The 57,671-nt window shown below is 47.6% G+C and carries 58 protein-coding genes, 1 pseudogene and 1 riboswitch (2 of these 60 only partly in view); of the genes and pseudogenes, 44 read left to right on the plus strand and 15 right to left on the minus strand.

Features of this window, described 5'->3' with window-relative positions; all coding sequences use genetic code 11:
- From MY7_RS01040 to MY7_RS01055, 4 genes are all read right to left on the minus strand, one after another.
- Positions 1-282, minus strand: partial view of an MDR family MFS transporter gene (locus MY7_RS01040; RefSeq protein ID WP_007609408.1) — the 5' portion only. Its footprint begins 1,143 nt before the window's first position; 282 of the gene's 1,425 nt are visible here — the first part of the coding sequence; its start codon is at positions 280-282; its stop codon lies off the left edge, out of view.
- 17 nt (positions 283-299) lie between these two features.
- Complete coding sequence (locus tag MY7_RS01045; protein ID WP_007609410.1) at positions 300-1,175, minus strand: TetR/AcrR family transcriptional regulator; 876 nt, start codon at positions 1,173-1,175, stop codon at positions 300-302.
- A gap of 161 nt (positions 1,176-1,336) precedes the next feature.
- Positions 1,337-2,083 carry an oxygen-insensitive NADPH nitroreductase gene (nfsA, locus tag MY7_RS01050; protein ID WP_007609414.1) on the minus strand — a complete coding sequence of 249 codons (747 nt, stop codon included), beginning with the start codon at positions 2,081-2,083 and terminating at the stop codon, positions 1,337-1,339.
- Between the two features lie 16 nt (positions 2,084-2,099).
- On the minus strand, positions 2,100-2,387 hold the full coding sequence (locus tag MY7_RS01055; RefSeq protein WP_012116809.1) for a putative quinol monooxygenase: 288 nt from the start codon (positions 2,385-2,387) through the stop codon (positions 2,100-2,102).
- Between the two features lie 141 nt (positions 2,388-2,528).
- On the opposite strand from MY7_RS01055, the gene MY7_RS01060 reads away from it, so the two are divergent.
- Positions 2,529-2,843, plus strand: a complete 315-nt coding sequence (locus MY7_RS01060; protein ID WP_007609417.1) for an ArsR/SmtB family transcription factor — start codon at positions 2,529-2,531, stop codon at positions 2,841-2,843.
- Between the two features lie 28 nt (positions 2,844-2,871).
- On the opposite strand, the gene gabR is transcribed toward MY7_RS01060, so the two are convergent.
- Complete coding sequence (gene gabR, locus MY7_RS01065; RefSeq protein WP_007609418.1) at positions 2,872-4,281, minus strand: MocR-like transcriptional regulator GabR; 1,410 nt, start codon at positions 4,279-4,281, stop codon at positions 2,872-2,874.
- 107 nt (positions 4,282-4,388) lie between these two features.
- Here gabR and gabT point away from each other — a divergent pair, with 107 nt between their 5' ends.
- From gabT to gdh, 4 genes are all read left to right on the plus strand, one after another.
- Positions 4,389-5,696 (plus strand): 4-aminobutyrate--2-oxoglutarate transaminase, encoded by a 1,308-nt coding sequence (gabT, locus tag MY7_RS01070; RefSeq protein WP_029326228.1) that lies wholly within the window; start codon positions 4,389-4,391, stop codon positions 5,694-5,696.
- Between the two features lie 105 nt (positions 5,697-5,801).
- Positions 5,802-7,190 (plus strand): succinate-semialdehyde dehydrogenase, encoded by a 1,389-nt coding sequence (gabD, locus tag MY7_RS01075; protein ID WP_029326227.1) that lies wholly within the window; start codon positions 5,802-5,804, stop codon positions 7,188-7,190.
- Between the two features lie 154 nt (positions 7,191-7,344).
- On the plus strand, positions 7,345-8,208 hold the full coding sequence (locus tag MY7_RS01080) for a RhaT/GlcU family sugar-proton symporter (protein WP_003156317.1): 864 nt from the start codon (positions 7,345-7,347) through the stop codon (positions 8,206-8,208).
- Positions 8,209-8,228: 20 nt separating this feature from the next.
- Positions 8,229-9,014, plus strand: a complete 786-nt coding sequence (gene gdh, locus MY7_RS01085) for a glucose 1-dehydrogenase (RefSeq protein WP_007609424.1) — start codon at positions 8,229-8,231, stop codon at positions 9,012-9,014.
- Positions 9,015-9,059: 45 nt separating this feature from the next.
- On the opposite strand, the gene MY7_RS01090 is transcribed toward gdh, so the two are convergent.
- From MY7_RS01090 to MY7_RS01100, 3 genes are read right to left on the minus strand one after another with little or no spacing between them, the layout of a single operon-like run.
- A complete protein-coding gene (locus tag MY7_RS01090) occupies positions 9,060-9,674 on the minus strand; it encodes a YcnI family copper-binding membrane protein (protein WP_007609430.1) in 615 nt (204 codons plus the stop codon).
- Between the two features lie 12 nt (positions 9,675-9,686).
- Positions 9,687-11,315 carry a copper resistance CopC/CopD family protein gene (locus MY7_RS01095; protein ID WP_029326226.1) on the minus strand — a complete coding sequence of 543 codons (1,629 nt, stop codon included), beginning with the start codon at positions 11,313-11,315 and terminating at the stop codon, positions 9,687-9,689.
- A gap of 32 nt (positions 11,316-11,347) precedes the next feature.
- The gene (locus MY7_RS01100; protein ID WP_007609432.1) at positions 11,348-11,920 is read right to left on the minus strand and encodes a DeoR family transcriptional regulator; all 573 of its coding nucleotides are present in this window, start codon (positions 11,918-11,920) and stop codon (positions 11,348-11,350) included.
- A gap of 176 nt (positions 11,921-12,096) precedes the next feature.
- Here MY7_RS01100 and MY7_RS01105 point away from each other — a divergent pair, with 176 nt between their 5' ends.
- From MY7_RS01105 to MY7_RS01125, 5 genes are all read left to right on the plus strand, one after another.
- On the plus strand, positions 12,097-12,438 hold the full coding sequence (locus MY7_RS01105; protein WP_007609433.1) for a hypothetical protein: 342 nt from the start codon (positions 12,097-12,099) through the stop codon (positions 12,436-12,438).
- Positions 12,439-12,613: 175 nt separating this feature from the next.
- Positions 12,614-14,053: a PTS mannitol transporter subunit IICB gene (locus tag MY7_RS01110; protein ID WP_007609434.1), complete on the plus strand. Its 1,440-nt coding sequence runs from the start codon at positions 12,614-12,616 to the stop codon at positions 14,051-14,053.
- Between the two features lie 25 nt (positions 14,054-14,078).
- On the plus strand, positions 14,079-14,510 hold the full coding sequence (locus MY7_RS01115) for a PTS sugar transporter subunit IIA (RefSeq protein ID WP_029326224.1): 432 nt from the start codon (positions 14,079-14,081) through the stop codon (positions 14,508-14,510).
- A gap of 1 nt (position 14,511) precedes the next feature.
- Positions 14,512-15,633: a mannitol-1-phosphate 5-dehydrogenase gene (locus tag MY7_RS01120; RefSeq protein ID WP_007609439.1), complete on the plus strand. Its 1,122-nt coding sequence runs from the start codon at positions 14,512-14,514 to the stop codon at positions 15,631-15,633.
- 68 nt (positions 15,634-15,701) lie between these two features.
- Complete coding sequence (locus MY7_RS01125; RefSeq protein WP_007609441.1) at positions 15,702-16,097, plus strand: 3-hydroxyacyl-ACP dehydratase FabZ family protein; 396 nt, start codon at positions 15,702-15,704, stop codon at positions 16,095-16,097.
- A 38-nt stretch (positions 16,098-16,135) separates the two neighbouring features.
- Here the strand turns inward: MY7_RS01125 and MY7_RS19475 are convergent, their stop codons facing one another.
- Positions 16,136-16,300: a hypothetical protein gene (locus MY7_RS19475; RefSeq protein ID WP_003156294.1), complete on the minus strand. Its 165-nt coding sequence runs from the start codon at positions 16,298-16,300 to the stop codon at positions 16,136-16,138.
- Between the two features lie 127 nt (positions 16,301-16,427).
- Here MY7_RS19475 and MY7_RS01130 point away from each other — a divergent pair, with 127 nt between their 5' ends.
- From MY7_RS01130 to MY7_RS01170, 9 genes are all read left to right on the plus strand, one after another.
- Positions 16,428-17,177, plus strand: coding sequence for a Cof-type HAD-IIB family hydrolase (locus MY7_RS01130; RefSeq protein ID WP_003156292.1), 750 nt, complete (start codon positions 16,428-16,430; stop codon positions 17,175-17,177).
- Positions 17,178-17,382: 205 nt separating this feature from the next.
- Complete coding sequence (locus MY7_RS01135; RefSeq protein WP_007609444.1) at positions 17,383-18,147, plus strand: 5-oxoprolinase subunit PxpA; 765 nt, start codon at positions 17,383-17,385, stop codon at positions 18,145-18,147.
- Positions 18,148-18,169: 22 nt separating this feature from the next.
- Positions 18,170-19,384, plus strand: a complete 1,215-nt coding sequence (locus MY7_RS01140; RefSeq protein WP_029326223.1) for an NRAMP family divalent metal transporter — start codon at positions 18,170-18,172, stop codon at positions 19,382-19,384.
- 4 nt (positions 19,385-19,388) lie between these two features.
- Entirely contained in the window at positions 19,389-20,183 is a 795-nt protein-coding gene (locus MY7_RS01145) for a putative hydro-lyase (protein WP_007609446.1), read from the plus strand.
- A gap of 29 nt (positions 20,184-20,212) precedes the next feature.
- A complete protein-coding gene (pxpB, locus tag MY7_RS01150; RefSeq protein WP_017419259.1) occupies positions 20,213-20,944 on the plus strand; it encodes a 5-oxoprolinase subunit PxpB in 732 nt (243 codons plus the stop codon).
- Positions 20,945-20,946: 2 nt separating this feature from the next.
- Complete coding sequence (locus tag MY7_RS01155; protein WP_139325688.1) at positions 20,947-21,954, plus strand: biotin-dependent carboxyltransferase family protein; 1,008 nt, start codon at positions 20,947-20,949, stop codon at positions 21,952-21,954.
- Positions 21,955-21,971: 17 nt separating this feature from the next.
- On the plus strand, positions 21,972-22,721 hold the full coding sequence (locus MY7_RS01160; protein WP_029326222.1) for an IclR family transcriptional regulator: 750 nt from the start codon (positions 21,972-21,974) through the stop codon (positions 22,719-22,721).
- A 64-nt stretch (positions 22,722-22,785) separates the two neighbouring features.
- A complete protein-coding gene (locus MY7_RS01165) occupies positions 22,786-23,427 on the plus strand; it encodes a GDSL-type esterase/lipase family protein (protein WP_007609458.1) in 642 nt (213 codons plus the stop codon).
- Between the two features lie 195 nt (positions 23,428-23,622).
- Positions 23,623-23,838 carry a YczI family protein gene (locus MY7_RS01170; RefSeq protein WP_369719110.1) on the plus strand — a complete coding sequence of 72 codons (216 nt, stop codon included), beginning with the start codon at positions 23,623-23,625 and terminating at the stop codon, positions 23,836-23,838.
- Here the strand turns inward: MY7_RS01170 and MY7_RS01175 are convergent.
- Entirely contained in the window at positions 23,809-24,129 is a 321-nt protein-coding gene (locus MY7_RS01175) for an antibiotic biosynthesis monooxygenase family protein (RefSeq protein WP_003156282.1), read from the minus strand. The two genes, MY7_RS01170 and MY7_RS01175, sit on opposite strands and share 30 nt — an antisense overlap.
- Before the next feature lie 156 nt (positions 24,130-24,285).
- Here MY7_RS01175 and MY7_RS01180 point away from each other — a divergent pair, with 156 nt between their 5' ends.
- The 9 genes from MY7_RS01180 to MY7_RS01220 all read left to right on the plus strand — a co-directional run bounded on the left by MY7_RS01180 (position 24,286) and on the right by MY7_RS01220 (position 35,409).
- Positions 24,286-26,289, plus strand: coding sequence for a penicillin-binding transpeptidase domain-containing protein (locus tag MY7_RS01180; RefSeq protein ID WP_007609459.1), 2,004 nt, complete (start codon positions 24,286-24,288; stop codon positions 26,287-26,289).
- Between the two features lie 114 nt (positions 26,290-26,403).
- On the plus strand, positions 26,404-27,306 hold the full coding sequence (locus MY7_RS01185; protein ID WP_007609460.1) for an aldo/keto reductase: 903 nt from the start codon (positions 26,404-26,406) through the stop codon (positions 27,304-27,306).
- A gap of 299 nt (positions 27,307-27,605) precedes the next feature.
- A complete protein-coding gene (locus MY7_RS01190; RefSeq protein ID WP_029326221.1) occupies positions 27,606-29,690 on the plus strand; it encodes a BglG family transcription antiterminator in 2,085 nt (694 codons plus the stop codon).
- A 222-nt stretch (positions 29,691-29,912) separates the two neighbouring features.
- Positions 29,913-31,427, plus strand: coding sequence for a class I adenylate-forming enzyme family protein (locus tag MY7_RS01195; protein WP_033897484.1), 1,515 nt, complete (start codon positions 29,913-29,915; stop codon positions 31,425-31,427).
- 158 nt (positions 31,428-31,585) lie between these two features.
- Positions 31,586-32,446, plus strand: coding sequence for an SDR family oxidoreductase (locus tag MY7_RS01200; protein WP_023356711.1), 861 nt, complete (start codon positions 31,586-31,588; stop codon positions 32,444-32,446).
- A gap of 12 nt (positions 32,447-32,458) precedes the next feature.
- Positions 32,459-32,962, plus strand: coding sequence for a D-lyxose/D-mannose family sugar isomerase (locus MY7_RS01205; protein ID WP_007609468.1), 504 nt, complete (start codon positions 32,459-32,461; stop codon positions 32,960-32,962).
- 87 nt (positions 32,963-33,049) lie between these two features.
- Positions 33,050-33,673, plus strand: a complete 624-nt coding sequence (locus MY7_RS01210) for a GNAT family N-acetyltransferase (RefSeq protein ID WP_007609469.1) — start codon at positions 33,050-33,052, stop codon at positions 33,671-33,673.
- A gap of 6 nt (positions 33,674-33,679) precedes the next feature.
- On the plus strand, positions 33,680-34,102 hold the full coding sequence (locus MY7_RS01215) for a pyridoxamine 5'-phosphate oxidase family protein (protein ID WP_007609474.1): 423 nt from the start codon (positions 33,680-33,682) through the stop codon (positions 34,100-34,102).
- A 497-nt stretch (positions 34,103-34,599) separates the two neighbouring features.
- Positions 34,600-35,409: a lipid II flippase Amj family protein gene (locus tag MY7_RS01220; protein WP_007609475.1), complete on the plus strand. Its 810-nt coding sequence runs from the start codon at positions 34,600-34,602 to the stop codon at positions 35,407-35,409.
- Between the two features lie 37 nt (positions 35,410-35,446).
- Here the strand turns inward: MY7_RS01220 and MY7_RS01225 are convergent, their stop codons facing one another.
- Positions 35,447-35,737 carry a DUF3817 domain-containing protein gene (locus MY7_RS01225; RefSeq protein ID WP_003156265.1) on the minus strand — a complete coding sequence of 97 codons (291 nt, stop codon included), beginning with the start codon at positions 35,735-35,737 and terminating at the stop codon, positions 35,447-35,449.
- 175 nt (positions 35,738-35,912) lie between these two features.
- On the opposite strand from MY7_RS01225, the gene MY7_RS01230 reads away from it, so the two are divergent.
- The 16 genes and pseudogenes from MY7_RS01230 to MY7_RS19990 all read left to right on the plus strand — a co-directional run bounded on the left by MY7_RS01230 (position 35,913) and on the right by MY7_RS19990 (position 55,092).
- Positions 35,913-36,347 carry an Lrp/AsnC family transcriptional regulator gene (locus MY7_RS01230; RefSeq protein ID WP_003156263.1) on the plus strand — a complete coding sequence of 145 codons (435 nt, stop codon included), beginning with the start codon at positions 35,913-35,915 and terminating at the stop codon, positions 36,345-36,347.
- A 63-nt stretch (positions 36,348-36,410) separates the two neighbouring features.
- Positions 36,411-38,597: a DNA topoisomerase III gene (locus MY7_RS01235; RefSeq protein ID WP_029326219.1), complete on the plus strand. Its 2,187-nt coding sequence runs from the start codon at positions 36,411-36,413 to the stop codon at positions 38,595-38,597.
- 233 nt (positions 38,598-38,830) lie between these two features.
- Positions 38,831-39,916 carry a hypothetical protein gene (locus MY7_RS01240; RefSeq protein ID WP_007609484.1) on the plus strand — a complete coding sequence of 362 codons (1,086 nt, stop codon included), beginning with the start codon at positions 38,831-38,833 and terminating at the stop codon, positions 39,914-39,916.
- Positions 39,897-40,745: a diguanylate cyclase domain-containing protein gene (locus MY7_RS01245; protein WP_007609485.1), complete on the plus strand. Its 849-nt coding sequence runs from the start codon at positions 39,897-39,899 to the stop codon at positions 40,743-40,745. Before MY7_RS01240 ends, MY7_RS01245 begins: the two co-directional genes overlap by 20 nt.
- Positions 40,735-42,462, plus strand: a complete 1,728-nt coding sequence (locus MY7_RS01250; protein WP_007609486.1) for a DUF2334 domain-containing protein — start codon at positions 40,735-40,737, stop codon at positions 42,460-42,462. Before MY7_RS01245 ends, MY7_RS01250 begins: the two co-directional genes overlap by 11 nt.
- Positions 42,455-43,717: a glycosyltransferase family 2 protein gene (locus MY7_RS01255; RefSeq protein ID WP_007609487.1), complete on the plus strand. Its 1,263-nt coding sequence runs from the start codon at positions 42,455-42,457 to the stop codon at positions 43,715-43,717. The genes MY7_RS01250 and MY7_RS01255 overlap by 8 nt, the downstream gene beginning before the upstream one ends.
- A gap of 5 nt (positions 43,718-43,722) precedes the next feature.
- On the plus strand, positions 43,723-45,828 hold the full coding sequence (locus tag MY7_RS01260; protein ID WP_029326218.1) for a cellulose biosynthesis cyclic di-GMP-binding regulatory protein BcsB: 2,106 nt from the start codon (positions 43,723-43,725) through the stop codon (positions 45,826-45,828).
- Between the two features lie 134 nt (positions 45,829-45,962).
- A riboswitch (cyclic di-AMP (ydaO/yuaA leader) is annotated at positions 45,963-46,108 on the plus strand.
- A gap of 156 nt (positions 46,109-46,264) precedes the next feature.
- Complete coding sequence (locus MY7_RS01265; RefSeq protein ID WP_007410187.1) at positions 46,265-48,085, plus strand: APC family permease; 1,821 nt, start codon at positions 46,265-46,267, stop codon at positions 48,083-48,085.
- A gap of 53 nt (positions 48,086-48,138) precedes the next feature.
- Entirely contained in the window at positions 48,139-48,585 is a 447-nt protein-coding gene (locus MY7_RS01270; RefSeq protein ID WP_007609490.1) for an NUDIX hydrolase, read from the plus strand.
- A 57-nt stretch (positions 48,586-48,642) separates the two neighbouring features.
- A complete protein-coding gene (locus MY7_RS01275) occupies positions 48,643-50,364 on the plus strand; it encodes a pyruvate oxidase (protein WP_007609491.1) in 1,722 nt (573 codons plus the stop codon).
- 411 nt (positions 50,365-50,775) lie between these two features.
- Positions 50,776-51,030 (plus strand): annotated as a pseudogene (locus MY7_RS20090) (peptidoglycan-binding domain-containing protein); the annotation flags it as partial.
- Positions 51,031-51,448: 418 nt separating this feature from the next.
- Complete coding sequence (locus MY7_RS01290; protein WP_007609495.1) at positions 51,449-52,216, plus strand: YiiX/YebB-like N1pC/P60 family cysteine hydrolase; 768 nt, start codon at positions 51,449-51,451, stop codon at positions 52,214-52,216.
- Positions 52,217-52,278: 62 nt separating this feature from the next.
- Positions 52,279-53,412, plus strand: coding sequence for a hypothetical protein (locus tag MY7_RS01295; protein WP_029326216.1), 1,134 nt, complete (start codon positions 52,279-52,281; stop codon positions 53,410-53,412).
- Positions 53,413-53,487: 75 nt separating this feature from the next.
- A complete protein-coding gene (locus tag MY7_RS01300; RefSeq protein ID WP_228767510.1) occupies positions 53,488-53,691 on the plus strand; it encodes a DUF2651 family protein in 204 nt (67 codons plus the stop codon).
- Between the two features lie 136 nt (positions 53,692-53,827).
- Positions 53,828-54,961: a Rap family tetratricopeptide repeat protein gene (locus MY7_RS01305; protein WP_007609507.1), complete on the plus strand. Its 1,134-nt coding sequence runs from the start codon at positions 53,828-53,830 to the stop codon at positions 54,959-54,961.
- The gene (locus MY7_RS19990; RefSeq protein ID WP_007609509.1) at positions 54,958-55,092 is read left to right on the plus strand and encodes a hypothetical protein; all 135 of its coding nucleotides are present in this window, start codon (positions 54,958-54,960) and stop codon (positions 55,090-55,092) included. The genes MY7_RS01305 and MY7_RS19990 overlap by 4 nt, the downstream gene beginning before the upstream one ends.
- A gap of 386 nt (positions 55,093-55,478) precedes the next feature.
- On the opposite strand, the gene MY7_RS19830 is transcribed toward MY7_RS19990, so the two are convergent.
- From MY7_RS19830 to MY7_RS01330, 4 genes are all read right to left on the minus strand, one after another.
- Positions 55,479-55,709, minus strand: a complete 231-nt coding sequence (locus MY7_RS19830) for a hypothetical protein (protein WP_007609513.1) — start codon at positions 55,707-55,709, stop codon at positions 55,479-55,481.
- Positions 55,710-56,089: 380 nt separating this feature from the next.
- Complete coding sequence (locus tag MY7_RS01320; RefSeq protein WP_007609516.1) at positions 56,090-56,647, minus strand: hypothetical protein; 558 nt, start codon at positions 56,645-56,647, stop codon at positions 56,090-56,092.
- A gap of 95 nt (positions 56,648-56,742) precedes the next feature.
- Positions 56,743-57,321, minus strand: coding sequence for a hypothetical protein (locus MY7_RS19685; protein WP_007609518.1), 579 nt, complete (start codon positions 57,319-57,321; stop codon positions 56,743-56,745).
- Positions 57,322-57,544: 223 nt separating this feature from the next.
- Positions 57,545-57,671: the 3' portion of a hypothetical protein gene (locus MY7_RS01330; protein ID WP_007609521.1), read on the minus strand. Its footprint extends 140 nt past the window's final position; only the last 127 of its 267 coding nucleotides appear in the window; its start codon lies off the right edge, out of view; the stop codon is at positions 57,545-57,547.

Below are 57,671 nucleotides of genomic sequence, written 5' to 3' on the forward strand. Positions count from 1 at the left end.
AATGGTGCCCGCCGTGAAAATACTCATGGCGGAAATCAAGAGGGTGCGGCTCGTAAATTTCTCTATTAAAAATGCGGTAATCGGGATTAAAATCCCGTTCGTCAGCATAAACGATGTTGTCAGCCATTGTGCTTTGTTGGCGTCTATATTGAAGTCATTCATAATGTGCGGCAGCGCCGTGATAAGCAGTGTCTGGTTCAAAATGGCGACGAACGCTCCCGCCAAAAGAATCCCGACAATGACAGAGCGTTTGTATGGTGCAGTTTCAATACTCTTATTCAAGCTGATTCCTTCTTTCTTTATAGTTTGAGCAATGTTTTAACGGCTGCAAGCGGCTGGTGCAGCGGTCCGGCCTGCTCCAAATAACCGATGAGCGCTTTTATAAGAAAATCCCGCGGCTGTTTGTCCGCTGATTCTTTCTCCAGCATAGCCGCCGCGGAAGCGAGTCCTGCGGCGTCATATTTTTCCTCCGGAAGGGCTGAGACGGCTTCTTTCAGTTCCTTCAGGCTTTCAGCCAGCAATACGGTTTTGTCTTTCGGCTCAAATGAGGAAGCGGAGGCGATATAAAGGTCAATCATCTCCTGAGGCAAAGCGGTTTCGGTTGTCCTGTTTTCGACGATGAGATTGAGATGGCGGATGATAAACTCCGTGAGCGGCTCCAGGGCGAGCGGTTCTTTTTCCAGCTTAATCAGCGTGATGCATTCTCTCAGGAGCCCCTGCAGGACGATCACCAGCTCCCATACATAAGGAATAATGTCTTCGCCGTACGTCTGAATCAGTGAATCGCGATGCCAGCAGATAAAGGTGGAGCGGGCCCTGTGAATATGCCGTTTTACCCGCTCATTAATGGAAGAGGGGCTTCCGTACATCAGCATATTAAAAAACTGCTGATTGCGCCTGAAGCCTTCAAGCTCAGCCATCAGTTTTTTGGCAAACCGTTCCTCAGGGGAGAGGCTTGTTTCTGCATTCAATAATGAAGCGGCTGCTACCATCTGTTTCTGGTTAAAATCGAGCAGCTCCAGGAGCAGGTCTTCCTTTGATTCAAACAGCTTATATAAAGATGCTTTGGAGACTTTGCACTCCTCTGCGATCGCCTGCATCGAAACCGACGAAAAGCTTTTCCCGGAAAAAAGCTTCCTTGCCGCCAGCAGAATATCCGTTTTCTTATCATTCATAAGCCCAGATTCCTTCTTTCGTCACAATAGAAAACTCATCGGTTCACAGAAAACCAATGAGTATATGATGAAAATATTAACAAAAATTTTTACATAGTGTCAACGCTTTTGTTTGAGAAATAGAAAAAAACCTGCCGGAGTGTTCCGGCAGGCTGATACGTTTATTTATCCGTCTTAAATCCTTGTTTTTCAAGCATTTCACGAATGTGAGGATAATAAACCTGCTTATAGTAGGAGGTGATGCCTTGTGACCAGTTTCTTGTTTCCTGTCCGTCGGTGCGTTTTTTCATGTATTCGGACATCTGCTTGTCATAGGCCTCGATATGTGTTCTTAAATCTTCTTCTTGATACGTTTCATGATGCAGAACGGCTGCTTGCGGCAGACGCGGTTTTTTCGCGGAGCGGTCTGCCGGCTGGCCGATGACGAGACCGGAAACCGGGAAAACGTATTTCGGAAGTTTCAGCAATTCAATGAGTTCGTCCGGCTTGCCGCGCACGGCGCCGATCGGCACAGTGCCGAGTCCCATTGATTCAGCCGCAGCCGTTGCCGTACCCAGCGCAATCCCGACATCTACGGCTCCGACTAGAACGGACTCTAAACCGTTCGTGATCTCAAGCGGTGTATCATTATATTCTTCAAGCGCAATTTTGGCGCGGTTAAAATCAGCGCAGAATAAAAGGAAAACCGGCGCTTGGTCAATCCACGGCTGGCCGCCAGCCAATTCGGATATTTTTTTCTTCCGTTCCTTATCTTTCACCGCAATAACGGTAAATTGCTGGCCGTTAATGGAAGTCGGCGCTGCCTGAGCGGCTTGGATGATAAGATCCAGCTGTTCATCCGATACGGGTTCATCTGTGTAGCTGCGGATGGAACGGTGGTCTGTTAATAATTGAAGGACTTCGTTCATGTCATTCATCCTTTCGTTACTCTGACAGTTCTGTGCGGACGACGTCAAGCGGCGCACTCAGCACTTCTTTCGCTTTTGCCACGAATCCTTGGAAATGGTCAGTTGCGTTGTGGGATTTCATCGCTTCTTCATCTTTCCATTGTTCAAGCATGACGAATGTATTTTCCTCACCGACTTTTTCGAAAAGATCGTATTGCACATTTCCTTCTTCCGCGCGTGAATGCTGAACAAGTGATTGCGCTTCTCCTAAAAATTCCTCGCGTTTATCCGCTTTTACTTTCATGTAAGCCTGTAAGACGATCATTGTCATTCCTCCTGATTGGGTTTATTTGTTATAGTTCGAATATCATCGAACTAACTGTAACATGTTTCATTGCGAAAGGTAAAGGAAAAACCCTCACCGCCTAAATTGTCACCCGCCGCTTTTATGTGTTACATTTGACTCATGAACATTCCAAACCATCCTGAAACCGAACGCTTACAGCTGACAAAGGTTCTTCATGCTCTGAGTGATCCGCTCCGCTTAGAGCTGGTCAAACAATTGGCGGAAACAACAGAAAAAACGTGCGGAACCTGCGCTGATGTCCGGGTCGCTAAATCAACGCTGTCCCATCACTTCAAAGTGCTGCGGGAAGCGGGGATCGCCCAAGTGCGCATAGACGGGAAGCACCGTTATTATTCCCTGCGCAAAGATGATTTACATGAGGCGTTTCCCGGCCTGCTGGAGGCGATTTTGCAGACAGAACCGGACCGCTGGTAAATAAGTCCCCGAATTCCGGGGGTTTTTTTTATGCGCCGAAAACCGCCCGGTAAAGCCTGTAGACGCCTTCTTGAATATCGCACTCCTTCAGGCGGGCGAACCCCAGGATAAGCTGCGGTTTGTTTGAATCGCCTCCCGCTTTCAGACGGAACCGGCTCATCGCAAACAGATCGAGCTGTTCTGCATCCGCCCGTGCCAATATTTCTTTTTCTGAACGGGCGCAGTCAAACTCAGTGACAAAATGAAGCCCCGCATTGGCGCCCTTTACACTTATTCTTTCTCCGAATGTTTCTTCCAAAGCAGAAATGAGGCGTTCCCGCATGTTCTTATAATGCTGCTTCATCTTTTTAATATGTTTCTGATATTCACCTGAATCGATAAATTCTTTCAACGCGAGCTGGGCAAGCGTGCTGCACGTATGCAGGTCATACGTTCTCTCTTTGAACGTCCGCAAAAGCCCGGGCGGCAGAACCATGTAGCTGATGCGCAGGCCGGGGAAAAGGGATTTTGAAAAGGTCCCCATGTAGATGACATTTTGAAACCGGTCAAGGCTTTGAAGCGCCGGTATCGTATCGGCGTCATATTTAAATTCACTGTCATAATCATCTTCAATGATGAAGCGGCCGCTCTGTTCGGCGGCCCAGTTTAAAAGCTGAATCCGCCGGGAAGCCGGCATGATCACGCCTGAGGGGAATTGATGGGAAGGCGTGGTGATCAATACAGACGGCCGGCGTTTTTCGATTTCGTCCATGGACATGCCTTTTTCATCAAGGCTGATCGTCGCCGTCTTTTTCCCGAGGTTTTGCAGCAGCCGGTACATCCTCATATATCCCGGGTTCTCCATGGCGTAGAGCGCGTCTTCTGGCAGCAGTTCCGTCAGCAGCTGCACCAGCATTTGCGTGCCCGCCCCGAGTACGATTTGTTCCGGGCGGCATGTAACGCCCCTTGTCAGGGAAATAAGCCGCGAAATTGTTTCACGGACTTCATATAAACCTTGCGGATGGACGAGTTCTCCGAGTGTATGAAATGAACGGGCGGCTGCTTTATGCTCACAGCGGAACCAGCTTTTCAGGGGGAAATGCGCCGTATCCACGCTCATATGAGAAAACGAAATCCAGCCGCTCTTATCCGGCTCCCGCTCTTTCAAATCATCAGGCAATAGGAACGAAGGCGCTTCTTCATGATAAACCGTATCAATTTTCTCCACGAAAAAGCCTTTTCTTTCGACTGCATATAAATAACCTTCCGAAAGCAGCTGCTGATAAGCTGAATTCACTGAATTCACGCTGACCTTCAGCGTCTCGGCAAGCTCCCGTTTAGACGGCACCTTTGTGTGAGGCATCAGGCTGCGCTTCAAAACGGCCGCTTTTATGTGCTGATAGATCTGCTGATAGATATAATCGGCCGTTTCCGAATGATCAATGGAAATCGTCAGCATCCAGACCCTGCTCCTTTCTGATACCATGGATAAATTGATTTTGGTACTTTTCATCATACCAAAAAGAAGTCAGAATGATAAGAAAACAATGCAGGGGGATGGAATCTATGAGTCGAACAGCATCATCGGAAGTGACAACTGCCCAGTGGCAGCAAAAACGGGATCAATTCGTTTCCAAGGGGGTCGGCAACGGAAACCGCGGCATGGCGGTAAAAGGGGAAGGGGCGCTTTTGTACGATTTGGACGGCAGACGATTCATTGATTTTGCCGGAGCGATCGGAACGCTGAATGTCGGCCATTCCCATCCGAAAGTGGTGGAGGCCGTGAAGAAACAGGCGGAGGATCTGATTCACCCGGGTTTTAACGTTATGATGTATCCGTCTTATATTGAGCTGGCCGAAAAACTTTGCGCCCTTGCGCCGGGAGATCATGCGAAAAAAGCGATTTTTCTCAATTCGGGGGCGGAAGCGGTGGAAAACGCCGTGAAAATCGCCAGAAAATATACGAAGCGCCAGGCTGTCGTGTCATTTACAAGAGGGTTCCACGGCCGCACGAACATGACGATGAGCATGACGAGCAAGGTGAAGCCTTATAAATTCGGTTTCGGCCCATTTGCCTCAGAGGTGTATCAGGCGCCGTTTCCTTACTATTATCAAAAGCCGGCCGGCATGAGCGACGAGCAGTATGACGACTTTATCATCAGCGCTTTTGAGGATTTCTTTATCGCCGCAGTTGCACCGGAAACCGTCGCCTGTGTCGTAATGGAGCCGGTTCAGGGAGAAGGCGGCTTCATCATTCCTTCAAAACGTTTCGTGCAGCACGTCGCCGCTTTTTGTAAAAAACACGGCATCGTTTTTGTAGCGGATGAGATTCAGACCGGTTTTGCCAGAACGGGAACATATTTTGCGATTGAGCATTTCGGAGCCGTTCCTGATTTGATCACCGTATCCAAATCACTTGCGGCCGGATTGCCGCTGAGCGGCGTCATCGGCCGGGCGGAAATGCTTGATGCCGCCGCGCCGGGTGAACTCGGGGGCACATATGCGGGAAGCCCGCTCGGCTGTGCGGCTGCGCTCGCGGTCTTGGATATTATTGAAGAAGAAGGGCTGAATCGGCGTTCCGAGGAGATCGGCCGGATCATCGAGCATCAAGCGCTCGAGTGGAAAAAAGAGCATGCCTGCATCGGAGAAGTGCGCAGACTCGGCGCGATGGCGGCCATCGAAATTGTCAAAGATCCGGACACGCGGGAACCGGACAAAGCAAAAGCCGCGGCGATCGCTAAAACGGCGAACGAGAACGGACTGCTGCTGCTGACGGCTGGCATAAACGGCAACATTATCAGATTCCTGACGCCGCTTGTCGTGACGGATGAGCAGCTCAAAGAAGGCCTTTCTATTATCGAAGCAGCTCTGTGAGTTCAATTATTGGAATGCCGGCGGATGTGTCTGCTATCATGAAAGTATAAGATACATCAACAAGCATTCAATGGCTTTACTATAGCAGAGAAAGGAATGTTCAATATGCCAGAACAATTAACAGTGTACAATCCGGCAACGGGAGAGGCGATCGAAAGCATCCCTCAGCAGACGGCCGAAGATGTTGAAAAAGCGATTGAACGTTCACATCAAGCGTTTCAATCATGGTCCAAAACATCAGCGGGAGAACGTGCCTCACTTTTGAGAAAATGGTATGAGCTGATTGTTGAACATAAAGAAGAACTTGCGGAATTAATTACGAAAGAAAACGGCAAACCGTACGAAGAAGCGGTCGGAGAAGTTTTATACGGCGCCGGCTATATTGAATGGTTCGCCGAAGAAGCAAAACGGATTTACGGCAGAACCGTACCTGCGCCGACAACGGGCAAACGGATTGTCGTCACCCGTCAGGCGGTCGGCCCGGTAGCCGCGATCACGCCGTGGAATTTCCCGAATGCGATGATTACAAGAAAAGCCGCGCCCGCTTTGGCGGCAGGCTGTACGTTCATCATCAAACCGGCGGAGGATACGCCGCTTTCAGCTTACGCCCTTGCGCGTCTCGCATATGAAGCGGGAATTCCGAAGGACGTGCTGCAAGTGGTGATCGGTGACGGAGCCGAAATCGGAAACGTCTTCACCAGCAGCCCGAAAATCCGCAAAATTACTTTCACCGGCTCAACGCCTGTCGGCAAAATCCTGATGAAAAACAGCGCCGACACCGTAAAACATATGTCAATGGAGCTTGGCGGACATGCGCCGCTGATCGTGGATGAAGACGCTGATCTTGATCTGGCGGTAGCCCAAACAATGGCCTCTAAATTCAGAAACGCCGGCCAAACCTGCGTCTGTGCGAACCGGCTGATCGTACACGAATCCGTGAAAGACGAGTTTGCGAAAAAACTGAGTGAAGAAGCTGCGAAACTCAAAGTCGGAAACGGTCTTGAAAAAGGCGTAAACGTCGGCCCTGTCATCAACAAAAAAGGCTTCGATAAAATCGTCGGCCAAATTAATGACGCCGTGGAAAAAGGCGCAGAAGTGCTGACGGGCGGAACGTATGACCAAAACGATGAAAAAGGATGCTATTTCGTGACGCCGACCGTGCTTTCAAATGTAGATACATCCATGAACATCATGCATGAAGAAACATTCGGCCCGGTTGCGCCGATCGTTACGTTCTCAGATATTGATGAAGCGATCAAGCTTGCGAACGATACGCCGTTCGGGCTTGCGGCTTATTTCTTCACAGAGAACTACCGCCGCGGCATCTATATTTCTGAACAGCTTGAATACGGCATCATAGGCTGGAATGACGGCGGTCCGTCCGCGGTTCAAGCGCCGTTCGGAGGAATGAAAGAAAGCGGCATCGGCCGTGAAGGCGGTACGGAAGGCATTGAACCGTACCTGGAAACCAAATACATGTCTATCGGACTTTAATGAGCCGAAAAGAAAGCCCCGCTACTAAGCGGGGCTGTTTTTATTGAGCGGTCTGCCGGTGAATATCGCCGGCAGGCTTTTTTGATCTTGCGGGAATAATCGGTTCGATTCCAGACAAAATAACAGCAAATACGATTGAAAGAAGGTCGCCATCATGGATATATTACTGGCTCTTCTCCCGGCTTTATTTTGGGGGAGCATCGTGTTATTTAACGTCAAATTAGGCGGCGGGCCTTACAGCCAGACGCTGGGAACGACAATCGGGGCGCTCATCGTTTCGTTTGTGCTGTATCTGTTTGTCCACCCGGTGCTGTCTGGGCGCATTTTTATTGTCGGCATCATCTCGGGGCTGTTTTGGTCGCTCGGCCAAAGCAATCAGCTTAAAAGCATACAGCTGATGGGCGTTTCAAAAACGATGCCGATATCAACGGGAATGCAGCTCGTCTCGACTTCTTTGTTCGGTGTGATCGTATTCAAAGAATGGTCAACCCCGATCGCGATTACGCTGGGTATTCTCGCCCTTATTTTTATCATCATCGGGATTGTGCTCACATCTTTAGAAGATAAAAAGGGGCGGGCGGACGGAGAACCGGGAAACTTAAAAAAAGGCATTGTCATCCTGCTGATCTCCACGCTCGGTTATTTGGTCTATGTCGTTGTGGCCCGGCTGTTCGGCGTATCCGGATGGTCAGCGCTACTGCCGCAGGCGATCGGGATGGTCATCGGCGGACTGCTCCTGACGTACAAGCATAAACCGTTTAATAAGTACGCCCTCAAGAACATTCTGCCGGGAATCATCTGGGCGCTCGGGAATATGTTTCTGTTCATCTCACAGCCGCGCGTCGGAGTTGCGACAAGTTTTTCCCTCTCTCAAATGGGGATCGTCATCAGCACGCTCGGCGGAATCTTCATTCTCCGTGAGAGCAAAACGAAGCGTCAGCTGGTCGCCATTGCCATCGGGATTATCCTGATCATTGTGGCCGCGGTATTCTTAGGCGTTGCGAAATCAAATTCATAACATATGCAGGAGGTTTGAACATGTACACGGATTTAAAAGGAAAAGTCGTTGCCATTACGGGAGCTTCATCAGGATTAGGAAAAGCGATGGCGATCCGCTTCGGACAGGAGCAGGCGAAAGTCGTGGTTAACTACTATAGTAATGAAAAAGACGCCCAAACCGTTAAAGAAGAGATTCAAAAAGCGGGAGGCGAAGCGGTCATCGTTCAAGGAGACGTCACAAAAGAAGAAGATGTCAAAAACATCGTGCAGACCGCGGTGAAGGAATTCGGAACATTGGATGTCATGATCAATAACGCCGGCATGGAAAATCCGGTTCAGTCGCATGAAATGCCGCTCAAAGACTGGAACAAAGTCATCAATACCAATCTGACCGGCGCTTTCTTAGGAAGCCGCGAAGCCATTAAATATTACGTAGAGAATGATATTCAAGGAAACGTCATTAACATGTCAAGCGTACATGAAATGATTCCATGGCCGCTGTTTGTTCACTACGCGGCGAGTAAAGGCGGCATCAAATTGATGACGGAAACGCTGGCGCTTGAGTACGCGCCGAAGCGCATCCGTGTTAACAATATCGGACCGGGAGCCATCAATACGCCGATCAACGCGGAAAAATTTGCGGATCCCGTTCAGAGAAAAGATGTGGAAAGCATGATTCCGATGGGATATATCGGTGAGCCGGAAGAAATCGCGGCTGTCGCCGTCTGGCTTGCTTCGAAGGAATCAAGCTACGTGACCGGCATTACGCTGTTTGCTGACGGAGGAATGACCAAATATCCGTCATTCCAGGCAGGCCGCGGATAAGAAAAAAAGCGATCGCAGGCTCTTTAGAGCCGGATCGCTTTTTGCTTACGCACGTTTTTTCTTTACAAGCGCCGCGATGGAAAGGATAATCGCCGCAGCTGACAGAACGATGGCCGCAATATCAAGCGCTGATACGCCGGATTTGCTTTCTTCGTTTGACTGTTCAGCTCCGTGCGCATCCGTCACGCTGGCCGATTTCGTGATTTTCGTAATCGAGTGGGGCGTGTCGGCTTTCTCATCACCCGTCCATTCTACAATGCTGCCGTCTTTGTAATATTGGTAAGCGTCCCAAGCGGCATCTCCGCTCTTTTCAGGATTTTTCGCAACGAACGTGAACTGCTGGAATTGGCCGGGCTGAATGCCGCCGCCGTCCTTTGCTTCCCAAGTGACGGAGACCGCTTTGTCATCATGTTTGGATACGGATGTTTTCCAGCCCGGAATCGGCTGATACTGCTGAAATTCAACGCCGGCGGGCATTTTCAGCACGACTTTCGTTGTCGGCTCATTCTTTTCCACAGGAACTTTCATCGTGTACGTTTCCCAAGAACCGGCCGCGGATTCCGCGGGTTTGACTGAGACGTGGGCGCTTGCTGTCGCCGTAAAACCGACGAGTGACAGGGTCACGGCGGATATGAATAATAAAGCCTTTTTTTTCAACATGAGATACACTCCTTAGTTTGTCGTTGAGAATATTTGGTTGATTTCATTAAAATCGTTTGTCAGCCCGTGGACTTTGATCTTCCAGTTTCCCTTTTCGGTGATGGACAGGTTGGCGGCTTCAAATGTGCCTTCCTTCGTCTTCTTCAAATCAAAGGTGCTTTCATGCTGTTTGCCGCTGAAGCCCGTCTGGTAAACAGTGACCGTAAATTGCTGAATGTCTTTTACCAAGCTGCCGTTGTGATCGGTGACAATGACTTGAAATTCATTTTTACCCGGCTGGTTCGGCGTAATGTGCAAGGACAGGGTTTCCCCGTTTCCGATCGTTTCTGAGCCGTTAAAAGGCAATGGCGCAGGCGGCGGCGGACTGGGCAGGCTTGTGAAGACGGCGGTTGTAAATAACACCGCAATGCCTAGTGCCCATTCGGCCTTTATCGTTGCGCTGATGCTCCTTTTTCTGCTGAACTTCGTCATCCATACGTGAACGGCGCCGAGCACAAGCATGATGACAAACAGTCCGATTTTCAAAAGGAGCGTCTTACCGTAAGCGGTGTGAAAGAGTGAATCAAACGTGCGGATAATGAAAAATCCGTTCAGCACGCCTGAAAATAACAGCACACCGACAGAGGCGAACGCCCAAGGAGAAAACCGTCTGACCGTTTCCCAAGCGATGGTTTTATCGGGTTTTCTCCACTCTGACGAAAGAAGCAGCACAAGCGCGGCGATACCGCCCATCCATACAGACGCGGCCGATAAATGGAGAAAGTCCATCGCGATGCCGACCGCTTTTTCGTCGATAACCGCCGCATGCCCGGCGAATGCTTTTGCCAAAAGCGAAGCGAAGAAGAATAACAGCGGCGCCGTCCAGTACGCAAATGACCGGAATGCTTTCTTCTTCAACAGCGGGATCATGGACAGGGCGAGCAGGATAAATAAGCTGATCTGGATCATCCAGACGTACCCGCCTGCCGTTTTCAGAAGCGTTTCTTTTACATAGTCCGGCTGAAACGCGGCGCTCCAAGCGCCGCCCGCGTTTTCTTTCGTCTGGATCGGGAGCTGGCAGATAAGCGCGAGCCCCGTTAAACATAAAGAAATCACGAGCAGCTTTACAGTTCGTTTTGCTTTTGATGAATCTTTATTATTTCTGTACCAAAACAGATGGAAAAAAGCCGTGCCGATAAACAGGGAGAGAGCGGTGTACAAAATACCGCGGTCGATGGCCGCTTCGGGATGAAGCGCCGCTTGCGATGATGTCTGCTCCTGAAGTTCTCCGCCGGCTTTTCCGATACTGAAAGGGATGACGCCGGATACCGGATGTCCGTCGCCCGATACCGCGTTCCATTCCGCTCTGTAAATATCATGCGGCAGCTTTTTTTTCAATGCCGCGGTCATGATGCGGGCATTATTTTTTTGAATCACCGTTTTGCCCGCGTCGACCCGTTCGCCGGATGAATTATAGACCTTAATGGAGTGGAAGCCTTCTTCAATCTGTTCATTAAACTCAATTTCAATCTGCTTCGGCGTTTGTTTTAATTCGCTGTTCTCACCCGGATTTGAGTTTGTGATGTAGGCGTGGGCGAAGCTTGTTTTCGGAATCAAAACAAGGAACAGCAAAAAGATGAGCCAGCGTTTGTTCTGTCTCATGGATGATGACACCGCCTTCCGGTTGGTTGTTGTTATGTCTTGCTGCAGGTGCATCCCTTCTGCCTGTCGTGTAAGATGATGTCCGCCGCCTCGTCAAAGGTGCAAATGACCCCGCCGAATCCTTTTTGAAACCGTTCTGCGTAATCAAGCGTTGAGAAGGGAATCGCCTGAGGCCGGCAGCAGTGAAGGTCAATATCGGCATGGACTAAAAAGTATGCGGAAGCGGCCGTCAGCGTCGTCTGGAGAAGAAAATCTTTACAAATGACGTGGGACACTTCTTCCTTTTTATCCTCATACCGCAAAATCGCGCAATGAATGCAGCACATCTGCTCAACGGCTTGTGAAACGGTAATAAGCTGAACAGAATACGAATGCTGAATCGGCCGCAGGCAATAGCCGCATTGATTGGCGCTCCGTTCTGAAGCGGGAGGGAGCGTAATGCCGCCGGGTGTCCGGATAATCCGGTTTGCATCCGCCAGCTGATTGACGTCTCTGTACACGGTCATCTCGGAGACGCCGAATCTCTCGCTTATGTCAGAGATTTTCAGCGCGCCCTCTTCTTTCAGCCATTCAAGCAAGGTTTGCTGTCTGTGAATCGGAAGCAATTCTGCATCCTCCTTTTTATGCGAATGAGTGATGAACCTCCCTCTAAGAGTAGATGTTTTCACAAATGCACACAAGAGCCTGATGATAAAATATGTGAAAAAATGTTGAACAATCACAAATGTAAAAGACGTAGTCAGACTCTGTTATAATAGAAGAGTTGAATGGAGGAATAAACATGAAAGAAACGACCTGCCCGAACTGCGGCAAGCCGATTACAGGCGACATGGTCAGATCATCCATGATCCCGTGCCAGTTTCAGTGCGGGCATTGCCATGTGAAATTGCGTGAATATAAAGTATCCGCTCCGATTATGGCTGTGGCCATTGCGATTACGGTGCTTTTGATTTATCTTGTGCAGATGGCTAGAACCGCCGTCATGCCGATGTTTCCGGCAGCGCGGTATGTGCCGGCCGCCATTTTCGCGCTCGTATGTGCGTATCCGGTGTTTATTGTCAGTGAGCGGCTCATTGCCAAACTCGTCGTCACAAAAGGACACATTATATACAGAAAGCGGTAAGACACCTTTGATAAGGTGTCTTTTTTTTGTTAAGGAGTTGTCACAGTCTCTGTGCCAAACTCCTCTTTACTTTTCATTGAATGGGGATTGTAAGCGTTTTATGATGAAGACACAGGGGAGAGAGAAACCCCGTGTCTTATTTATTTTCATCTGAAGGCAAGCAAACAGGGAGGGAATGAACATGCAGCAAGAACAGCAAGCTGGCATGAAAGTGAAGATACAGCGGTTCGGCAGTTATTTAAGCGGTATGATCATGCCGAATATCGGTGCATTTATCGCATGGGGAATTATCACCGCGCTGTTTATACCTAAGGGGTGGTTTCCGAATCCGCAGCTGAATACATTGGTAAGCCCGATGATTACGTATCTTCTTCCGCTTTTAATCGCATATACGGGCGGAAAAATGATTTACGATCACCGCGGGGGAGTCGTCGGAGCGACGGCTGCCATCGGAGTCATTGTCGGAGCGGACATTCCGATGTTCTTAGGGGCAATGATTATGGGGCCTTTGGGCGGTTATCTCATTAAACAATTAGACCGTGTGTTTAAAGATAAAGTCAGACAGGGTTTTGAAATGCTGATCAACAACTTCACGGCGGGAATTATCGGAGCTGTGCTGACGATTATCGCGTTTTATGCGATCGGTCCGGTCGTCCTGTCTCTTAACAAATTGCTGGCGGCAGGTGTGGAAGTCATTGTCCACGCGAATTTGCTGCCGATTGCAAGCGTTTTCGTAGAACCGGCGAAAGTCCTGTTCCTGAATAACGCGATCAACCACGGCATTTTAAGTCCGATCGGAATCGAGCAGGCCGCCAAAGCGGGTAAATCCATTCTGTTCTTAGTGGAAGCGAACCCCGGGCCGGGACTCGGTATTTTACTGGCATATATGTTCTTTGGGAAAGGCTCTTCAAGATCGACGGCTCCGGGAGCGGCGATCATTCATTTCTTCGGGGGGATTCATGAAATCTATTTCCCTTACATTTTAATGAAACCGATGCTGATCCTCGCGGCGATCGCCGGGGGAGCGAGCGGACTGCTTACATTCTCGATCTTTAACGCGGGTCTTGTCGCCGCATCATCTCCGGGAAGCATCATCGCCATTTTGGCGCTGACGCCGAAAGGAAGCTATCTCGGCGTGCTGGCGGGCGTCATCGTTGCCGCGGCCGTATCGTTTATCGTCTCGGCGCTTATTCTGAAATCGTCTAAAGCGGGCGAAGAAGATTTGACAGCCGCGGCGGAAAAAATGCAGGAAATGAAAGGCAGGAAAAGCGAAGCTGCGGCCGCGTTGGCGGACAAAGAGGAAGAGCCGGAAAACAGCGCCGCTGATATTTCCGCTGACCAAGTCAGCCGCATTATCTTCGCATGCGACGCGGGTATGGGATCGAGCGCAATGGGCGCCTCCATTTTAAGAAACAAAGTGAAAAAAGCAGACCTGGATATTGATGTGACAAATACGTCGATCAATAATCTTCCGAATGACGCGGATATCGTCATTACGCATAAGGACCTGACTGACCGCGCGAAAGCGAAGCTGCCGCAGGCGGTGCACATTTCGGTTGATAATTTCTTGAACAGCCCGAAATACGATGAACTGATTGAAAAGCTTAAAAACTAATCAAACAGAAAGAGGGATCTTCATCATGGAAGTATTGGCTAAAGCGAACATCAAACTGAACCAGACGGTGAACTCAAAAGAGGGTGCCATCCGCCTCGCGGGACAGACATTGATTGATAACGGCTATGTGAAGAACGGCTATGTGGAAAAAATGTTCGAACGTGAAGAAACATCATCCACGTTTATGGGGAATTTCATCGCGATCCCGCACGGCACGGAAGATGCGAAGGATGAGGTGCTTCATTCAGGTATTTCCGTCATCCAGATTCCGGACGGTGTTGAATACGGTGAAGGCAATACGGCAAAGGTCGTTTTCGGTATCGCCGGAAAAAACAATGAACACTTAGACATCCTGTCAAACATCGCCATCATCTGCTCAGAGGAAGAAAACATCGAACGGCTGATCAGTGCAAAGACGGAAGAAGAACTGGCCGCTATTTTCAGCGAGGTGAACTGACATGATTGCCCTTCATTTCGGAGCGGGAAACATCGGGCGGGGCTTTATCGGCGCCCTGCTCCATCATTCCGGCTATGACGTAGTTTTCGCTGATGTGAATGAAACGATGGTCAGCCTTCTCAATGAAAAGAAGGAATATACCGTGGAGCTTGCCGACGGCGGCCGCCAGACCGAAATCATCGGCCCCGTTTCAGCCATCAACAGCGCGGTGCAAGAACAAGAGCTGTACGGGCTGATCAATGAAGCGGCGATCATTACGACGGCGGTGGGCCCGAACGTTCTCAGACTCATCGCCCCGTCCATCGCGGAAGGCCTGAAGCGCAGAACGTCCTCTGAGCCTCTCAATATCATTGCCTGTGAAAATATGATCGGCGGCAGCAGTTTTCTGAAAAAAGAAGTTTTCGGACATTTGACGGAAGCGGAGCGGGAACTCGTGAACCGGACGGTCGGCTTCCCGGATTCTGCGGTAGATCGGATCGTGCCGATTCAGCACCATGAAGATCCGCTGAAAGTATCCGTAGAACCGTTTTTTGAATGGGTCATAGACAGAACCGGCTTTGCCGGCGGCCAGCCGGTACTTAAAGGCGCGTTGTTTACGGATGATCTTACGCCTTTCATCGAGAGAAAGCTGTTTACCGTCAATACCGGTCATGCCGTTACGGCGTACGTCGGCTATCAGCGCGGATTAAAAACCGTCAAAGAGGCCATCGGCCATCCGGAAATCCGGCGTGTCGTGTACGATGCACTTTCAGAAACGGGCGAGTACTTGGTGAAAGCGTACGGCTTTAAGCAATCCGAACACGAGCAGTACATGAAAAAAATCATCGGCCGCTTTGAAAATGAATACATCACGGATGATGTGACAAGAGTCGCCAGATCACCGCTCAGAAAACTCGGAGCGAATGACAGATTAGTAGGGCCGGCCAAAAAAATAAAAGAACCGAACGCGCTGGCAGAAGGCATCGCCGCCGCCCTGCGCTTTGACTATCAGGATGATCCGGAAGCGGTTGAGCTGCAAAAGCTTATCGCGGATAAAGGCACGAGCCGCGTTCTTCAAGACATTTGCGGTATTCAGCCGCATGAACCGCTGCACGGCATCGTGCTCAAAAAGCTCAATCAATAAAAATGAACCCGCGTCGGGGGACGCGGGTTTTTTCTTGCGTTATAATAAGAGGGAAGGGAGGCTGCGTGATGAATCAGAAGCTATTGCCCCATCGTTATCCGTTTCTTTTAATTGACGGCACGACGAACAGTGAAGCCGGAAAATGGGCGGCTGCTTACAAAAACATCAGTGAAAATGACTGGTTTATAACTGAATCCCAAAGAGAGATGCCATTTTCGCTCGTCGTTGAAGCAATGGCCCAAACGGCGGCTTGCGCGGGAATTACCGGCGGTGACGGCCTCGGTCTTTTATCCGCGGTGAAGAAAGCGGAAAGGTTAGGTGCCGCTTTGCCGGGAGACCGTCTGGATCTTTTGTTTGAGGTCACGCGAATCAGACGCGGTTTTGTGTTCGGCCGGGCGAAAGCGTCCGTTGCCGGGAAGCCTGTGGCAGAAGCTGAACTCAGCATATTTATCCAGCCATCGTAAAAAAAGCCGCCTCCATCGGCGGCTTTCGGACAAGCGTGTTATTTTGTATCATAATCTCTTTCACTTTGTGAATTGTCCCTTTGGTCATGTTTGTGTTTTTCGTCATTGGCGTTTTCCTTCAGCTCTTCCAGCGGAATCGGATCGGTTAAATCATGATGTTCAGGATTTTCATTCGGTTTGTTCTTTTGTTTTCTTTCTTTCATCCTCCATCACCTCAATATTTCTTTTCCTCAACGTTCTCCCCGCCAAACGCAGGAAGCGGTTTTTTGTTCCTGTGGGTCATATGTATTAAAATAGAGACGACTACATTATAAAAAGTGAGGTACATATATGCCGATACAAAGAGAAGACGCAGATATTAAACTGATCGCGATTGATATGGACGGAACCCTGCTCAATGACGAGCAGCTCATCCCGGAGGAAAACCGGCGGGCGATCAAGGAAGCGGAGGCGAAAGGAATTCACGTCGTCATCAGCACAGGACGCACGCTGATGACCTGCCGCGAACTGGCTGAGTCTCTCGAGCTGTCATCCTTTTTAATCACGGCAAACGGCAGCGAAATCTGGGATTCCAACTTTGAGCTGGTTGAGCGCAAGCTTCTTCATACCGATCATATTCAAAAATTATGGGATCTGAGGAATAAGCACAACACGAATTTCTGGGCCTCTACCGTCGATAGAGTGTGGAGAGGGGAATTCCCGGAAACGATTACGGATCATCAGTGGCTCAAGTTCGGATTCGAAATCGAGGATGACGAAGTGCGGAATGAGGTGCTGAAAGAGCTCAAGGAATACAAGGAGCTCGAGATCACAAACTCCAGTCCGATCAACATCGAAGTCAATGCCCTCGGTATCAACAAAGCGGCTGCGCTGGCGAAGGTATCGGAAAAACTCGGCTTCACGATGGAAAATGTGATGGCCATGGGTGACAGTCTGAATGACATTGCCATGATTGAAAAAGCGGGTGTCGGTGTCGCCATGGGGAATGCGCAGGACATCGTGAAAGAAACAGCTGACTGGGTGACTGATGTCAACACGGAAAACGGGGTCGCCAAAGCGATCCGCCACTGGGTGTTATAATAGAAAAAAGAGAGAGTCTCAGTATGAGGCTCTCTTTTTTTGTTTTGTCAGATTTATGACTAGGTCCATGGTAGGTTTTCTGACAAAAGGATGTTCAAACCTGTCAGAATTAAATATAATGAAGAGAAATCCAACAATTCGGAATAGTCATTCCGAATAGCGGAATGATAATTATATAAAACGTTTACAATACAGGAGGGATCTTATGTTTCAGATTGACATCAATTGTGATTTAGGAGAGAGTTTCGGTGCTTATAAAATCGGACTGGATGAAGAGATTTTGGATTATGTGACATCTGCAAACATCGCCTGCGGCTTTCATGCGGGTGATCCCAGCGTGATGCGCAAAACGGTTGCGCTTGCGGCGGAAAAAGGCGTGAAAATCGGCGCTCATCCCGGGCTGTTCGATCTGCAGGGATTCGGGCGGCGGCAGATCGCGATTACACCCGAGGAAGCGTATGATCTGACGCTGTACCAAATCGGCGCGCTGTCAGGGTTTTTAAAAGCAGAAGGTGTCGAGATGCAGCATGTGAAGCCGCACGGCGCTTTATATAATATGGCTGCCGTCAATCCCGGCCTGTCAGAAGCCATCGCTCAGGCGGTCTGTCATTTTGATCCCGGGCTTATTCTTTTCGGGCTTTCCGGTAGCGAGCTGATTAAAGCGGGAGATCGAATCGGACTGAGGACGGCAAGCGAAGTGTTTGCGGACCGCACCTATCAGGAAGACGGCACGCTGACGCCGCGTTCAGAGCCGGATGCGCTGATTCAGGATGACAAAAAAGCGGTCGGTCAAGTGATTCAAATGGTGAAAGACAGCACGGTGACATCACGTAAGGGACAAGCTGTAAGCCTGAAAGCGGACACGGTCTGCATTCACGGAGACGGGGCCCACGCCCTCACATTCGCAAAAACAATCAAAAAAGAATTAAAAGCGGCAGACATTCAAATCAGCGCGCTTGCAAAAGACTGAGCAGCAGAGGGAGGAAGACAGCATGGAGCAAAAGAAAAAAACAGCCGGAAAGGCTTCCGGCAAATGGTCGATTCTTTTAGGCGCGACATTTTTGATGGCGACATCATCAATCGGGCCCGGCTTTCTGACGCAAACGGCCACGTTTACCAATACATTGGCGGCAAGCTTCGGCTTTATCATTTTAATTTCTATTATTTTGGACATTTTCGCGCAAACCAATGTATGGCGGATTATCGCGGTTTCCGGAAAGCGCGGCCAAGAGATTGCCAATATGGTGCTTCCGGGCGCCGGTTATGCCATTGCTTTTCTGGTCATGCTCGGCGGACTTGCGTTTAATATCGGAAACATCGGCGGCGCGGGTCTCGGTCTTCAAGTATTATTCGGGATCAAACCGGAGATCGGCGCTTTAATCAGCGCAGCGGTCGCGGTGCTGATTTTTGTCATAAAGGAAGCCGGAAAAGTCATGGACCGTTTTATGCAGATCGCCGGCATCGTCATGATCGTATTGACGGTGTATGTTGCCGTAACGACGGCTCCGCCCGTCGGACACGCCGTTGTGAAAACTTTTATGCCAGATCATATCAGTGTGCTGGCGATCGTGACGCTTGTCGGCGGCACGGTCGGCGGATACATTACATTTGCCGGCGGTCACCGTTTGCTTGATTCAGGCATCCAAGGGAAAGAAGTCATCCCTCAGGTTACGAAAAGCTCCATCACAGGCGTTCTGATTACATCGATTATGCGGATTGCCCTGTTTCTCGCCGTGCTCGGCGTCGTCTCAAAGGGCCTGAGCATTGATCCTGATAATCCGGCGGCTTCTGTATTCCGGCTTGCGGCGGGAAATGTAGGCTATAAAATTTTCGGCGTCATCATGTGGTCTGCCGCTATCACGTCTGTCATCGGCGCCGCCTATACATCGGTATCATTTTTCAAATCGTTTTCAACAAAAATCGAAAAGCACTCACATGGCGTAATTATCGGTTTTATCATCGTATCCACTCTTATTTTTGTCACGATCGGTCAGCCTGCTAAAATTTTGGTCGCGGTCGGTTCGCTTAACGGCTTAATTCTGCCGCTTGCATTAGCGATGATTCTGTTGGGCGCTTATAAGAAAAAAATCGTCGGCGATTACAAGCATCCGATCTGGCTCACGATTGCAGGGGCGATCGTAGTGGTTGTCATGGCGGTTATGGGCATCTATACATTATTCACGCAAATGCCGCAGCTATGGAGCTGATGATATGAAAAACAATATGAGTGACATGAGCCCCGAAGAAGTCAGACAGCTGATCAGGAAGGGGCAGATGACCGGGCCGACGGCGGGGATGGCCGCTTCTTACGCACAAGCCAATCTCGTCGTTTTGCAAAAGGATCTTGCCTTTGATTTTCTCTTATTCTGCCAGCGCAATCAAAAGCCTTGTCCGGTGCTTAATGTGACGGATGCGGGTTCACCCGTTCCGGCAATAGCTGCGCAGGGAGCTGATATCCGGACGGACTTTCCGAAATACAGGATTTATCGGCATGGCGTGCTTACTGAAGAGGTAACGGATATTACGCCGTATTGGAGGGGTGATTATGTCGGGTTTTTGATCGGCTGCAGTTTTTCATTCGAGCAAGCCCTTATTAATCAGCACATTCCAATCAGGCATATTGATGAAGGCGTGAACGTTCCCATGTATAAAACAAATATTGACTGTGTTCCCGCCGGCCCGTTTTCGGGAAAGATGGTCGTCAGCATGAGACCGATTCCGGAAAGGCTTGCAGTCCGGGCGGCGCAGGTCACGTCACGTTTTCCCGCCGTGCACGGCGCCCCCGTCCGCATCGGAAATCCGCAAAGCATCGGTATCAGCGATTTGCATCAGCCGGATTTCGGAGATGCCGTAACAGTGCGGGAAGGTGAAGTTCCCGTATTCTGGGCCTGCGGCGTTACACCCCAGGCGGTGATCATGGAAGCAAAGCCTGACATCGTAATAACACATTCACCGGGGCACATGCTGATCACCGATATACGAAATGAATCGCTTGCTGTCCTGTAAGTGAGAAAGAATACAACGAGGTGATGACAATGATGCAGTATAGCGGAAATACAGCGCTTGATATACAGCCGTACGGTGATTCCGCCGTTATCATCCGCTTTGGCGGGCACATCAGCGAAGAGGTCAACAGCCGGGTGCATGCGGCGGCAGCCTGTATGGAAGAACGGCCGTTCCCGGGCTTCGTTGAATGTATTCCGGCATTCACAAGCTTAACGATCTTTTATGATGTGTATGCCGTCTCAAACATAAAAAAAGGCGTCTCTCCTTTTGCCCTGGTCAAGAAAGAAGTGACAGAACGTCTCAGTCATATAATGACCGACCGCCAGGAAGAGCGCCGGGTGATGGAAATCCCCGTTTGCTACGGCGGTGATTTCGGTCCCGATTTAGAAGAGGTCGCTGAGATGAACGATCTGACCCCGGAAGACGTCATCCGTATTCATACTGAAGGCGAATATCTCGTTTATATGCTCGGATTTGCGCCGGGATTTCCGTTTTTAGGAGGAATGTCTGAGCGGATCAGAGCGCCGAGAAAGGCGTCACCAAGGCCGTCCATCCCGGCCGGTTCAGTAGGAATCGCGGGAATGCAGACCGGTGTGTATCCGATATCCACTCCCGGCGGCTGGCAGCTGATCGGCAGCACCCCGCTCCGGCTTTTCAGGCCGGAAGAACATCCGCCGAGTCTTTTGAGAGCGGGCGATACGGTGAAATTCGTCCGGATCACGGCAGAGGAATACAGCCGCATCAAGGAGGGAGCCGAATGAGTATGAAAGTGGTAAAGCCCGGTATCTTGACGACGGTTCAGGACACGGGGCGGACGGGTTATCAGAAATACGGTGTGCTGGGAAGCGGCGCAATGGATACGATCTCTCTGCGCATCGCCAATCTTCTTGCCGGAAATCAAGAAAAAGAGGCGGGGCTTGAAATTACGCTCATGGGGCCCGGGCCTTCCTTTGAATTTTCAGAACCTGCGGTTATTGCCGTCACGGGAGCTGATTTCGCCCTTCATATTAATGGGGAGCCCGCTCCTCTGTGGAAACCGGTTTTGATAAAGGAAAACAGCGTCGTCTCATTCGGGCCGTGCAAGATGGGGAGCCGCGCTTATCTCGCCGTCGCGGGGGGATTTGACGTGCCCGCCGTCATGGAAAGCAAAAGCACGTATGTCAGAGCGGGGATCGGCGGCTTTTACGGAAGAGCGCTGCAAAAAGATGATGAGCTGCCGCTCGGCCGTATGACGCCATGTTCGGAATCAATTGCGTACCGTCTGAGCGATTCTTTCGGACAGCATGGTTTCTCAGCGCCTGATTGGTCTGTCAGCAGCAGAGGATTTCTGCCGCTGAAAAAAAATCCGGTCATACGAGTGCTTGAAGGCGCTCAATTTCACGCTTTTACAGAAGAAGCAAAATTGCGTTTTTATCAAGAGTCATATACGGTCACGCCCCAATCCGACCGAATGGGCTACCGGCTGAAGGGCGCTCCGCTTGAATTGCGGGAGCCGCTGGAGATGGTATCAGAGGCCGTGACGTTCGGAACGGTGCAGGTGCCGCCGGACGGCAATCCGATTATTCTGCTGGCTGACAGACAGACGACGGGGGGCTATCCGCGGATGGCGCATATCATATCCGCCGATCTTCCTCTCGTCGCCCAAACGATGCCGGGGGAACATATCACGTTCCGGGCCGTTTCGCTGGAGGAAGCGGAAATGCTGCTTTTGGAGAAGGAACAGCAGCTGAAGGAGCTGAAAGCAAGGCTCAAAATGGAATGGCTGATCTGACAAAGGGGCTAAAGACCATGGAAAACAAAAACAAAACCGTCATCAAATCAATGGAACTGCTTCATTTGTTTCTGACTGAACCGAGCCTGAGCTTAAATGAACTGGTTTCTCTATCGGAAATGCCGAAGACCTCGGTTCACCGGATGGCAAGCTCACTGGAGGAAACGGGGTTTCTCACCCGGGCGGCGGACGGCCGTTATCAGCTTGGTCTGATCTTTTTACAATTCGGCCAGCTCGTCTCTGAACGTCTGGATATCAGGAAAATAGCCAAACCAATTATGGAAGAGCTGTGCGGCGAAGTGGATGAGGCCGTTCAGCTGATCATGAGGGACGGGGATGAAGCTATTTACGTCGAAAAAATTGAAGGCACCCAAACCGTCCGCCTGTATACGGCAATCGGCCGCCGGTCGCCGCTGTACGCGGGAGCGTGCGCCAGAAGCATTCTATCGTTTCTGCCAAAAGAGGAGATTGACACATACATTCAGAAGACAAAGCTTGCCGCAATCGCCTCAGGCACGATGACGGATCGGGCTGAACTGCTTCAATCTATTGAAAGATCCTTACAATCAGGTTATACGATCAGCTATTCGGAATTAGAGGATTACACGGCGGCGATCGGAGCGCCGATTTTCAATCACGAAGGTAAGGTGGCTGCCGGAATCAGCATCGCCGGCTTCGAAGCCCGGTTTTCAAAGGACAGGCTGCCGTATTTAACCGAAAAGGTCAAAAACGCCGCACAGCATATTTCTGAGAAATTGGGTTATTGACCGAGCCAATTTTTCTTCACTCGCGTACATTACAATATCGATAGTAACGAGTGGAGGAAAGTAAATGGGACTTGTTTATACGGCGCTGGGGGATTCTTTGACGACGGGAAGGGGATCCGGGCCGTTTTCCGCCGGTTTTGTCCAGCGGTTCGGGCGTATGATGGCAGAAGATTTACAGACAAGAACCGACGTATCCATCTTTGCCAAATCAGGCCTTGAGACGGGAGAAATTCTCGGGCTTATGTCCTTGCCGTACATTCAGAGGCGGATTCAGGCTGCTGATATGATTACGATTACAGGCTGCGGCAACGATTTGATCGATTCGGTTCAGGCATATCAGCAAACATCGGACGCTTCGGTGTTCACCAGCGTGTCCAGTCACTGCCATGAGAACTTTGAAAAGATGATAGCCAAGATCGCTGCCTTAAAAGGGCCGCACCCGTCTCCTTATGAGATCCGCGTCTTCAATTTATACAATCCTTTCCCGGGCATCTCCATTGCAGAAAAATGGATATCCTCTTATAATGCGCACCTCAGCACACTCGCATCGGCGCCGCACGTCAAAATCGCCGACGTCCACAGCGCTTTCAAAGGAAAAATGAATGAATATCTCTCTCATGACCGCGTACACCCCAACAGCAAGGGATATGAAGTCATGGCATGCGTCCTGCGGGGGCTCGGATACGGAAGCCTCGCCCGCTCATAACCGCGCGCTCCTTTTCATCGGGAGCGCGCTTTTCGTGCTCCTTAAAACAAACTTAAAATTGTCCGACTTTCGTTCTATCCGCGCAAAAAATACGCTAGAATAATGGGGGATAAAGACAGAAATAGAATTGTGTTCAAAAAATGATAACAGAAAGGATGGATTGCTTTGCTGCGCGCCTTAAAACTGTCACTCGCGATGCTGATTATTATACTTGCGGCCGCCGCATTTACGTATGCGGAACATACCTCTGTCATACAGCCGGTTATGCTCGTGTTTCTCGGTGCGGTCATGTTCATTCAGGGGTTGGAGGAAAAACGGAAAGAAAACGACGGCTCCGGGAAATTCAATATCTATACCGCCGTTTTTGTATGGTCAATCTCCTTAATCGGTTTTACGCTTCACGCGATCTGAGTCTGATAGATCCTGAAAATGCTCCACAACGGGAAATGGTGAATAAAAACGGTGCAGTAAGGCTTTCCATTCCTGATATTCCGGCGATCCGCGAAAGCCTTTTGTATGATCTTCTAATGTCTCCCATTCCACAAGCAGCAAATATTTATGCGTCTTTTCCATACATTTGGACAAGGAATGGGACAGATAACCTTTCATGCCCGCGATAATCGGCTCCGCCCGGCGGAATGCCTCTTCGAATTCCCCCTCAAGACCTTCTTTTACATACAGCATGGCTGCTTCTCTGATCATCTGAAATTCCCCCTTTTTTTAATAGATACATTGTATAAGAATATGGCCCGTGACGGCAGGAAAAACAAAAAAATTTTAAACACTATGAGAAAAAAATCCTTGCCAGCCTGATTTGGTTTAGGAGAAAATAACAGTTGGAAGGCAGGGGAATAGACAGTGAAAAAAGGGTTATACCTATTACTTTTACTCGCAGGAATCATAGGTTTGATCGGCTGCTCGAAAACGGAATCGGCCGAAGACAGAATGAAAGATTTCGTAAAAGACTGGAACGGCGGTCATTACGATAAGATGTACCAAAGCCTCACCCAGGATGAAAAGAAAAAGCTATCCAAAAAGGATTTTGTAAAACGATATGAAACCATTTATGAACAAGCAGGGGTCAAAAATCTGAAAGTCACTGCCGAAAAACAGGACGAAGACGACAAGAAAAAAGATGACCTCCAGCACATCGATTATAAGGTCAGCATGGATACAAAAGCAGGGAAGGTCGCTTTTGAAAACACGGCCGTCCTGAAAAAAGAAAAAACAGACGATGGAGAATCATGGAACATCGACTGGAATCCTTCTTTTATTTTCAAACAGCTTTCCGATGACAAAACCGTGCAGATCGCAAATGAAGAACCGAAGCGCGGACAAATTTACGACAAAGACGGAAAAGGTCTCGCTGTGAATACCGAGGTGCCGGAAATCGGCATTATCCCTGGAAAACTCGGCAAGGATAAAGACAGCGTGATCAAAAAACTGTCTGAAAAACTGGACCTTTCTGAAGACGATATCAAAAGCAAACTGAACCAGGGCTGGGTAAAAGACGACTCCTATGTCCCGATTCAAAAAATCAGACCGGATGATGAAAGCAAGGTCAAAAGCCTGCTCGCATTAGACGGCGTGACGAAAACGAAAGTCAGCTCCCGCTACTATCCGTACGGCGAAAAAGCGGCCCATCTGACCGGCTATATTAAAACCATCACAGCGGAGCAGCTGAAAAAAGCGAAAGACGGCCAATACAGCGATACTTCCAAAATCGGCATCGCCGGCCTTGAGAATGTATATGAAGACAAGCTGCGCGGCACGACCGGCTGGAAAATTTACGTCCCGCAAACAGGTGAGGTCATTGCTGAAAAGAAAGCCGAAAGCGGGCAGGATATTCATGTAACGATTGACATGAAAACGCAGACGAAGCTGTATGATTCTATGAAAGATGACAGCGGAGCGGCAGTCGCTCTCGAACCGCAAACGGGAGAGACACTCGCGCTCGTCAGCGCACCGTCTTATGACCCGAACGGCTTTATTTTCGGCTGGAGCGGCAAAGAATGGAAAAAGCTGAATGAAGATAAAAACAATCCATTTTCAGCGAAATTCAACAAACTTTATGCGCCGGGATCAACGATTAAACCGATTGCCGCGGCAGTCGGCCTGACAAACGGCACATTGAAAGCGTCGGAAAAGAAAAAAATCACCGGAAAAGAGTGGCAGAAAGATTCAAGCTGGGGCGGTTACCATGTTACACGCGTATCAGAGCGCCTGAATGAAGTGGATCTCGAAAACGCGCTGATCACATCGGACAACATCTACTTTGCGCAAAATGCCATAGATGCCGGAGCGGACGCGTTTACAAAAGGATTAAAAACATTTGGCTTTGATGAAGAGATTCCGTACCAATTTCCGATTGAAAAGTCTTCAATCGCTAACGGCAAGCTTGATTCCGAGATCCTTCTCGGAGATACGGGCTACGGCCAGGGGCAGATGCTGATGTCTCCGCTGCACTTAGCGGCTGACTATACCGCATTTGTAACAGACGGAAATCTCGTCAAACCGACATTGATCAAAGACGGAGAAAAAACACCGCAAATCTGGCATAAGCAAGTGGTATCTAAAGCCAATGCCGAAGAAATCACAAAAGGGCTGAGAGGCGTCGTTGAAGATCCGCGCGGCTCTGCATATCAGCCGGCCGTCAGCGGCATTACCGTAGCCGGAAAAACCGGTACAGCCGAGCTGAAAACGTCTAAAGAAGATAAAGACGGCAAAGAAAACGGCTGGTTTGTCGGTTACGATTATAAAAAGAAAGACCTCTTGATCGCGATGATGATTCAAGACGTCAAAAAACGCGGCGGAAGCCATTACGTCGTTGAAAAAGCGAAAAAGCAGTTTCAGAATCATTAAATGACGATTTTTGCGGGCTGAAAGGAAAATCGGCTGCCGAAGCAGAATGAAACAGCATGGGCAATTCCTGAAAACACAGATACAAGAGGCTCTAAGAAAAAAGGGGGATTTCACATGCAGCGCATTCAATTGGCTGAAGACCTGGAATTTTCAAGAGTGATACACGGGCTTTGGCGTCTGAACGAATGGAATGTTTCAGACGGAGAGCTGCTGAATCTGATTGAATGGTGTATCAGCCAAGGCATCACCACCTTCGACCATGCCGATATATACGGCGGTTATACGTGTGAAAAGCTGTTCGGCGGCGCTTTGTCCCTTTCGCCTTCAATAAGGGAGCGAATCGAAATCGTCACAAAATGCGGGATTGTCATTGAATCACCGGAACGGCCCGGAAACAAGTCGCATCATTATAATACATCGAAGTCTCACATTTTAGCGTCGGCGGAGCAGTCGCTTTTGAATCTGAATACGGATTATCTGGACGTGCTGCTCATTCACAGACCGGACCCGCTTATGGACCCGGAGGCTGTGGCTGAAGCGTTTCACGCGCTGAAAAGCTCGGGAAAGGTCAGATATTTCGGGGTGTCGAACTTTAAAGCGCACCAGTACAGAATGCTCGAATCCTATTTGGATGATCCGCTTATCACAAACCAAATTGAAATTTCGGCGTACGAGCTTGAAAATATTCATGACGGCACGCTGGGTTTCTGTCAGGAAAAACGCATTCCGCCGATGGCGTGGTCACCGCTTGCGGGCGGGAGCGTCTTTACCGGACAATCAGATAAGGACGTCCGAATCCGTGCCGCGCTTCGTTCCGTACAGGAAGAAATCGGCGCCGCTTCCATTGACGAAGTCATGTACGCATGGCTGTTCACCCACCCGGCAGACATCATGCCGATTGTCGGCAGCGGAAAAGAGAACCGCATTTCCGCCGCGGTGCGTGCATCCGCGTACAAACTCAGCCATGATCAGTGGTTCCGGATTTATACCGGTGTCCAAGGCTGCGATATTCCATAAACAGAACAAACGCCCGGAAGCTATCTTCCGGGCGTTTGTTTATGTGGTGTGCAATGTCTAAAAACAAGTAAGGTCACTTTGAAGTATAGCCGTGCGGATCAAGAGTAACAAGCGTCATGGCATATTATCTGACACATTTTTCTTTTTCAATACTGTCACACGGCCCAGTGCCAAATTGCCATTTGAAAATGGTTGAATAACCATTGAAAGCGTTTTATATTATAACTTACACCACTTTCCCCGGCAGCACTCCCCATATGCCATACTTCTCACAACTAGAAAATCTGGAGGCGCGTTTCATGTATATGACAGCGAGAGAACAAAAATTAATGAAACATCTATTACTGCAGAACCGGTACGAGACAGTGCATGAACTGGCGGAAGCTTTACAAGTCAGCACAAGAACCGTTCACCGCGAGTTGAAAACAATCAAACCGATGATGGAATCATTCGGTCTGGCACTTGATAAACAGCCCGGAAAAGGACTGAAAGCGGTAGGAAACCCGGAGGACAAACAAAAACTCCTGTCAGACCTGTCCTATGAACAGCATGAATACAGCGCTGAGGAGCGGAAACTTTTAATTCTATGTTCACTATTAGAGTCTCAAGAGCCGATTAAGCTCTACAGTCTGGCGAACGAACTGCAAGTGACAAACGCGACGATCAGCTATGACCTGGATGAGCTGGAGACTTGGATTGCGCCCTTCGGCTTGACGCTGATCCGAAAAAGGGGCTTCGGCATTCAGCTGACGGGGCCGGAAAATGCGAAACGGAAAATCGTCGGCAATCTCGTCGTCAACCGCCTTGATATTCAAAGCTTTTTGGAAGCGGTTGAATTGAATATTAAAGGAAAACCGGATGATGCTGAAAAAATGTTCGGCGTCGTAAATAAAGCGGAACTTTTGAAAATGGACCGGCTCTTAATTCAGCTCAAGGAAAAAATCGCGATCGCCTTATCTGACAGCTCATACATGGCGCTTGCGGTTCATTTAACCTTTGCGATGGACCGGATCAGGCTCGGAGAAACCATCACGATGGAGGATTCGGAACTAAAAGCGCTGCAGCAGACGAAGGAGTACGGCTCTGCGCTGGAAATGGCAAAAGAGCTTGAAAAAGCGTTCGGCGTTTCAATTCCGGAAGCTGAGATCGGATATATCACCATTCATTTGCGGAGCGCCAACCGCAAATACAAAACGGAATTCAAACCGGAAGACATAGAGGTTGAAACGGCCTTGCAAACGAAGCAGCTGATCGGCTTCATTTCTGAAAAAATTAAAATTGATCTGACGGAAAACGGTTCTTTATACGACGGTTTAATCGCCCATCTGGAGCCTGCGATCAACCGGGTAAAAGAAAATATCGACATGTACAATCCGATGACCGAGCAAATTAAACGCGACTACTTTCTGCTGTACATGGCCGTAGAAGAAGGAATGGAAAAATTCTTTCCGGGGCTTCTTTTCTCTGATGATGAGATCGCTTTCATCGTTCTTCACTTCGGCTCCGCTCTGGAAATCAAACGGGAAGAAGCGAAGATCAAAGCGCTGATCGTCTGTTCAAGCGGCATCGGATCGTCCAAAATGCTCGCATCCAGGCTGAAAAAAGAGCTTCCGGAAATCCGTTCCTTTGATATGTCTTCCCTCATCGAACTGAAGGATCGAGACATCACCGCGTACGACATGATCGTATCCACCGTTCCGATCCCGTATGAAAACATTGATTACGTCATGGTCAGTCCGCTTTTAAACGAAGAAGACGCTGATCAGGTCAAGCAGTACATCAAAAGAAAAATTCCGCTGATTCTTGACAAAAAAAGAAACGGTAAAAGAGAAGAGAAGCAGCCGGAGACGCCTGATATGCTGGAAGCGGCCGGCCGTATGGCGCATTACGCGGCGGTTATCCAAAGCGTGCTGCGGAACTTTTCGATCAAATCCATTGATTCAAACACGGCGTATGAGCTGTTTTTGAACCGTATGTTTGACATGCTGGAGCAAGAAGGATTGGTTCATAATGCCCGAAAAACCGCACAGCGCCTTGCTGAGCGTGAACGACAGGGCGGACTCGGCATCCCGGGAACGGCGATGGCTCTGTACCATCTCAAAAATGAAGAAATTGTCACGCCTTTTTTCAAAATTTATGATTTGACAGCTCCATGCAGTGTCAAAGGCATGGACGGAAATTCCCTGACCGTCGACCGCGCTTTGGTGATGATGGCGCCGGCTGATATGCCTGCTGAAGGGTCGGAAATACTAAGTGCGGTCAGCTCGGCCATCATCGAGTCCGAAGACAGTATAAAAGCCTTCCAGACGGAGGATGAAGCCGATTTATACAAACGTTTAAACAAGCTGTTTTATCATTTCATTCAGGAGAAAGGACAGCGGTAAACAGGAAGCGCACACCTCATGTGGGGTGTGTTTTTTTGTGCATGTATGAGGGTAAGGGGAAGGGAAGAAACTAAAAACACGGGACTATTGTATCATTCACCGATGGAATAGTTCTAAAACAAAATAGTTTTACAAGTTATATTTTTTGGTTTAAAATGGGTTGCGTGAGAAAGAAAATCTGACAGAGTTTTTTTGTGATTTATCATTATGGGAGATGAAAATATGGAGACATTACAGCATCTGATTCTGCATGGCATTTCAAATAGCGAAGAGATCGAAGCTGTAAAAAGCGGTACGCATACCCTGACCTACGCGGAATATCGAAAACGAATCAACCAGCTTGCACATGCGCTTCTTGATAAAGGAATAAAAAAAGGCGACAGAGTGGCGATGCTTTGCAAAAACGGCCACGCGGCATCCATTGTCATGTTTGCGGCACTCGAAATCGGCGCGGTGGTTGTGCCGGTCAGCTGGCAATTAACACCTTACGAAATGAAAGGCATTTTAGCAGCCTGTGAACCGAAAGCTGTTTTTTACAGCACTGAATTTAAAGAGATCATGGAAGAAGTGCTTCCTGCGCTTACATCTTCTCTTAAACTTAAGGTCGTAACCGGAACAGCTGCGGAGACAACGCCTCAGTTTGACGCTTTATTGACAGGCTCCGGTGAAATACCGGATGTCGAAACGGTGTCTGAAAACGATACGGCATTGCTGATGTTTACCTCAGGCACAACCGGCAATCCGAAACGCTGCATGATCACTCACGGCGGCATATACAACTACGTAAACGCGACATTGGCATACACGGGGAGAATGCAGCATGTCCGCTTCTTAGCATGCCATCCGAATTACCATACGAGCGCGATTATCTGCCAGATGGTCGGTACGATGAGCGGAACGACATTCATTATGACAGACAATCAGGACCCTGTGGAAAACCTGAAGCTCATCGAAAAAGAAAAAATTCAAACCATCATGGCGCTGCCAGTCTATTTCACATACCTGCTGAAAGCATGGGAAACGCATCAGACTGACATGTCTTCTATCGTTTATATGATGACGGGCGGCACAAAGGTGCCAAGCAGTCTGATTCAGCAGTATCTCGACATCGGCATTCCGCTCATGCACGGATACGGAAGCACGGAAGCGTGGGGCATCAGCTCTTGGAATCCGCAAATGGGAATGGATAAAGCCGCTTCCGCGGGTAAACCGATGGAAGAAGTGGACGTCCGCGTTGTAGATCCGGAAACAGGTGAAGTTCTTCCGCAAGGCTCAATCGGAGAAGTCGTTGTGAAAAGTCCGTTTTTATTCAAAGGCTACGAAGGTAACGAAGAAGCGACACGAAAAGTGTTGAAAGACGGCTGGTTCCATACCGGCGATTCCGGCTATGTGGATGAAGACGGATTTATCTTTATCACCGGACGTTATAAAGATGTCATCATCTACGGCGGCGACAATATTTATCCCGACCAGATTGAAGAGGTCATTCAGCAAGTGCCGGGCATTCTCGAAACGGCGGTTGTCGGTATCCCTGATCCGCTCTACGGCGAAAAGCCGAAAGCGTTCATCGTGACAAACGGCAGAGAAGGCCTGACAGAAGAAGAAGTGACCCGATTCCTTCAAGAACGTCTTGCTGCCTTTAAAATTCCGGACATTGAGTTCGTCAGCGAACTTCCGAAAAACAACCTTGGAAAAGTGAGAAAAGACGTGCTCCGCAAACAAGCGGTCCGTTCATAATAGAAAATAAAAACCCGGCTGCCAGCCGGGTTTTTTTCTTGCGTTCCATGTGAAACATTTTTCTCCGAAAACGTTTTGAACTGTCTCAATCATGTTTATCCGGAAGACTGCTGAGGTAGACAAGAAATATGAGATCGAACAAGAAGGAGGAACTTGACATGGAAAACTATCCGAAGGAATTCCCGGCGGAATCACAAAATCGCCAGCCGGGCATTGAAAACGAAATGAATCCGGCGCCTGTTTACGAATACAAAGAATATAAAGGCGCTGATAAATTAAAAGGGAAAACCGCACTTATCACAGGGGGCGACAGCGGTATCGGACGCGCCGTAGCGGTTGCTTACGCGAAGGAAGGCGCAAATGTCGCGATCGTCTATTTTGATGAACACGGTGATGCGGAAGATACAAAAAAACGAGTGGAAGAAGAAGGCGTAAAATGTCTGTTAATCCCCGGCGATGTCGGTGAGGAAGACTTTTGCAATGAAGCCGTTGAAAAAACGGTTGAAGAATTCGGGCGTCTTGATATTCTCGTGAATAACGCCGCGGAACAGCATCCGAAAGAAAGCATTAAAGACATCACAAGCGAGCAGCTTCACAGAACCTTTAAAACAAACTTTTACTCACAATTTTATTTGACTAAAAAAGCGATTGATTACATGAAGCCAGGCAGCGCGATCATTAATACGACATCCATTAATCCTTACACAGGCAATCCGCAGCTGATTGACTACACGGCTACGAAAGGCGCGATTAACGGTTTTACGAGATCCATGGCGCAAGCGCTCGTCAACGATGGTATCCGTGTCAACGCCGTGGCGCCGGGACCGATCTGGACACCGCTTATTCCGGCGACATTCTCAGAAGAAACAGTCGCTTCCTTCGGTCAGACTACGCCGATGGGCCGGGCAGGCCAGCCTGTTGAACATGTCGGCTGCTATGTGCTCTTGGCCTCAGACGAATCATCTTATATGACCGGACAGACGCTGCATGTCAACGGCGGCAAATTTGTGACCACATAAGGGGGCTGAAGCATGACGATATCGAAACATGACGTGAATGCATACTATCAAAAAGCGGGAATCGTTCTGACTGATGATGAAGTCGAAGACATTCAAATCATGGATTACGGCTTAGGCAAGCTTGAGGAAACCGGACTTCAGCTGTTTATTTACGTGAATACCGACCGCTACTGTTCGAAAGAATTGGTGCTCTTCCCGCGCCAGACGTGTCCCGAACACCGCCATCCGCCGGTCGGCGGCGAGAAGGGAAAACAAGAGACATTCCGCTGCCGCTGGGGGAAGGTGTATCTCTACGTGGAAGGCGAAAAGACAGAGAACCCAAGCGTCCTCCCGCCGAAAGAAGACAAGGAAAACTATACCGTCTGGCATGAGATTGTGCTTGAGCCGGGCGGACAATACACCATTCCGCCGGATACGAAGCATTGGTTTCAAGCGGGAGAAGAAGGGGCGGTCGTCACGGAAATGTCATCGACAAGCACGGATGATCACGATGTTTTCACCGACCCGCGCATTTAAGGATGAGGCTGCACGCCTCATCTTTTTTTGTATGGAAAAAAATGAATTTACCTGTATAATGGCTAATAAAGGAAAGAAGGTGCGGTCGTGTTTTCCTGTCAAATCCGGGAACATCTGACGATCAGATTGCTTGCCAAAGAAGATACGGACGAATTGTATTCTGTTATGAAGCGAAATCAAAACCATCTCAGCGAATGGCTCAGCTGGGCGGAAGAACTGGCTGATATCGATACGTACCGAGATGTGATCATCCCCGAATGGCGCTATAAATACGCGGAAGAGAATGGGTTTGACGCCGGAATTTTTGTGAAGGGCCGGTTTTGCGGCATGATCAGCATCCATAATGTTGATACAGCCAATCAAAAAGCCGAGATCGGCTACTGGCTGGATCGAGAGCACGAAGGATTCGGCATTATCACCGCAAGCTGCCGGGCGGTCATCACCCATGCATTTCAGGATCTCGGCCTGAACCGCATCATGATCAGCGCGGCTGAAAAAAACACGAAAAGCAGGGCGGTGGCGGAACGGCTCGGATTTCAGAAAGAAGGACTGACGAGAGAAGGCATTTTCGTACAGGGCGCCTATCATGACACGGTGAACTACAGCATGCTGAAGCGGGAATGGAGCGAAGATCGGCAGAAGAGCACATTTCTTGGTTTAAATGTCTCCCCAATGTGGAAAAGTAACAGCGGAGACGTTAAAAAGGAGTGATTCTTCATGAATCAAAATGAAATCAAAGAAAAAGTGCTTGAAGTACTGGATCATCATAAAGTCGGTTCGCTTGCGACGGTAGAGCAAGGCAAACCGCATTCACGCTACATGACATTTTTCCATGACGGCTTAACGATTTACACGCCGACAAGCAAAGACACTCATAAAGCGGAAGAAATTGAAAACAATCCGAATGTTCATATTCTGTTAGGGTATGACTGCGAAGGATTCGGTGACGCTTATGTGGAAGTGGCCGGAACCGCCAAACTGAACAACTCAGCCAATTTAAAAGAAAAGCTGTGGGATCCGAAACTGGAACGCTGGTTTGACGGAAAAGACGATCCGAACCTGGTGATTCTTGAAATTGAACCGAAGCAGATCAAGCTCATGAACGCGGGTGAAAAAACGCCGGCCGAGCTGGAACTTTAATAAATCATTTGATTATTCAGGGGCAATCTGTTATAATTAATTGTTAAGTGACAACATGCAAATAAAAAAGAAAGTAAACTTCTTTTTTCTGTTTTGATATAGAAGCTTCAGGCTTCAACGGACAGCTTGAAAAAAAGCTGAGCTTATTCTTTTCCTTCTGACATTCGCCCCTAACGAAGAGATGGAAAAAAGACTTTTTGTTTTACAATTCACACCGGCGCGGCTTCGGAGCCGCAGTGACGATTGAGAGGTAGGGCTTTCGTTGTCTTGTGTTCAAGAACTTCCATGGTGTTTACTTTCGAAGAATGATTCTGTCGGAACTGTTTATACGAATCACCCGCGGGCTAAGGCGGGCAACCATATATTATTTATTTGCGTAAGAAAAGAATAAGACAAAACCGCACCGGGCATCCGGGCGGTTTTTTTATGTAACCGGCCGAAACCTCGCCGCAGTCTGCAGAGTCTAATCAGTAGAAAAGATTTGGAGGAATCATACATTGCACGTTATTACTTCACAAGTACTGTTTATCTTCTGTTTTCTGCTGCTGATACATTCGATTGAAACGCTTGCCTATGCAACACGGCTTTCCGGCGCGAGAGTCGGATTTATCGCGTCAGCGCTGTCATTATTTAATGTCATGGTCATCGTGTCGCGCATGTCAAACATGGTTCAGCAGCCGTTTACCGGACATCTGATTGATGCCGCCGGATCAAACGCCCTGTCTCTTGTGGGCGCCCAGTTTCGATTTTTAATATTCGGCTCCACGGTCGGAACGATACTCGGTATCTGTCTTTTGCCGACATTTGTCGCATTATTCACCCGGGCGATTATACACTTGGCGGACGGAGGAGGCTCCGTCATGCAGGTATTTAAAAAAGGATTTTCACTGAACGGGCTGAAGCATGCGCGTTCTTATATCAGACGGCCGTCAGTCTCCTATTTAAAAGGGCTTCAATTCCGAATGATTCCGAAACGCTTGTTTGTCATTAATATGGTCATTACGTCTATTTACACGATCGGCGTTCTGTCCGCTCTGTACGCCGGCCTTCTGGCGCCTGAGCACAGCACGACCGCCGTGATGGCATCAGGCTTAATCAACGGGGTTGCGACTATGCTGTTGGCTGTGTTTGTTGATCCGAAAGTATCCGTACTGGCAGACGATGTGGCGAAGGGCAAGCGCAGCTACGTCTCCTTAAAATGGACATCATTGACGATGGTCACATCACGGGTCGCTGGTACGCTTCTCGCCCAGCTCGTATTCATCCCCGGCGCTTATTATATCGCCTGGGTGACGAAATGGATGTAACGCATGAAAAAAGCTCCTCTGCAGAAGAGGAGCTTTTTTATTGATAATTTCTCAGGCCGCGATCATAAATAAAATTACCGAACGGAATAAAGGCCGCGATAAAACCGGCGGCTGACCATTTCACATGCCATTTGACAGTAAACGCCGCATACGCCAGCACCGCCAGATAAATGATAAACAAACCGCCGTGAATGGAACCGGCAATGGTGACGGCGAGCGGATGATGAGCCCAATACTTCAGCGGCATCGCGATAAACAGCAGCACCAAAAGCGACATTCCTTCAATAAACCCCATCGTGCGAAGTCTGCCGATCGGCGTGTGTAACATACAGCTCCCTCCTGTCGGACATCTTTTTTCCTCTATACTATAAGCAAAGGGCAGTCCTAATATGACCATTTCGCGTCAGTTCCTAAAAAACCTTTATTAATTCAGCCTGTTGTTCTTGTCATTTTTCGGATTTCTCTTGATAATATAGCCAAAAGGGTAAGGAAGGACTACAGTCATGAAACTAGATAATGTTGATCTGAGCATCATTAAAGAGCTGCAGCGGGACAGCCGCCTTTCCATGCGGGAGCTGGGCAGAAAAATCAAATTGTCAGCCCCGTCCGTCACAGAGCGTGTCAGACAGCTTGAATCCTTCGGCGTCATTAAGCGCTATACATTGGACATTGATCAAAAAAAGATCGGGCTTCCCGTCTCCTGCATTGTCGAAGCGACGGTGAAAAACGGAAAATACGATCAATTCAAAACCTACATTCAATCCATTCCCAACATTGAATTTTGTTTTCGGGTCGCCGGGGCGGCGTGTTATATGCTGAAGATTAACGCGGACAGCCTGGAAACGATCGAACACTTCATTAACCGCACCTCTCCGTATGCCCAAACCGTGACCCACGTCATTTTCTCAGAAATTGACACAAAAAACGTCCTCGATTAGAGAGAGCGTGAGGAAGTCTGTTATAATAACAGGATGAGTGTGAAAGAAAGAGAAGTGAAAAGCATGTCAAAAACAGTTGTATTAGCTGAAAAACCTTCAGTCGGCCGGGACTTGGCCCGCGTGCTGAAGTGTCATAAAAAAGGAAACGGATATCTTGAAGGCGACCGCTACATCGTCACATGGGCGCTCGGGCATCTGGTAACGCTCGCTGACCCTGAAGGATACGGCAAAGAATTTCAATCATGGCGGCTTGAGGATCTGCCGATTATTCCGGAGCCTTTGAAGCTCGTCGTCATTAAAAAAACAGGAAAACAGTTCAATGCGGTCAAAGCTCAGCTTGTCCGAAAAGACGTCAGCCAGATCGTAATCGCTACAGACGCAGGACGGGAAGGGGAACTAGTGGCCCGCTGGATTATCGAAAAGGCAAACGTCCGCAAACCGATTAAGCGGCTGTGGATTTCCTCTGTGACGGATAAGGCGATTAAAGAAGGATTTCAAAAGCTCCGCAACGGCAAAGAGTACGAAAACCTGTATCATTCCGCGGTTGCCAGAGCGGAAGCGGATTGGATCGTCGGCATCAACGCGACCCGCGCGCTGACGACAAAATTTAACGCGCAGCTGTCATGCGGACGCGTCCAGACTCCGACACTGGCGATGATCGCCAAGCGTGAAGCGGACATTCAGGCGTTCAAACCCGTTCCTTATTACGGTCTCCGCGCGGCGGCTGATCAGATGACGCTGACATGGCAGGATAAAAAAACAAAGCAGACTAGAACATTCGATCAGACGGTGACCGGCCGTTTGGCAAAAGACTTGCAAGGAAAGCCGGCAGTCATTTCAGAATTGAAAAAAACGGCGAAGAAAAGCTTCGCACCCGGTCTTTACGACTTGACGGAATTGCAGCGGGACGCTCATAAGCGCTTCGGTTTCTCCGCAAAAGAGACGCTGTCCGTGCTACAAAAGCTGTATGAACAGCATAAGCTTGTCACTTACCCGCGGACAGATTCCAGATTCCTTTCCGCAGACATCGTGCCGACTTTAAAAGACCGTTTAAACGGCATGGAAGTTAAGCCGTACGCGCAATACGTCAATCAAATACTGAAGCGGGGCGTCAAAGCGCATAAAGGATTCGTCAATGATGCGAAAGTATCGGATCACCATGCCATTATTCCGACAGAGGAGCCGCTGATCCTTTCAAGCCTCAGCGACAAAGAACGAAAGCTTTACGATCTGATCGCCAAACGTTTTCTCGCCGTGTTAATGCCGGCGTTCGAATACGAAGAAACAAAGGTCACAGCCGATATCGGCGGCGAAACATTTACCGCAAAAGGGAAAACGGTTCAATCGCCTGGCTGGAAAGCCGTGTATGATATGTACGAGGATGACGACGATCACGAGGAGGACAAAGACCAGACGCTCCCGGATCTTCAGCAGGGTCAGCGCCTCACTGTCTCATCATTGAAAGAAACGAGCGGACAGACGAAACCGCCGGCGCGCTTTAATGAAGGCACGCTGTTATCCGCAATGGAGAACCCAAGTGCCTTTATGCAGGGAGAAGAGAAGAACCTTGTGAAAACATTGGGTGAAACCGGCGGACTCGGAACAGTCGCCACCCGCGCTGATATCATTGAAAAACTGTTCAATAGTTTCTTAATCGAGAAAAAAGAAAAAGATATTTTCATCACGTCAAAAGGGAAGCAGCTCTTACAGCTCGTCCCGGAAGATTTAAAATCGCCGGCCTTAACCGCTGAGTGGGAGCAAAAGCTCTCCGCCATCGCAGCGGGCAAACTGAAATCCGCCGTGTTCATTAAAGACATGAAAACATATGCGGGCAAAACGGTGAAGGAAATCAAAAACAGCAGCCAGACTTTCAGACATGACAACATTTCAGGCACCGCCTGCCCTGATTGCGGCAAAATGATGCTTAAAGTCAACGGCAAACGCGGCACGATGCTCGTGTGCCAGGATCGGGAATGCGGCAGCCGGAAAACGCTGGCAAGAAAAACAAACGCCCGCTGCCCGAACTGTCATAAGAAAATGGAGCTTCGCGGCCAGGGTGAAGGCCAAACCTTCGCATGTGTATGCGGCCACCGGGAGAAACTGTCCGTCTTTGAAAAGCGCAAGGCGAAAGATAAATCCGGACGCGCATCCAAGCGGGACATCAACTCTTATATGAAAAGCCAAAACAAAGAGGAGCCGATGAACAACGCGCTGGCAGAACAGCTGAAAAAACTCGGCCTGGATAAATAGATCAGAGAAAGGCAGCATTTGTAAAGAAATGCTGCCTTTTGTTGTGTTTTTAACTGTAATGGGAATACGATCCAGACGAAGAGGGAAAAGGTGAGCAGGCGGCGCTCCCATTTAAAATTTCCCAATGTGAAAAAATGCTAGTATTCTTTTATCGTTTCCTATATAGTAAAAATACTTTGTGAAAAAATAAGATATAGGTCTAAAAAAGGATTTGTAAAATAGGAGGATGGACTGTGAAGCAATTCGTTTTTCGTCTGATGATCCTTTTGATTTCGATCGTTCTGACGGCGGGGTGCGCGGAGGCCGGCACTGAAAAACAGGCGGCGGCCGAACCGTCCGGACCGCTTCAGCCCGCAGAGCATTTTATTTATCATAAATTGATGAACGGGCGGGGGATGATCCGGACGAACATATCCGGTGAGCCGGAATATTTATCTGAGTCTCTCGGACTATGGATGGCATTTTTGCTGAACAGGAAAGATGAACGGCAGTTTCAAGCGCAATATCAGCTTCTCACCGATTCGTTTCTGACGAAAAACGGGCTCGTGTCGTGGAAGATTGACGGGAATAAAGCGAGCGGCACCAATGCCTTAATTGATGATTTCAGAATCATGAACTGTCTGAATGAGGCCGGAACCCTGTGGGGAAACAGTGAATACGGGAAAACAGCGGTGCAGATCGGGGAGGCGCTGGAAAAATACAATACGAATGACGGGTATTTTACGGATTATTATGATGCCGCTTCAAATGCCGCGTCAAAGACCGTGACGTTGTCCTATGTCGACCCCGGCGCCTTACAGATGCTCAGAGAAAAGGGGATTATCGATGAGAAAACGGAAAACCGGAACCTTGATGTTCTCAATCTTGCGCCCCTGAAAAATGGTTTTCTGCCGAAATCGTTCAATACCGAAACTAAGGAATACAAATATGACAGCGAAGTGAATGTCATCGACCAGCTGTACGCCGCCGTGAATCTGAAGCGGGGCGATGGCAAAGCCGCTGTGCTGTCGAAATGGATTATAAAGGAATTTAAGTCGCGCGGACAGCTGTACGGACGATACAGCGCAGACACGAAGGAGCCGGCGGTTCAATACGAATCACCATCCGTTTACGCCCTGGCCGTTCTTTTTTTAGCAGAACAAAAAGCTGATCCGGCTGTCATCAAGCCGCTTTATGAAAGAATGACTTCATTTGAAACACTGGACACGCTGAAACCTGATTACGGCGGCTATATGAGCGGGGGCGATACACATTCTTTCGATAACCTGCTGCCGCTTCTGGCTGAAAGGAAATTGTTTAATGAAAATATCATTCAATGAATCACAAAAACTGTGCAGCTACACAGCAGTTATGCTGGTGCTGCTATCTTTTTTTATTTACTATGCGTCTCAGCAATCCGCAGGGCTTCTGATAACCTGCATCACATTGCTTGTTACGGGAGCCGGCATTTGGTTCGGGGCAATCTATGCGCTCGTCATCACCTTACTCGTCTTATTTGTTCTCGGCAGCCTGCTCCTGTGGTTTCAGACCGGGAGCTTTATGGCGTCTGCCGGTGCCGAAAGTCTGCAGGTGCTGGTCATTTGGGGGATTGCGCTGCTGCTCTTTTCTTACATAGCGGGAAGGATTCACGAGTTGGCGAAGGGGCTTGAGCGCTCAGTGAAACAGCTGCGTGAAGAGATTACGAGCTTTGTCGCCGTCGACAGGGTGACCGGCTTTGACAACCATCTGCGGATGAAGCTGGAGCTTTCTGAGGAAATCAAGCGGGCGGAACGCTACGGCAATTCCTTCGTCTTTTTGCTGCTGCACATGCATTATTTCAAGGAATTCAAATCCCTCTACGGAGAAAAAGAGACCGACCGCCTGCTGGCATTTACCAGCCGCCAAATCCGGTCAAGCGTTCGGGAAACAGACAAAAAATTCAGGCCGTCCGCCGAACGGTTCGGCATCGTGCTGACCCATACGCCTGAAGAAAACATGCCGGCCGTTCTGGCGAAGCTGAAAAAGGAATTGGATACGTACCGGCTGCAAAACGGTAAATACGTCTCCATCACCTTCCGTGTATGTTACTTGGCGTACCGAAAGGATTTACAAACGGCCGAGCAATTTTTAAATGAACTGGAAAACGAGATGATGATGAATGAACTCTAAATGGATACGTCTCTTACTCTCGGCGCTCTTCATGATTTCGGCGGTTTATGTTCCCCTCACGGCGGAAGCAAAAGACAAAAAGGACGGCATTCTCATTATTTATACAAGCACGGACGGCAAAGAAACCGCTGAGGTCAAAATGCTTGATCTGACCGCGGGCCATTTCTCATCCGCCGTCACCGTGAAAAGCGACGGAGACATCACAGCAGCCGATCTCAAAAAGAATCGGCGCGTCATCTATTACGGCGTCACGAAAAAAAAGCTCAGCGCATCATTTGTGTCTCTGATCAGCAGTATGCCGCAGCAGCTTATCAGCATCGGCTATAACGCTGGGCAGTTCCGCCAATTTGCGGGTTTGTCCCTGACAGAAAAAGAAACGGTATACCGCATTTACGGCAAGAAAGAAAAAACAGACATGCCGCTTGAAAAAGGGATGTCCGTGCTCGGCGTATCGGGAGTAAAAGGGGAGCCCCTTTATACATACCGGTCCGGTGACGGCAACACCCGCCCTTTTATGTGGAAAACGGCGCGCTCTGACTATTATTTCGGTGTGACGAGCCTGTTAAATGATTCGTTTCTGACGGCGAAAGCGCTGCGCAACGCATTCGGAGAATCAGCGGGCGGCACCCTCCTTTATTTACGGCTTGAAGACATCAGTCCGATGTCAGATGAGACATTACTTTACGAAGCGGGCGCTTACCTGCATAAAAGACACATTCCGTTTATTCTGGCGGTCATTCCGGTCTATCTCAATCCGGAAAACGGAGAAAAAGTATACCTGGCGGACAAGCCGAAAATGGTCAGCGTCCTGAAAAAACTTCAGCAAATGGGCGGCAGTATCATTATTCATGGCTACACGCACGCATACCGATACAGCGAAACGGGAGAAGGCTTTGAATTTTGGGATGCCAAAGCGGATCAGCCGATTACGTCAGAAAATGCGGATGATACTCCGGTCAAGCTTGAAAAGGAACAGGATTTTCCGAATGAAAAAGCGTACCGGGCGTATGTGAAGCCTTTCCGTGAAAAAGAAAACATCTACACGAGAACGAAGCTGGAGCAGGCGATTGACGATCTGACAGAGCTCGGCCTTTACCCGCTGTCATTCGAAGCGCCGCACTATACGATGTCTGAAGAAGGCTACAAAATCGCATCTTCTTATTTCTCCAGCATTTTCGGACAAGTGCAGCTCAGCGGCACGACGTGGAAAACCTCGGGCGTCCCTCCGTTCGTCTCAAAGCCGGCTATGCTGGACGGGATGACGCTGTACCCTGAAACAATCGGTTATGCCGATAACTCAAAGGAAAATCCGCTCGGAGATATGGAGAATCATATTTCGCAGATGATTGATTTCGGCGGCGGAACGGCGGGCGGTTTCTACCATCCGTATCTCGGCATGAAATACCTCCCCGAGCTCGTCAATCAGATGGAGCGGATTCCCGGCGGCGAGTGGCTCGACCTGAAGAAAACGAAGCAAACGGTAACGTCGGACAGCGTCAGGATCAAAACGGACGGAGACGGAACCATTCATGTGGAAAACAAGATTCATCCGATAACGGCCTTTTTCAATCACCATCAGCAGACGCCTCTGGAAAAAGCGCTTTGGATTCTCTCCGGCGTGGTGTTATTGTTTATCATCATGTTCGCCTGCTACGTTCTTTATTTGCGCGCCACATTAAAAAAACGAATCTTTAAGGAGAGAAGAACCCTTGAGTAACATTCTGTTTTTTATCTCATTAAGTTTAATATGGGTGATGCTTCTCTATCACATGTTTCTGATGCAGGGCGGATTCAGGCATTATATGACCTTCGAACGGAACATTCCGAAATGGCGCGCAAAGATGGGGGAGCTCCCGAAGGTCATTGTGCTCATCCCCGCGCATAACGAGGAGGTCGTCATCAGGCAGACGCTGAAGGCGATGGTGAACCTGTATTATCCGAAAGACAGGCTTGAGATCATCGTCGTTAACGATAATTCCTCCGACCGGACGGGAGACATCGTCAATGAATTTTCCCGTCAGTATGACTTCATTAAAATGGTCATCACAAAGCCCCCGAACGCCGGAAAAGGAAAATCTTCGGCGCTGAACTCAGGGTTCGCGGAATCGAACGGAGACGTGATCTGCGTGTATGATGCAGACAATACGCCGGAAAAAATGGCGGTGTACTACCTGGTTCTCGGTCTGATGAATGATGAGAAAGCGGGAGCGGTTGTCGGGAAATTCCGTGTCATCAATGCGGCCAAAACGATCCTGACGAAGTTTATCAATATTGAAACCATCTGCTTTCAGTGGATGGCGCAGGGCGGCAGATGGAAATGGTTCAAAATCGCCACCATCCCAGGGACGAACTTCGCGATCAGGCGGAGCATTATCGAACAGCTCGGCGGCTGGGATGATAAGGCGCTGGCGGAGGATACCGAGCTGACCATCCGCGTATATAATCTCGGCTACCATATCCGCTTTTTCCCGGCGGCTGTGACATGGGAGCAGGAGCCTGAGACATGGAAGGTCTGGTGGCGTCAGCGGACAAGATGGGCGCGCGGCAACCAATACGTTGTTCTCAAGTTTTTATCCCAATTTTTTAAGCTGAGACGCAAGCGGATCATCTTCGATCTATTTTATTTCTTTTTTACGTATTTTTTGTTTTTCTTCGGTGTGATCATGTCAAACACGATTTTTATCATCAATCTTTTTTACGACCTGCATCTGGCAGTCGGGTTTTTGGCGATGATTTTGTGGATACTGGCCTTTTTCCTGTTTATGACTGAGGTCATGATTACTTTAAGCATTGAAAAAACAGAAATGAACAAACAAAACTTCTTTATCGTATTTCTGATGTACTTTACTTACTCCCAGGCTTGGATCGTGCTCGTCATCTGGTCATTATTCACAGAGATTAAGCACCGCTTGTTCAAGCAGGAAGTCAAGTGGTACAAAACGGAGCGATACAATCAAAATAAAAGCGGGTGACCTTTTTGAAAAAAGCGATCATATTGATAACTGGCCTTTTGCTATTGATGTATAACGGGCAGGCGGCCGCGGCCCGGGAACTGAAAACGGACGGTTCCGCCCTCGGAACAAGCGCCGGCGCAAAAGAGCAGCAGGCGCTGACCAGCGATCTGATGACACTGTACGGGGCGAAAGACAGCGCAGAGCTGACCTATCAGATTCCTGCGGGAGCTTCGAATGCCGATCAGTCGCTTCTGATTGATTACGAGGCGTCAAACTTATTAATTGCCCCGTCTTCTTTAACCATCGCCATTGATGATGAACCCGTCAAATCCATAAAGCTTGACGGCAGTTCCAAGCGGAAAACGGTGAAGCTCAATCTCAGCAAAAGCCAATCCGCCCAAGGCTATCACAATGTATCATTACGATTTTACGGCGTGTTAAAAGAGGGCGTCTGCGTCAGGCAGGATACGTCAGGCAACTGGATAAAAATTTATCCGGACAGCCGCCTTGTGCTTTCAGAAGCAAGCAAGTCAAAGGGAGCAGATCTCGGCCATTTCCCGTATCCGTTTGCCCAATCAGGCAATACGGGTGAAGAAACCGATATTATCCTTCCTGACAAACCGACCTCGGCGGAAGCTGAAGCCGCAGTCAAAACAGAAGCATTTCTGAAAACGGCAGACAGCAGGCTGAAGGTTTCCTATGTAAAAGAATCCGACGCCGGCAAAATCAGCAATCCGTCAATTGTCATCGGCGCTGATCAGCATTGGAACGGGAAAATAAAAGAGCTTTTCGAACGGGGGAACATCAAAGCGGAAGACAACAAACTTCTTCTCGCTGAACGGGTTCTGACATCAGGGGACAAACGGCAGCCCGTCCTGTTTGTCACGGCGCAATCAGACAAAACGCTGGCGGATAAAATACGCGTCATTACAGACAGCGCTTATTCAGGCCAGCTGGGCGGAGATACTTTGACAATCGGCCGCCTTCAGCCCGTTGCGGAAAAGACAGGCAATAAACTGACACTAGAGGACTTCGGCGCGGGAAATGTAACGGTCGGGTCAAACAAAACGGCGTCAGAGCACTTCTTTTACCCTGCGGCGGCCGCTGTTGATAAAAACGGTAAGGTCAAGCTTTCACTTACATTAAAGACGTCGGAATCAGTCCGGAAGAAGGCGGATTCAGATGATGACGCTGAGAGAGCGGAGCTGAACGTCATGGTCAACGGACAGCCGAATGCGGTGCGTCTTGATGATCTCGGCAATCAAGATAAAGACGGCTTTTACCACGTCTCAATCCCGATTGATCCGAAGCTTTTGCGAAGCAGCAGGTACATTGATCTGCAATTTGTCACATCAGGTTTGAAACATAACAATCCGTGTATCGACCGTGACGAAAACAAATGGGTCTATATTGATAAAAGCAGCACGCTGACGTATCCGGTAAGCGATGCGGCGCAGAAAGCGGACTTCGGGCAATGGCCGCTCCCGTTTGCGGGCGGCGGGAAAGAGAAAACAGTGATCGTCATCCCGGATGACGTAAACATGCAGACACTGAAAGAACTTTCTCTGGTGGCGGATTCATTCGGAAACGGCTTTACCGTAAAGACGGCATCAGACATGAAGGAAGCGGATGCCAAAGGCCGGAATGTTGTGTTTATCGGAGGCCTGCCGCAAATTCCGCTTTTGAAATCAAACGCCTCTAAGCTTCTCGTGCCATCAGACCGCAGCGGAGCTTACGATGTTTCTTCGTTTCAGATGCTGAATGAGACAACGAAACAAGTCGCGTTTACCCAGAAATCACCTTGGGACTCAGATAGCAGTATTGCTGTTTTTGCTCCGTTATCAGGAAGCGGCGCGGCTGTCACAAAAGAGCTGATCAGCTTTTTAGACAGCACAAGCGATGCGGCAACCGTCGTCAACGAAACGACAGGCAAGCAGCTGTTTTCGAACCATCAGCAAATCAAGTCAGATAACAGCAGTCCATCGGCTGATACGAAAAGCCGTTCCGCAGCACTGAACGTCACGTATATCGCTGTTTTCGCGGCGCTTATGATCATTGCGGCCGGTCTGATCTGGCTGACGGCAAGAAGGAAAAAAAGAAAAACGGATCATGAAAAAAGCGAAGAGTAATGAAGGAAAAAGAGGCCGTTAACAGGCCTCTTTTTTTGTATTTTTATTTCCATTTTTGGCGGTGATTTTTTTATTTTTGAAACAGCATAAAAGCCCCTTTACAACTGAACGGGACGGGAGTATGATCTCTTTTATAATCTATATCGCTTAATCTGTAATCAGAGCGGGGGAACCAATTTGCGGCGCGTCATGCCGCTTGGGGTGAATCCTTTCCAGGTAGGGCCAACTCTCATAAGCCCGAATCCGACAGCTAACCTCGTAAGCGTTCATGAGAGGAGATGAATGAAACCTGTGCACGATTATGGCGCAGGGGCATCCGTTTGCCTCTGTGTCTTTTTGCTGTGCTGAAATAAGGCATGCAATCAGCATTCGGAGACATCATAGCAGTAAGAGTTTGTAAATCAAACGGAAAATGAAAAAAAGGGGAAGACAACAAATGTACCATTCAATCAAAAGATTTTTGATTGGGAAACCGCTGAAATCACAGGCGGCCGGAGAGCAGAAACTCACGAAACTCAAGGCGCTCGCCATGCTTTCTTCAGACGCGCTGTCATCAGTTGCTTACGGAACGGAACAGATTCTGATCATTTTGGCTGCGGTAAGCGCGGCCGCGTTTTGGTATTCCATTCCGATCGCAGCCGGCGTTCTCATTTTGCTGCTTGCTTTGATTCTGTCCTACAGACAGATTATTTACGCTTATCCGCAAGGCGGAGGCGCTTATATGGTTTCAAAAGAAAACCTTGGTGAGAAGCCGGGCCTGATTGCGGGCGGCTCATTGCTTGTTGATTATATTCTGACGGTGGCGGTAAGCATTTCTGCCGGAACTGACGCCATTACATCTGCATTTCCGGCTTTGCACCCGCATCATTTGCTCATTGCTGTTTTGCTTGTGATTCTGATTATGATTTTAAATTTGAGAGGACTGTCAGAGTCGGCGTCCATTTTGGCGTATCCCGTCTATCTGTTTGTGGCGGCGCTTGTCCTTTTGATCGTCGTCGGACTGTTTAAGCTCATGACGGGCCAGGTTCATCCGGCCGAACACACGCCGATCGGCACACCCGTGGCGGGCATCACGCTGTTTTTGCTGCTGAAGGCCTTTTCATCCGGCTGTTCGGCACTGACCGGTGTTGAAGCCATTTCAAACGCGATCCCTGCCTTTAAAAATCCTCCGGCGAAAAACGCGGCCCGCACTCTGGCCATGATGGGGATTCTGCTGGCGATCTTATTTACGGGGATTACGGTGCTGGCGTACGGCTACGGCACGGGACCGAAGCCTAACGAGACCGTTATTTCACAAATCGCCGCGGAAACTTTCGGCCGCCATACGGTGTATTATTTCATTCAAGGCGTTACATCTTTGATTCTCGTGCTTGCGGCGAATACGGGCTTTTCCGCTTTTCCGCAGCTGGCGTTTAATTTAGCGCGCGATCAGTATATGCCGAGAATGTTTACGGTACGGGGCGACCGATTAGGATTTTCAAACGGAATCATCTTTCTCGGTATCGCGTCCATCTTGCTCATTCTTTTATTCGGCGGCCGCACGGAACATTTAATTCCGCTTTATGCCGTCGGCGTGTTCATTCCGTTTACGCTGTCGCAGACGGGAATGTGCATCAAGTGGATCAGGCAGAAGCCGAAGGGCTGGGCGGTAAAAATGCTGATCAATTCATGCGGCGCCGCCATTTCATTTATGGTGCTGTGTATTTTATTCGCGACGAAGTTCAATCTTGTCTGGCCGGTGCTGTTATTCATGCCTGCTGTCGTCATGCTGTTTTTCGTCATTAAAAATCACTACACCGCGGTCGGCGAACAGCTGCGGGTCGTTGATCAGCAGCCTGAGGAAATCAGGGGAACCGTCGTCATCGTGCCTGTCGCCGGTGTCACCACCGTCGTCCAAAAATCGATTCAGTATGCGAAATCATTATCGGATCAGGTTATTGCGGTTCATGTTTCCTTTGACAGAGAAAACGAAAAAAAGGTGGAAAAGCGCTGGGAAGAACTTCATAACGGCGTCCGCCTCGTCACCCTGCATTCCTCATACCGCAGTCTGGTTCACCCGTTTGATAAGTTTTTGGAAACGGTCGAACAGAAAGCGAAAAAAGAACAGTTCTCCGTGATGGTGCTGTTTCCGCAATTTATTACGAAAAAACGCTGGCAGACCATCCTTCACAACCAATCAGCCTTCTTGCTCCGCGTCCGGCTGTTTTGGAAGAAGGACATAATCGTCGCCACCCTGCCGTACCATTTTAAAAAGTAACGGCAAAGACCGCAGGCTGAAATGCCGCGGTCTTTTTTGTAAAGGAGGACGACATGGCACAAGGCGCTTTTGTCATCATACAAAATGATGGGCAGGACATATTGCTCGTAAAACGAAAAGACATCCCCTTATGGGATTTGCCCGGGGGCAGGATCGCTGAAGATGAAATACCTGAAGCCGCAGCCGTCAGAGAGGCTTGTGAAGAAACCGGTTATAACGTGACCATCATAAAAAAAGCCGGTGAGTATGAAAGGCCGGCATTTGAAGATACACAGCATGTATTCATCGGAGCCATTACCGGAGGAACACCGCTGATGAACGGGCCGGAAACCGCCGCATTACGCTGGTTTTCCCCAAACCGGCTGCCACTGTTCATGGTGCCGAACAGAAAACGGCAAATAAAAGACGGACTCAATGGGGCGGCAAATCATAAGGCAGTCCTTAAAGACCGAAATCTGTTATCCATCCTTGATCTGCTAAGAAAAAAGCTGAGAGTATAGCCCGTGTTTCAACCCGTTTGAAAAAGGGGATGAATACAGGTAAAAGGAGGATGCAGTATGCCAAGTAAAACAGCAGGACACGTAATGACGGAGCTGCTTGAACAATGGGGAGTCGGTCATATATACGGCATTCCCGGAGACAGCATTAATGAATTTATCGAAGAACTGAGACATGAACGAAATAACCTGACATTCATCCAAACCCGGCACGAAGAAGTCGCAGCCCTGGCTGCCGCGGCTGAGGCAAAACTGACCGGGCAGATCGGTGTCTGCCTTTCAATCGCAGGACCGGGGGCCGTTCATCTGCTGAACGGTTTATACGACGCCAAAGCGGACGGCGTTCCGGTGCTGGCGATTGCGGGACAGGTGGCTTCCGATGAAATCGGCCGTGACAGCTTTCAGGAAATCAAATTAGAGCAAATGTTTGAGGACGTGGCGGTGTTCAACCAGCAAGTACATACGGCAGAAGCGCTGCCCGATCTTCTGAATCAGGCGATCCGCACGGCTTACAGCAAAAAAGGCGTTGCCGTTTTAACCGTTTCTGATGATTTATTCGCGCAAAAAATCAAACGGGAGCCGGTTTATACATCGCCGATATACCTCAAAGCCGTTATAGAGCCGAAAAAAGAACATCTCGTGACATGCGCGCAATATATTAACAACGCAAAAAAACCGGTCATTCTCGCCGGCCAAGGGTTAAAATCGGCAAAAGAGGAGCTGCTCGCATTCGCCGATAAAGCGGCCGCTCCGATTGTGATTACTCTTCCGGCAAAAGGCGTCGTGCCTGACAGCCATCCCCACTTTCTCGGGAATCTCGGACAAATCGGCACAAAGCCCGCCTACGAAGCCATGGAGGAATGCGATCTGCTGATTATGCTCGGCACATCGTTCCCGTACAGGGATTATCTACCGGATGATACGCCCGCCATTCAGCTTGATTCGGATCCGGCGAAAATCGGCAAGCGCTATCCCGTCAATGCGGGAATCGTCAGTGATGCGGCTCTGGGGCTGAAAGAGCTGACGGAATACATTGAATATAAAGAAGACAGAAGATTTTTGGACGCCTGCACCGAGCACATGAAGCATTGGTGGAAGGAAATCGAAAAGGATGAAACCGAAGCGACTCATCCGCTCAAGCCGCAGCAGGTCATTGCCCGGCTTCAGGATGCGGCCGCAGAGGACGCCGTCCTGTCAGTGGATGTCGGAACGGTTACGGTGTGGATGGCCCGCCATTTTAAAATGAAGAAGCAGGACTTTATCGTCTCAAGCTGGCTCGCCACAATGGGATGCGGGCTTCCGGGAGCGATTGCCGCAAGCCTTGCCGAACCTGAGCGGCAGTCCATCGCCATTTGCGGAGACGGCGGATTTTCAATGGTGATGCAGGACCTGCCGACGGCTGTTAAATACAAACTGCCGATTACGGTTGTCGTTTTAAACAACGAAAATTTAGGCATGATTGAATATGAACAGCGGGTCAAAGGCAACATTGACTACGTCACCCAGCTGCAAAATATGGATTACGCCGCTTTTGCAGAAAGCTGCGGAGCAAAAGGCATCAAAGTGACGAAACACGAGGAATTGGCTCCCGCCTTCCACGAAGCGCTCAACTCAAACGAGCCGGTCGTCATTGACGCCGTCATCGGCGACGAGCCGCCGCTTCCGGGGAAAATCACTTACGGCCAAGCGAAGGGCTTCAGCAAATACATGCTGAAAAACTTCTTTGAAAACCAAAAAATCGAAATGCCGTCACTCAAGAAAAGCTTAAAACGGCTGTTTTAAGAAGCCGGCGCTTTAAAAAAATAAACAGGCAGCATGCCTGTTTATTTTTTTGTTTGTTGAGGCGACTTGGCTTGCATATAGCCGTCCTAAACGGAAACGGAGATTGTGAAAAACCACAGCTGGCGAGCGATGGCTGATAAAAAACTTAAGAAGGACCAGGACAGTTCATAACAAACGTGGTTCGCACATCAGCATCGCCCAGCCCTTATCAGCAAAAACAGGAACTAAGACCAGCGGGGCGACGTACACCGTCAAGAAAGGCGATGCTCTTTCTGTCATTGCACAGAAAAACGGCGTGAGCATGGCCACCCTGCAAAGGTTGAACGGCATCAAGAATCCGAATTTTATCAAAGTCGGCCAAGTATTAAAGCTGACGGATTCGGCCAGCCCCCAACAAAAGGCAAAAAATCATCTTACACGCTGCCTTCAGGCGTTTTTAAAGTGACAAGCCCCTTAACTAAGGGAACGTCCGTGAAACAGATACAGACAGCTTTGGCGGCTCTTTATTACTATCCGGACAAAGGAGCAAAGAACAACGGAATAGATGGCTATTACGGACCTAAGACAGCAAATGCAGTCAAACGGTTCCAGTCCATGTATGGCCTGTCTGCTGATGGAATTTACGGACCGAAAACGAAAGCAAAAATGATGTCTCTTCTGAAATAAATGAAACAGCCCTTTAATAGGGCTGTACCACAATTCTATATATTTCATAAAAATAAAGAAGTATATAGAATTGTGGTTCGCATCAATGGTAGAATGTGTTTGTTGGAAAAAGTATTTCAAATACTTGTAAATTTGTATAAAATTTGAAGGGTAACCTTACGAAGAAATAGTGAAACAACACATTGCCTGATAAACATTGTGCAAAACCCAAATCCTATAGTTCAGTTGGCACTGCATATCCCGATTTTGTGTCATTATGCACTAGATAGAAATGATTAAAATATCCTAAATAATTCAAAAAAGGTGTTTACAACCTTATTTATATCCTATATCTTAGGAAAGAAGGTAAAATATTCAATAGGGGGATACTGACGTGAAAAAGAGTAAATTTTTACTTACCACCATGTTCTCTACAACTATGTTGATTTCCGGTTTAGGATTGGGATTTGGGAAAAGTGCACATGCTGAAGGATTTCCGCAACTTACTAATGAAAAAGTCCAAACGGAAATACAGGAAATGAAAGATGCCGGCATGACAAGTGAGGAAGTACAGAAATTCTATGAAATGAGTAAAGAAGAGTATGCGTATGTACAAGAACATGCAGAAGACTTGTATAAGGATTCCCAAAAAGAAATCAAAGGATTGAAAGCCTCTGGTCAAATTGATGAAGTTCTTCCTAAATACAAGGAGCCTGAATATCAGCCCAAGAACCAAATTGCAGCAAAAGCTTTAGGTACAAAAGGTGATGTTCTTACAAGCTATGAAATTAATTCTGGAAGTTGGTCTATTGGTGTAGGACATGCTGCGATTGTTTCAACTAACAAATCAAAAACAGTTGAAGCATGGGCGAAAAGCTGGAGCCCTATAAACCAAGATGGAGTTCGCAGATATAATAATAACTGGGGAAGTAAAAAGAAAGTTTACGGTCTATGGGTTAAAGGATCGAATAACAATAAGTATATAAACGCTGCAAAATATGCGGAAAAGCAAGCAGATAATAAAAAGAAATATAATTTCAACTTTTTAAATAAAAAGACAACTGCTAAATTTTATTGTTCTCAATTAGCTTGGCGTTCTTGGAAAAACCAAGGTATTGATATTGACAATGTCAAATGGGACAGCGTTGTAACACCAATGGAGCTTGTAAAATCCAATAACACAACAATCTTTTATCACAAGGGTTAAACAAATTGACAAAAACAATCGGTGCTGCACCGGTTGTTTTGTCATTTCAAAGGGAGGAAAATATGAATAGACTTAAGACCCTGTTTATTTTCATTTGCATACTGATAGTCACAACCTCTTGCGGTCTCATCCAAACTGGGAATGAAAAAGAGGAAAGAAGCAGCAATAAAAAGACTGTATTAAAGGATATTGACAATGCAAAATTTATTGTTGGTTTTTCTAACACTTTAGATAGGGGAAGTGAGATTGGGGTTTACGGTGAAGATGGTGCTAAAATGGATAGCTTGGAATTGAAAGATGGTATAAATTTCACGATGTCTTCATATAACAAAAACGATACGTTCTTCTCATCAAATAGAAGCAATAATCACTTGATGATAGACAATAAAACCGGAAAAATAAACAAAATAAATGAAAAGAGTTTGTCAAAAACAACTGAGGATGAAGGTGCTTTCTTTATAAATAGTTCTGACGGTTATATCATCCATGACATTAACGTTGGATATACAGACAAAGGGCTGGAAAGTGAACTGGTATATTGGAAGGGAAACAGCCGAAAAAACAAGAAACAAATAAAGCTTGACGGAGAACTTGGATCAGCAATCGTCGCTAAAAATAAAATTTATGTCATTTCAAGTGATGAAGAAAGTATGTCCATCCTTTCAATTAACCCAGAGACAAATAAGCAAGAGAACAAGGCATCCATACCGAATAAAGGGATATACTTCATGGATGAAAAGGATGCATTCCAAGCTCTAGATGAAAATACATTTGTACTGGCAGTTAATGATAACGTGAATGAGAAAGAGAATTCTAAGCTCATATTAATAGACAGAGAGACTCTTAAGGTAAAAAAAGAAGTCGAGATGGAGAAAGGGTTTCATCCTGCAAAATTGAAAATATTAAAAGATAGCATCTTAGCTGTTTCTTTTGAGGGCAAGCTGCAGGTGTTTGATAAAAAAATGGTTAAGAAAAAATCTTTTGATTTTTATGCTGGGGATGATAACAAATTAATGAATGATGTTCAATTCAATGACAGACAGATGTATGTTTTACTCAAAAACTTTGATATCCAGCGTGATAACAAGCTTGGAGATATCACGTCTTATGATTTGAAATCAGGCAAAAAGGTAAAAACAATCCCGCTAAAAGCAAAAAAAGAGTGGGAAATTGCCCGGTTCGAAATTTTAAAATAAGTAGGAGGTGTTTATATTAGCCCATTTTTGAGCCCTGCATATATCATACTCATTATTCTTCCGGCAGCTTCTTTTATGCTGGGGATAATAGGGTATTTCATCTTTAAAAAAGTATGGACTATGGTTGTCGTCGTATTGATCCTGTCATTGATATTTATGTTTGTTGTAATAGGGGCAGAGCCAACATTTTTAATTTGGGTGTTTATCATGACGGGAGCCTGCCTTATCTCCGGTTCAATCACTAAGACTATAATGAATTTTACAAAGCGAAAATATTAAATGGAATAATCAAGAGTGTACACCAAAACCATAATCCCAAAAATCCCGCGACGAAAATTGCGGGATTTTTTCGTTTCTGTTTATTGTAGGAAAAGTTATAATATTACAAAAATAGTGATTAGAGGGAGGGGTAAGTGTGGACCAAGTTTTACCGTCGTCCCAAGTTGGTGTCAAGATCAATGAATGGTACAAGATGATTCGCCAGTTCAGTGTGCCTGATGCTGAGATTTTAAAGGCTGAAGTAGAACAGGAAATAGAGGAGATGGAAGAGGATCAGGATTTGCTTGTTTTTTATTCATTGATGTGCTTTCGTCACCAATTGATGTTAGATTCCTTGGAGCCGGAAGACAGATATCGAGATCGCCCCACAGTCGACGAACTGCTTGAAAAAATAGAAAAGCCGCAAAAAAGACTTACAGGCCTCTTGAAATATTACTCATTGTTTTTTCGTGGAATGTATGAATTTGATCATAAAGAGTATGTTGAAGCGATAAGCTATTATCGCAAAGCAGAGAGAGAGTTGAATGCTGTATCAGATGAAATGGAGCAAGCTGAATTTCATTACAAAATAGCTGATGCCTATTATCAAATTGATCAGCACTTTGTTTCCCTCAATCATTTAAAAAAAGCCAAGCAATTGTTTGAAAAAAGTCAACTATACAAAGTGAAAGTGATTGGCTGTAATATGATGGTCGGTGCTAACATGTACGATATGTACAGGCTGACGGAGGCAGAATCATATTATCGGGAAGCATTAAGTATCGCCCGTGGCTTGGATGAGGAAAAAGTGAAAAGAATTATCGGAGTGATCTTTCATAACTTAGGCTTAGTTTATTTAAGAGGGAAAAATTTGATTGCTGCTGAAGAGAATTTCAAAAAGGCAATAGACGTGAAAGAACATATTGATACAGTGTATGGAGTGAGATCATTATATATGATGGCGAATGTCCTGTACCAATGTGATAAAGCCAAGGAAGCAGGTTTCTTTTATGAAACGGCTCTAAATCGTGCTCGGACTTCTAATGAAGAAGAATATTTGGCTAAATTAAAAATCATTAATTCATTATACGAAGAATATAATGAAACAGCAGTGAAACAAAGCTTAGGCTACTTAGAAGGGAAACGCCTTTGGTCTGATTTCGCAGAGCTGACTGAAAAATTAGGTGACTTTCATTTTGAGAAGAGAAACTATGCAGAGGGAAGAAACTTTTTAAAGAAAACCATACATGCCCAAACACAAATACTTAAGGTTACGGAGGCTATATCATGAAGAAACTTATAATCAGCTCCGCTTTAATCGGTATTCTTTTCACTGGATTATTAAGTGTGACAAATGTTTATACTGCTGAAATGAGTGATTCTGGAACTTTCCACATCGCCGAAAAAGCTATAAATATTTAATTGTACTCCAATTTTTAACCCTCACCTTTTAAGATTGGGGGTTTTCTTTTACTTATCCAGTAATCAACATACGCTACCTCATAAGGTTCTTAAGCGTTACTTGTATTGCGTTCACTTTTCCGTTTTGCTGTGATGATTTCTTGAACGATGCATGCATGAGAAAGACGCCGTCCATTTTTAAGCCTTTCTTCAATCATTCAAGGAAAAACAAAGGAGCTATCGAGAAGATTTCGACCTTGATAAACAGGCTGCATGCCTGTTTATTTTTTTGTTTGTTGAGCGACTTGGCTTGCATATAGCCGTCCTAAACGAAAACGGAGATTGTGAAAAGCCACAGCTGGCGGGGCGATGGCTGATTAAAAAACTCGTGAAGAATCATTGCAGTTTCATCTCAAGAACAGCCAGAGAGCGGTCACAACAGCGATCATAAAGTAATCTCCCTCATTCAGTGTAGTTCCATTTTTGACAAACACATGTGCCGTCCGGTTTGTCTTTGTCCCTTTCGGGGTTTTAAGCGCAATGTTCTTCCCTATATTGTAATAAACAATTTTAAACAAATAATATGCCAGCGAACAGAGTAAAAAGAGCAACATGAACTTGCCAATAAACAATATCATGTTTCATTACTCCCTTTTGCAGTTTTTTCGTTTGAATATATGACGGAAATGTCAGGATGTTATATAAAAGGAGAAGTGTTTTACAGAGGCTGGTGTTAAACATTAATGAACGGTTCGCCGCAACATCCCCAGATCCGGAACAATTTCAAACCGAAAGAGAAGTCCGAGGATTATAAAAAAACAGTCCCTAATTTGTCCGCTTTTTTTTGAAAATATGATCAAAGATGAACATAAAGAGGGTGAATAAGAAGGACACCGTAATCATATCTATCAGAGATATATTAGAGGTTCTTTTTATTAACAGCAGCCATACCACCTGCAAAACTAAAGAAATAGAAAAATAGGATATATATGTCATGATCCTCATATTTGTTACCCCCTTAGCCTAATTTCTCTTTTGTGATCTTATCCAAATTAGTGAAAAGGATATCCAATCCCGAAAATAAGAAAGTGATGAACAATGAAAGAAGCACTTCTCCACCTTGAAATATAGATATGTTCTCAATGATATGATTGGAAACGTATTGAATTGAGAAGTAAACAGCAGCCCATGCAAAAATGAATTCAAGGATATAGGCTGACCAAGCAGGCAATGTCAAAACATGAGTCATTCCTTTTACAATTGCCGTAAGGATTAGCATATAAACTAAAGCTAAAATACTGACGACGACAGAAAATATGTATAAGTCTGAAAGTGAACCATAGATGATATATTCTCCGAAAAAATGATGTATTGTTACAGCTGCAAAATAAATAACTAGGCTAGGTACAGTTATAGCGAAGAACAGGGAGAATCCAATAAGCCCTATGAATGCTGCATGAGCTAAGCGGTTTGGCGGTGTATCCACGATCTCTTTTTTTAATAGAATCATAAAAATAAGAGATGAAATCACAAGGCAGCATAAGAAAGTGAGCAGAACAGTAAAAAAGACAGTCATGTGACATCTCCAATGAAAAAGTGCTATTAGAGTGAATCTAACAGCACTTTGCATTACTTCATACGTATTTTCCTGACGATCATTTATGAATGATTTTAAAATGCTTTCATTGCTAAAGTTGTCAATTGAGCGAGGTTTTTAGCCTGGCTGTCAGAAAGTCCGGACTTTTTAAGTGAAAGATAAAGATTCTTTTCCACGTCAGCCCAGCTTAAGGCGACATACTCGTTCAGCATTTTCTTTAAAACCGGTTCTATGTGTTCATTGAAAACAGATTCGAGTTCATTTCTTATTTTCTTTCCTGCTAATTTTTCAACAAGATTGAATAATTTTGTTTTATTTTTCAGCACTTCTCTGATTACATCTTTGACTGGTTTTGACACAGATGCATCGCTTTGTGCTTTAAGTCCGTAGGAAAATTGCGTATCAGTCTGATAAAAAAATGATTTGGTCGTTCCAGTGACATTGGCAGTATTATTATGATTTTCTTTAGCTAAGGATGCGGGGACAAAAGCAGTAGTTACAAGGGCTAAAGATGCGGCAAACAGAATGCCTTTAGCTGCGTGTTTAATGGGAAATCCTCCTTTAGAAATGTAGTGTAGAGAGAAATGAAAGACTATGTATTTAGGCGGGACCGATATGATCCGCTTTGAACATTTTCCCCTCTCAGATACCATTCTATCAATAGGTATTTTTGGGGTAAATAGGATTTTAATACAGTATTTTTCTCATAATTCAAAATCTTCTTTAGCAGGATTCATTTTGGCTGCAGTTTCGACGATGGGACATGGGCTGAAGCCTATATAACACATGTACAGGCTGTTTGAGGCGGAATCACATTATCGGAGCGGTTTTATAATTTAGGGTTAATGAATAAAAATAAACAGGCGGCATGCCTGTTTATTTTCGTTTGCGTGAAAGAGCGAAGAAAAACGGGAAGGCGGAGCCGGCCAATAACGTACCGAATAAAAACATGCCCCCGATGAACACATGATAGTTCACCCCGCCGATCCAAAGCCCCGTGATT

Source organism: Bacillus sp. 5B6, assembly GCF_000259405.1.
Taxonomy (GTDB): Bacteria; Bacillota; Bacilli; order Bacillales; family Bacillaceae; genus Bacillus; species Bacillus velezensis.

What these genes read in the sequence shown, in the direction of transcription:
- MY7_RS01230 (WP_003156263.1), top strand. Translation starts at nt 35,913, where the DNA reads ATGAAACTAGATAATGTTGATCTGAGCATCATTAAAGAGCTGCAGCGG.
- MY7_RS01235 (WP_029326219.1), top strand. Translation starts at nt 36,411, where the DNA reads ATGTCAAAAACAGTTGTATTAGCTGAAAAACCTTCAGTCGGCCGGGAC.
- MY7_RS01275 (WP_007609491.1), top strand. Translation starts at nt 48,643, where the DNA reads ATGCCAAGTAAAACAGCAGGACACGTAATGACGGAGCTGCTTGAACAA.
- MY7_RS01175 (WP_003156282.1), bottom strand. Translation starts at nt 24,129, where the DNA reads ATGATCAGAGAAGCAGCCATGCTGTATGTAAAAGAAGGTCTTGAGGGG.
- MY7_RS01205 (WP_007609468.1), top strand. Translation starts at nt 32,459, where the DNA reads ATGACGATATCGAAACATGACGTGAATGCATACTATCAAAAAGCGGGA.
- MY7_RS01265 (WP_007410187.1), top strand. Translation starts at nt 46,265, where the DNA reads ATGTACCATTCAATCAAAAGATTTTTGATTGGGAAACCGCTGAAATCA.
- MY7_RS01245 (WP_007609485.1), top strand. Translation starts at nt 39,897, where the DNA reads ATGAAAATATCATTCAATGAATCACAAAAACTGTGCAGCTACACAGCA.
- MY7_RS01320 (WP_007609516.1), bottom strand. Translation starts at nt 56,647, where the DNA reads ATGACTGTCTTTTTTACTGTTCTGCTCACTTTCTTATGCTGCCTTGTG.
- MY7_RS01200 (WP_023356711.1), top strand. Translation starts at nt 31,586, where the DNA reads ATGGAAAACTATCCGAAGGAATTCCCGGCGGAATCACAAAATCGCCAG.
- MY7_RS01090 (WP_007609430.1), bottom strand. Translation starts at nt 9,674, where the DNA reads ATGTTGAAAAAAAAGGCTTTATTATTCATATCCGCCGTGACCCTGTCA.
- MY7_RS01215 (WP_007609474.1), top strand. Translation starts at nt 33,680, where the DNA reads ATGAATCAAAATGAAATCAAAGAAAAAGTGCTTGAAGTACTGGATCAT.
- MY7_RS01195 (WP_033897484.1), top strand. Translation starts at nt 29,913, where the DNA reads ATGGAGACATTACAGCATCTGATTCTGCATGGCATTTCAAATAGCGAA.
- MY7_RS01130 (WP_003156292.1), top strand. Translation starts at nt 16,428, where the DNA reads ATGCCGATACAAAGAGAAGACGCAGATATTAAACTGATCGCGATTGAT.
- pxpB (WP_017419259.1), top strand. Translation starts at nt 20,213, where the DNA reads ATGATGCAGTATAGCGGAAATACAGCGCTTGATATACAGCCGTACGGT.
- MY7_RS19475 (WP_003156294.1), bottom strand. Translation starts at nt 16,300, where the DNA reads ATGAAAGAAAGAAAACAAAAGAACAAACCGAATGAAAATCCTGAACAT.
- MY7_RS01115 (WP_029326224.1), top strand. Translation starts at nt 14,079, where the DNA reads ATGGAAGTATTGGCTAAAGCGAACATCAAACTGAACCAGACGGTGAAC.
- MY7_RS01170 (WP_369719110.1), top strand. Translation starts at nt 23,623, where the DNA reads ATGCTGATTATTATACTTGCGGCCGCCGCATTTACGTATGCGGAACAT.
- MY7_RS01055 (WP_012116809.1), bottom strand. Translation starts at nt 2,387, where the DNA reads ATGATCGTCTTACAGGCTTACATGAAAGTAAAAGCGGATAAACGCGAG.
- MY7_RS01045 (WP_007609410.1), bottom strand. Translation starts at nt 1,175, where the DNA reads ATGAATGATAAGAAAACGGATATTCTGCTGGCGGCAAGGAAGCTTTTT.
- MY7_RS01165 (WP_007609458.1), top strand. Translation starts at nt 22,786, where the DNA reads ATGGGACTTGTTTATACGGCGCTGGGGGATTCTTTGACGACGGGAAGG.
- MY7_RS01225 (WP_003156265.1), bottom strand. Translation starts at nt 35,737, where the DNA reads ATGTTACACACGCCGATCGGCAGACTTCGCACGATGGGGTTTATTGAA.
- gabD (WP_029326227.1), top strand. Translation starts at nt 5,802, where the DNA reads ATGCCAGAACAATTAACAGTGTACAATCCGGCAACGGGAGAGGCGATC.
- MY7_RS01135 (WP_007609444.1), top strand. Translation starts at nt 17,383, where the DNA reads ATGTTTCAGATTGACATCAATTGTGATTTAGGAGAGAGTTTCGGTGCT.
- gdh (WP_007609424.1), top strand. Translation starts at nt 8,229, where the DNA reads ATGTACACGGATTTAAAAGGAAAAGTCGTTGCCATTACGGGAGCTTCA.
- MY7_RS01250 (WP_007609486.1), top strand. Translation starts at nt 40,735, where the DNA reads ATGAACTCTAAATGGATACGTCTCTTACTCTCGGCGCTCTTCATGATT.
- MY7_RS01060 (WP_007609417.1), top strand. Translation starts at nt 2,529, where the DNA reads ATGAACATTCCAAACCATCCTGAAACCGAACGCTTACAGCTGACAAAG.
- MY7_RS01145 (WP_007609446.1), top strand. Translation starts at nt 19,389, where the DNA reads ATGAAAAACAATATGAGTGACATGAGCCCCGAAGAAGTCAGACAGCTG.
- gabT (WP_029326228.1), top strand. Translation starts at nt 4,389, where the DNA reads ATGAGTCGAACAGCATCATCGGAAGTGACAACTGCCCAGTGGCAGCAA.
- MY7_RS19990 (WP_007609509.1), top strand. Translation starts at nt 54,958, where the DNA reads ATGAAGAAACTTATAATCAGCTCCGCTTTAATCGGTATTCTTTTCACT.
- MY7_RS01140 (WP_029326223.1), top strand. Translation starts at nt 18,170, where the DNA reads ATGGAGCAAAAGAAAAAAACAGCCGGAAAGGCTTCCGGCAAATGGTCG.
- MY7_RS01125 (WP_007609441.1), top strand. Translation starts at nt 15,702, where the DNA reads ATGAATCAGAAGCTATTGCCCCATCGTTATCCGTTTCTTTTAATTGAC.
- gabR (WP_007609418.1), bottom strand. Translation starts at nt 4,281, where the DNA reads ATGCTGACGATTTCCATTGATCATTCGGAAACGGCCGATTATATCTAT.
- MY7_RS01295 (WP_029326216.1), top strand. Translation starts at nt 52,279, where the DNA reads ATGAATAGACTTAAGACCCTGTTTATTTTCATTTGCATACTGATAGTC.
- nfsA (WP_007609414.1), bottom strand. Translation starts at nt 2,083, where the DNA reads ATGAACGAAGTCCTTCAATTATTAACAGACCACCGTTCCATCCGCAGC.
- MY7_RS19685 (WP_007609518.1), bottom strand. Translation starts at nt 57,321, where the DNA reads ATGGTATCTGAGAGGGGAAAATGTTCAAAGCGGATCATATCGGTCCCG.
- MY7_RS19830 (WP_007609513.1), bottom strand. Translation starts at nt 55,709, where the DNA reads ATGATATTGTTTATTGGCAAGTTCATGTTGCTCTTTTTACTCTGTTCG.
- MY7_RS01270 (WP_007609490.1), top strand. Translation starts at nt 48,139, where the DNA reads ATGGCACAAGGCGCTTTTGTCATCATACAAAATGATGGGCAGGACATA.
- MY7_RS01190 (WP_029326221.1), top strand. Translation starts at nt 27,606, where the DNA reads ATGTATATGACAGCGAGAGAACAAAAATTAATGAAACATCTATTACTG.
- MY7_RS01105 (WP_007609433.1), top strand. Translation starts at nt 12,097, where the DNA reads ATGAAAGAAACGACCTGCCCGAACTGCGGCAAGCCGATTACAGGCGAC.
- MY7_RS01160 (WP_029326222.1), top strand. Translation starts at nt 21,972, where the DNA reads ATGGAAAACAAAAACAAAACCGTCATCAAATCAATGGAACTGCTTCAT.
- MY7_RS01080 (WP_003156317.1), top strand. Translation starts at nt 7,345, where the DNA reads ATGGATATATTACTGGCTCTTCTCCCGGCTTTATTTTGGGGGAGCATC.
- MY7_RS01120 (WP_007609439.1), top strand. Translation starts at nt 14,512, where the DNA reads ATGATTGCCCTTCATTTCGGAGCGGGAAACATCGGGCGGGGCTTTATC.
- MY7_RS01110 (WP_007609434.1), top strand. Translation starts at nt 12,614, where the DNA reads ATGAACATGCAGCAAGAACAGCAAGCTGGCATGAAAGTGAAGATACAG.
- MY7_RS01095 (WP_029326226.1), bottom strand. Translation starts at nt 11,315, where the DNA reads ATGAGACAGAACAAACGCTGGCTCATCTTTTTGCTGTTCCTTGTTTTG.
- MY7_RS01185 (WP_007609460.1), top strand. Translation starts at nt 26,404, where the DNA reads ATGCAGCGCATTCAATTGGCTGAAGACCTGGAATTTTCAAGAGTGATA.
- MY7_RS01290 (WP_007609495.1), top strand. Translation starts at nt 51,449, where the DNA reads ATGTTGATTTCCGGTTTAGGATTGGGATTTGGGAAAAGTGCACATGCT.
- MY7_RS01155 (WP_139325688.1), top strand. Translation starts at nt 20,947, where the DNA reads ATGAAAGTGGTAAAGCCCGGTATCTTGACGACGGTTCAGGACACGGGG.
- MY7_RS01300 (WP_228767510.1), top strand. Translation starts at nt 53,488, where the DNA reads ATGCTGGGGATAATAGGGTATTTCATCTTTAAAAAAGTATGGACTATG.